A 56,581-nucleotide genomic window follows, 5' to 3' on the forward strand; every position below is an offset into this window, starting at 1 on the left:
GGTATGAAATATGTAGCTATAAATGCTATTTGTATAAGGGCTGGAGGCGGATTTTCTTGTAAACAAGGGTTAGCTGCGCAGCAGCCGTTTATCCGTCTCCAGCGGCTCTGGCGGGCCGATGGTGATGTGCTGGAAATCCGGATGCAGCGGGTTGATCAAAAAATTGCTCTCGGCAGGTACCACTGCACTGGGCACCACCAGCACCGCGCTGCGCAGTTCACGCAGCCACTGCGCACCAATGGACTGTAAGGCCACGCGGGCGTTGGGTGTGCGCCAGTCAGGCGGCAGGTCGGCGGGCAACAGGGTGTGGATAGATACATGGGGCGGCAGGTGCGCCGGAATCAGCACATAGTGGGCGCGTAACGGGTCGTCTTGCACCAACATCTCCAGCAGTGCCAGCGAGCGGCTCTGGGCGGTGTAGACAACAGACTGCCCGAGCCGGTTCCAGCGCCCGCCAAACAGGCGTGCACCTTCCCCCGAAAACGCACCGTCGACAAATCGCCGTGTGGTGATGCGCCAGACCGTCTGCCCGGTTTCCAGCATCAGGCAAACACACCGTGTTCAATGCGGCCCAGCGCGCTCAGCACGGCGGCCGAGCCTGGCTCTGTATCCAGCAGTGCCAGCGGGGTGCTGCCAGACAACGAGGCATTCGGGCTTTTTAACCAGTCCAGCGCGGCGCGTTGGTCCTCAAACACCTCCACCGAACGCTGTACCACCTGGGCCAGGCGCACCAGCTTGCCTGACTCGTCCCGGCTCAGCACACCTTCCTTCTTGCGCCGTGCCAGCGTGCGCTCCGGAATGTCCAGCGCACGCGCCAGCTCGGCCTGGCCAATACCGACCACACGCAGCGCAGCGTCCACCGCGCTGGCCGGGATGCCCTGGCGTACCAGGCCCACCCACTCCAGCACCGACTGCGGCAGCCCGCGCAGCACCGGCTCACCGCCCAGCACCGTGGCGGCAGACAGGTTAGTCAAGCTTGCAACCCCCATGACATCTCTCCAAAAATTGCCAGATGGCATTGATTGTATGCAAATATGGCGGATTCGACAGGGTCATCAGAACACACCGCTGCGCAGCGCCTGCAGGTTCACCACCCGCAGGCCGCCGTATTCAACGGCAATGGCGCCCTCGGCGGCCAGGGTGGTCAGGGCCTGGTTGACACGCTGGCGCGACAGGCCGACCAGGTAGGCCAGCTCTTGCTGGGTGATGCGCAGCACCGTGCCCAGGCCCGGGTAGAGCACCGGGTTGAACAGCGCGGCCAGGCTGCGCGCCACGCGGATGTTGGGGTTGCTCATGCGGTCGATCTCGCGCGCGGCAATGAACTGGCCCAGACGTTCGTTGAGCTGTTTCATGACAAAGCGGTTGAAGCCGAGCGAGTGGTCCAGCAGCCAGTGGAAGGTATCCACATGCAAGCCGGCCACCAGGCTTTTGCGCAGCGCCTGGATGTTGTAGCGGTAGGCCTCGCGCTTGAGGGCGGTGCCCTCACCAAACCAGCCGCCGGGTGGCACACCGGTGAAGGTCATGGTCTGGCCGTCGATGTTGTCGGCGCTCATTTTTAAGAGGCCGTCGACCAGACCAAACCAATAGGTCACCGGGCGCCCGGTGCGGCAGATGAGTTCACCGGCCAGGGTCTCGGCGATCTTGAGGTCCTGCACCGCACGTTCACGCTCCTCGGGCAGCAACAGCTTGAGCCAGGGGATCACCTCCAGCTCGGCGGGGCTCAGGGGGCGGCGGCGTTGCAGCAGGGGGGCGTCAGAGGTCATAAACGGTCTGTGTGTGGGTGATACGGCGGTGTCCTCGGGGGCCGGTTGAACAGGGAAAACACCTATCGGTAAAACGCTGAATTGTCGTCCAAACGACAAACAAGCGTCAAAGTGAGTCCTATCATTACAGCCAATGCAGCCTGCCCTCGGCGCTCACGGGCAGAGCCAAAAAAGGCCATAGAGACAAGGTACCGAGATGCAAACGACGTTCCCTCAACTGTTGCTCAAACACGCCAGCCTGCGGCCCTCTGATACCGCCATGCGCGAGAAGGAGTACGGCATCTGGCAGGCCACCAGCTGGGCCGACATGGCGCAACTGGTCGAACACCTGGCCTGTGGCTTGCACCAAGCGGGCTTGCGCCAGCACCAGCACATGATCGTGATCGGCGCCAACCGCCCGCGCCTGTACGCCACCATGCTGGCGGTGCAGGCCTTGGGTGCGGTGCCGATTGCGCTGTACCAGGATGCGGCTGCGATGGAGTGTGTGTTCCCGATCAACAACGCCGAGGTGAGTTTTGCTTTTGCCGAGGACCAGGAGCAGGTCGACAAACTGCTGGAGATCCGTGAGCACTGCCCGCAGCTCCAACACCTCTGGTATGACGACCCGCGCGGTCTGCGCAATTACGACGAACCGGGCCTGGCCGCGCTCGACGAGCTGATTGCGGCTGGCAAAGCCTTTGCGGCCATGCACACCGATTTTTTCAAGAGTGAGGTGGCCAAGGTGTTGCCCAACGATGTGGCGGCGATGTTTTTCACCAGCGGCACCACCGGCAACCCCAAGGGTGTGGTGCATACCCACGACACGCTGCTGAACCGGGCACGCGCCGGTGCCGACTTTGACAAACTCACCCACCAGGAAGACGTGTTGGCCTACCTGCCACCGGCCTGGATTGGGCAAAACATCTTCAGCTACGCCCAATGGCTCAGTTGTGGTTATGTGGTGAACTGCCCCGAGTCGGCTGCCACGGTGACGATTGACCTCAAAGAAATTGGTCCGACCTATTACTTTGCGCCGCCTCGCGTGTTTGAGGGCCTGCTCACCAGCGTGATGATTCGCATGGAAGACGCTGGGGTACTCAAACGCAAGCTGTTCCAGTTCTTCATGGACCTGGCCAAACGGGTTGGCCCGACACTGATGGATGGCAAATCGGTGGGTGTGGGTGACCGGCTGCTCTACGCGCTGGGTGATGTGCTTGTGTATGGCCCCTTGCGCAACAACCTGGGTTTCAGCCGGGTGCGCGTGGCCTACACCGCAGGTGAGGCGATCGGGCCGGATCTGTTCAGCTTTTACCGCTCGATTGGCATCAACCTCAAGCAGCTCTACGGCTCGACTGAGACCGCCGTGTTTGTCTGCCTGCAGCCCGACCACGAGGCGCGCGCCGACACCGTGGGTGTGCCGTGTGCCGGGGTCGAGATCAAGGTGGCGGACAACGGCGAGATTCTGGTCAAGTCGCCGGGCTTGCTCAAAGGCTACTTCAAAAACCCCGAAGCCACGGCCGAGGTGTTGACGCCCGACGGCTGGTACCACACCAGCGACGCCGGGTTTCTGGATGCTCACGGCCACCTCAAGATCATCGACCGGGTCAAGGACGTGGGCCGCATCCAGGGTGGGGCCAACGACGGTGCCATGTTTGCGCCCAAGTATGTGGAGAACAAGCTCAAGTTCTTCCAGCACATCAAGGAAGTCGTTGCCTACGGGGATGGGCGCGACAAGGTCTGCGTGATGATCAACATCGACTTTGACGCGGTCGGCAACTGGGCCGAACGGCGTAACCTGCCCTACGCCGGTTACACCGACTTGGCGCAAAAGCCCGAGGTCTACCAGCTGGTCAAGGACTGTGTGGAAAAGGTCAACGCCGATTTGAGTGTGGACGCCCTGCTGGCGGGCTCGCAAGTCAGCCGTTTCCTGGTCTTGCACAAGGAGCTCGACGCCGACGACGGTGAGTTAACGCGTACCAACAAGGTCCGCCGGGGCTTCATCGCCGAAAAATACGACGTGTTGATCGACGCGCTGTACGGCGGCAAAACCAGCCAGTTCATTGAAACCCAGGTCAAGTTTGAAGACGGCCGCACCGGCAAGGTCAGCGCCACGTTACGCATTGACGACGCCAAGACCTTTGCCCCCGTCAAGGCTGCGGCCTGAGCCGCTGGCCACACCCGACATAAAGCAAACCTATGGCAAGCAAACACATCGGCGACGTCATTCTGGACGTTAAGAACATCTCTCTGAGTTTTGGCGGTGTCAAGGCGCTGACCGACATCAGCTTCAACGTGCGCGAGCATGAGGTGCGCGCCATCATCGGCCCCAATGGCGCGGGCAAAAGTTCGATGCTCAACTGCGTCAATGGCGTTTATCGGCCTCAGCAGGGCGCTATCACTTTCCGAGGGCAGACCTTCAGCCACATGGACAGCTACCAAGTGGCGAGCATGGGCATCGGGCGCACTTTCCAGAACCTGGCGCTGTTCAAGGGCATGAGTGTGATCGACAACATCATGACCGGGCGCAACCTCAAGATCAAAAGCAATTTGTTCCTGCAGGCGTTGCGCATTGGCCCGGCCCAGCGCGAAGAGGAAAAGCACCGCGAGTTTGTGGAACACATCATCGACTTCCTCGAAATCCAGGCGTTCCGCAAAACCCCGGTAGGCCAGTTGCCCTACGGCCTGCAAAAACGCGTCGATCTGGGCCGCGCGCTGGCGATGGAGCCGCAACTGCTGCTGCTGGACGAACCGATGGCGGGCATGAACGTCGAGGAAAAGCAGGACATGAGCCGCTTTGTGCTCGACGTGAACGAGGAGTTCGGCACCACCATTGTGCTGATCGAACACGACATGGGTGTGGTGATGGACATCAGCGATCGGGTGGTGGTGCTCGACTACGGCAAGAAGATCGGTGACGGCACGCCGGACGAAGTGCGCAGCAATGAAGAAGTCATCAGCGCCTACCTTGGAACAGGACACTGACCATGGCATTTTTCCTTGAAACTTTGTTAGGTGGCCTGATGGCCGGCATGTTGTATTCACTGGTGGCGCTGGGTTTTGTGCTGATCTACAAGGCCTCGGGCGTCTTCAACTTTGCCCAGGGCGCGATGGTGCTGTTTGCTGCACTCGCCATGGCGCGTTTTTCCGAATGGATTGGCCCCTTGCTCGGGGGTGACCAGCTGCTGCTGGCCAACCTGCTGGCCTTTGTGATGGCGGGCGGCGTGATGTTCATCGTGGCCTGGCTGATCGAGCGCCTGGCGCTGCGCCATCTGGTGAACCAGGAAGGCACCACGCTGCTGATGGCCACGCTGGGCATTGCCTATTTTCTCGAAGGCCTGGGCCAGACCCTGTTTGGCGGCAGCATCTACAAGATCGACATCGGCATGCCCAAAGACCCGGTGTTCTGGCTCGAGTCGGTGTTTCAGGGTGGCATCCTGATCAACAAGGAAGACCTCTACGCCGCGCTGATTGCTGCGGTGCTGGTGGCTGGCCTGAGCCTGTTTTTCCAGAAAACCGTCACCGGCCGTGCCCTGCGCGCAGTGGCCGATGACCACCAGGCGGCGCAGAGCATCGGCATCCCGCTCAACCACATCTGGGTCATTGTCTGGTGTGTGGCCGGGGTGGTGGCGCTGGTGGCCGGGATGATCTGGGGCAGCAAGCTGGGCGTGCAGTTTTCACTGGCCACGGTCGCGTTGCGCGCCTTGCCGGTGGTGATTCTGGGCGGATTGACCTCGGTGCCGGGCGCCATCATCGGCGGCTTGATCATTGGTGTGGGCGAGAAGTTGTCCGAGGTGTATCTCGGCCCGTATGTGGGCGGCGGCATCGAGATCTGGTTTGCCTATGTGCTGGCGCTGGGCTTCCTGCTGATCCGCCCGCAAGGTTTGTTTGGGGAGAAGATCATTGACCGCGTCTGATTTTCTATAGCAACCTACCCTTTATATATAAGGGCTAGAAGCCATTTCTGTATAAAACATTCAAGACTGAGACAACGATGTTCTACCGCGAAAACGGCCAATTCAAAACCAGCTACCGCGCTGACCAGCAGATCCTGCCGATCTCGCAGGACCGCCTTGCCATGGGCCTCATTCTGGTGATCGCTTTTGCCGTGGTGCCGATGCTGGCCAGCGACTATTTTTTCCGCGCCATCCTGATCCCGTTTGTGATCATGGCGCTGGCGGCGCTTGGCGTGAACATCCTGGTCGGTTACTGCGGCCAGATATCACTCGGCTCGGGCGCTTTCATGGCGGTGGGCGCTTATGGTGCGTACAACTTCTTTGTGCGTATTCCGGGCCTGCCGCTGATTCCCGCGCTGATTCTGGGTGGGCTGTGTGCCACGGTGTTTGGCATCCTGTTTGGCCTGCCCAGCCTGCGGGTCAAGGGGCTGTACCTGGCGGTGGCCACGCTGGCCGCGCAGTTTTTTGCCGACTGGATGTTTCTGCGCATCAAGTGGTTCACGCTGGATGCGCCGTCGGGCTCGGTCTCGGTGGCTAGCCTGCAAGTGTTTGGCTTGCCGATTGACAGCGCGGTCAGCAAATACCTGTTTTGCCTGAGTGTGCTGGCGGTGCTGGCGCTGCTGGCGAAGAACTTGGTGCGTTCAGCGATTGGCCGCGAGTGGATGGCGATCCGTGACATGGACGTGGCCGCCGCAGTGATCGGCATCCGCCCGATGTACGCCAAGCTCACCGCGTTTGCGGTCAGCTCTTTCATCGTCGGTGTGGCCGGGGCTTTGTGGGCGTTTATCTACCTGAGCTCGTGGGAGCCCGCCGCGTTCTCGGTCGAGGTGTCGTTCCGCTTGTTGTTCATGGTGATCATTGGTGGCTTGGGCTCGATCCTGGGCGCTTTTTTTGGCGCGGCCTTTATCGTGGTGCTGCCGATTTTTCTGAACCAGTTTTTGCCGCTGGTGCTCGGGCTGGTGGGCATCGAGATCTCGACGGCGGGCATCGCCCATGCTGAGTTGATGATTTTTGGCGCGTTGATCGTCTGGTTTTTGATTGTGGAGCCGCATGGGCTGGCCAAGTTGTGGGCCACAGGCAAACAAAAGCTGCGGCTGTGGCCGTTTCCGCATTAAGTGTGATCGGTGTGTTGGGGTGGGGTTCTTGAGGTGCTGGGTCTATCAAATTATTCAGGAGACAACAATGAAAGTTCGCAATGTGATGTTGGCCGCGGCTGCGCTGGCGGCGGGTCTGTCCGGGTTTTCAAGCAGTGCTTTTGCGCAGGCCAAGGAGCAGTTTTTTCCGCTGCTGGCCTACCGCACCGGGCCCTACGCGCCCAACGGCACGCCCTGGGCCAATGGCAAACAAGATTATTTGAAGATGATCAACGCGCGTGATGGCGGCATCAACGGGGTGAAGATCACGTTTGAGGAATGCGAAACCGGCTACGCCACCGACCGGGGTGTGGAGTGTTACGAGCGCCTGAAAACCCGCCCGGGCGTGGCCATTTTTGACCCGCAGGCCACCGGCATCACCTTTGCGCTGACCGAAAAAGTGCCGACCGACAAGATCCCGCTGATCACCCTGGGCTACGGCTTATCGGTGGCCCAGGACGGCATGGCCTTCAAGTGGAATTTCCCCCTGATGGGCAGTTACTGGACCGGTGCCGACATCCTGATCCAGCACCTGGGCAAAAAAGAAGGTGGGCTCGACAAGCTCAAGGGCAAGAAGATCACGCTGGTTTACCACGACTCGCCGTTTGGCAAAGAGCCGATTCCAGTCTTGCAGGAACGCGCCCGCATGCATGGTTTCGATTTACAACTGCTGCCGGTAACGGCACCGGGTGTCGACCAGAAAGCCACCTGGCTGCAGGTGCGCCAGTCCCGTCCCGACTATGTGCTGCTGTGGGGTTGGGGTGTGATGAACTCGACCGCGCTCAAGGAAGCGCAGGCCACCGGTTACCCGCGTGACAAGATGTACGGCGTTTGGTGGGCCGGTGCCGAACCCGATGTCAAGGACGTGGGCGAAGGTGCCAAGGGCTACAACGCGTTGGCACTCAACACCTCGGGCCAAGAACCCAAGGTCATGCAGGACATCCTGAAATTTGTGCACGCCAAAGGTCAGGGCAGTGGTCCGAAAGACGAGGTGGGCCAGGTGCTCTACACCCGTGGTGCCATCATTTCGATGCTCAGTGTGGAAGCCGTGCGCCGGGCCCAGGAGCGTTTTGGCAAAGGCAAGGTCATGACCGGTGAACAGGTGCGCTGGGGTATGGAAAACCTGGTGCTCGACCAGAAACGGCTTGATGCGCTGGGCTTCACTGGCGTGATGCAGCCCTTGTCCACCTCGTGTGCTGACCACATGGGCTCCACCTCGGCGCGCGTCCAGACCTGGAATGGCAGCAAGTGGAGCTTCAGTTCTGACTTCATCCAGGCCGACGAGCAGATCCTCAAACCCATGATCAAAGCCGGTGCTGACAAGTACCTGGCCGACAAGAAGATGACGCGGCGCACTGGCACCGATTGTCAGTCTTAGGCACACCCCCAGGCTGCGCGCACTTCGTGTCGCTCCGCCACCCCCCTTGCAGGGGGCAACACCTGCAGCCCGGCGAAGCCGGTTCTGCGGTGTTTCTGGCTACGGCGGGTTGTTGCGTTTGAGGTGGGGCTGGCGGCTCTTGTGAGCCGCCAGATGAGAAGGTCACTCGCTGATCTTTTCATCTGGTCAACAAGGCGGATTTATGGAACCCACAAACATTGTTCTCAACGTCAATGGCATCGAGGTCATTTACAACCATGTCATCCTGGTGCTCAAGGGGGTGTCGTTGAATGTGCCTGAGGGCAAGATCGTGGCGATTCTGGGGGGCAACGGGGCGGGCAAAACCACCACGCTGCGTGCCATCTCGAACTTGCTGCGCGGGGAGCGGGGTGAAGTCACCAAGGGGTCGATCGAGTTGCGGGGGGAGCGCATCGACAACCTCTCTCCGGCTGACCTGGTGCAGCGCGGTGTGGTGCAGGTGATGGAAGGTCGCCACTGTTTTGCCCACCTGAGCATTGAGGAGAACCTGCTCACCGGCAGCTACACCCGCCACGACAAAGGTGAGATTGCCGCCAATCTGGACAAGGTCTACACCTACTTCCCGCGCCTCAAAACCCGGCGCACCAGCCAGGCCGCCTACACCTCGGGTGGTGAGCAGCAGATGTGCGCCATTGGCCGCGCACTCATGACCAACCCCAGCATGGTGCTGCTCGACGAGCCCTCGATGGGCCTGGCGCCGCAGATTGTGGAAGAGGTGTTCAACATCGTCAAAGACCTCAACACCCGCGAAAAAGTCACCTTCCTTTTGGCCGAGCAAAACACCAACATGGCGCTGCGTTACGCCGACTACGGCTACATCATGGAAAGCGGCCGGGTGGTGATGGACGGCGCCGCCAGTGAGCTGGCCAACAACGAGGATGTGAAAGAGTTTTACCTGGGCATGGGCGGCGGCGAGCGCAAGAGTTTCAAGGATGTCAAAAGTTACAAGCGGCGCAAACGCTGGTTGGCTTAGAACACCCCCCGGCTTGCCCACTGTGTGTGGCCGCTTTCCCCCTTGCAGGGGGCAACACCAGCGGCCCGGCAAAGCCGGTTCCGCGGTATTTCTGGCTTGGCAATACCTCTAGAGCGTTGATTGACATTTGGAGAAATGGACTATGACCGATTTTTTTGACGCACTGGAAACCCGCGATCCGGCTGACCGCGAAGCGGATCTGCTCCAGATGCTGCCGCTCCAAGTGGCACATGCCAAACTGGCGTCACCCGCCTTGGCCGAGATCCTCCAGGATGTGGACCCGGCGCAGGTCAACAGCCGTGCCGCGCTGGCCAGGCTGCCGGTCACACGCAAACACGAGTTGCTGGAGAAACAGCTTAAAAGTCGTAGCGCCCAAGGCAATGTTTTCGGGGGCTTCAGTGTTGAAGGCTTTGGCATCCGGATGCCGCGCGTGTTTGCCAGCCCTGGGCCGATTTACGAGCCAGAAGGCACGGCACGTGACTATTGGCGCATGGCGCGTGCCATATTTGCGGCGGGGTTTCGCCCTGGCGAGCTGATCCACAACAGCTTCAGTTACCACTTTGTGCCTGCGGGCTCAATGATGGAAACCGGCGCCCATGCGCTGGGCTGCACCGTGTTTCCGGGCGGCACCGGCCAGACCGAGCAGCAGGTGTTGGCCATGGCCGATTTGCAACCGGCGGGCTACATCGGCACACCCAGTTTTCTGAAAATCATCCTGGAGAAAGCGCAGGAGATGGGGGTGGCCCTGCCAAGTGTCACCAAGGCGATGTTTGGTGGCGAGGCCTACCCGCCGTCCCTGCGTGACTGGTTCAGCGCCCATGGCGTGGCGGGGTACCAGTGTTATGCCACGGCCGATGTTGGCTCTATCGCGTATGAAACGGCCGCGCGCGAGGGGCTGGTGCTCGACGAAGGTGTGTTGCTGGAAATTGTCCGCCCCGGCACCGGCGACCCGGTGACAGACGGAGAAGTTGGTGAAGTGGTGGTGACCACGCTCAACCCGACCTACCCGCTGATCCGCTTTGGCACCGGTGATTTGTCGGCCGTGTTGCCGGGCAGCTGCCCGACAGGGCGTACCAACACCCGCATCAAAGGCTGGATGGGCCGTGCCGACCAGACCACCAAAATCCGCGGCATGTTTGTCCACCCCGGTCAGGTGGATCAAATCGCCAAACGCTTCCCCGAGGTGACACGTGCACGACTGGTGGTCACCGGCGAGATGGCCAACGACATCATGACCCTGAAGGTCGAGACGGCTTGCAGCGGCCCCGACAACCTGTCGAATAAGCTGCTTGATGCCATGCGTGATGTGACCAAACTGCGCGGCCAGGTCGAGCTGTTGCCGCCCGGCAGTTTGCCCAACGATGGCAAGGTGATTGAAGACGCGCGCAGCTACAAGTGAGCCTCAGCGCCGAAGCTCACACGCCCCAGGTGATGACCTCGTTGGCCTTGTGGCACTCGCGGATCATCTCCATCAGCGGTAACGCGCGTTGGCGCAGGCCCACGGTGTTGGTTTCTGCCACCGGGACGTGGTCCACCTTGGCCTGAGCCAGTGCCTCGGCGCGGGCGGCGTTCTCTCGGGCAATGGCTGCCTCCAGATCGGCCAGTGCCTGTGGCATCTGCTCGGGTAGCAGGATGCCCTTGGTGCTGGGATCTGCGGCGCTGTGTTTGCCAATGATCTGCAGCACCTGTTCCCCATTGGGCTGCAACATAATGACATTCCCGGTGACTTTGGATTTGAATTGGTAGAGCATGTGGTCTCCTTGTGTGTCAATGGATCTGACTAACAGCCATGGTAGTCCTTTGCGGTGCGGGGGCGCAAGACATTGGCCGTGGCTTGGGGGTGTCATGAAACGGCCCTGGCGGGTTGTGTGTGCTGTGTTGTTGTGCCTGTGGCTCAGCGGCTGTGCCGACACACGTTATTACGCGCAGTCGGTGGGTGGGCACCTCAAGTTGATGGCCGCAGCCCGGCCGCTGGACGACTGGCTGCTGGACACCCAAACCCCTGACGTTTTGCGCCAACGTCTGCGTCTGGCGCAGTCATTGCGTGATTTCTCGGTGCGTGAGTTACACCTTCCCGACAACGCCAGCTACCGGCGTTTTGCCGATCTGCAGCGCCCTTATGTGGTGTGGAATGTGGTGGCGGCACCAGTGCTGTCTTTGGAGCTCAGAACCTGGTGTGTGCCGGTGGCGGGCTGTGTCGGTTACCGGGGGTATTTTGAGGAGGGTGATGCCCAGGCGCTGGCGTCCGAGCTACGCGCCCAGGGGCTGGAGACCCAGGTCTACGGTGTGCCTGCGTATTCGACCCTGGGCTGGATGAACTGGTTGGGTGGCGACCCGCTGCTCAACACCTTCCTGACCCTGCCCGACGGTGAACTGGCGCGCCTGATGTTCCACGAGTTGGCGCATCAGGTGTTGTATGTACCGGGTGATACCCCTTTTAACGAATCCTTCGCCACCGCCGTGGAGCGGCTGGGGGGTGAGGCCTGGTTGGCCAGCCAGGCCAGCCCGCAGGCTCGGCAGGCGTTTGCCGTATACGACCAACGCCGCCAGGGGTTCCGCGCGTTGACCCGTCACACGCGCGAGCGCCTTGCCCAGATTTACAAGAAAAATGATGCTCTGGCCCTTGATGCAAAAGGGCTGATAGCTATGAAAAATGAAGTTTTTGAGGACTTCAGGGCCCGCTACGCCATCCTCAAACAGAGCTGGGGTGGTTACGCTGGTTATGACAGCTGGGTGGCCCAGGCCAACAACGCCAGCTTTGGCGCACAAGCCGCTTATGATGAGCTGGTGCCTGCGTTTGAGGCCCTGTTTGCCCGCGAAGCGCGCAGCTGGCCCCGGTTTTTTGCAGCGGTCCAGGCGCTGGCTGAATTGCCAGCCGAGCAACGCCGGGCGCAGCTGCAGGCGCTGGAGACCGCCACCCGCCAAGCCCAAGCCTTTCCCGATTGAACCCACTTTGAGACACCATGGCTGATCTACACATCGTTCGCGAACACACCCTGGGCTTGACCAAAGCCCGCAAAATTGCCTTCCAATGGGCCGAGCAGGCCGAGACCGAATTTGGCATGGCCTGTGCCTACAGCGAGGGCGACACGGCCGATGAGGTGAGCTTCTCGCGCTCAGGCGTCAAAGGCACGCTGGAGGTGGACGCCAGCCGTTTTGAGTTACGTGCCCAGCTGGGGTTTCTGGTGGGCGCGTTCAAACACCGGATTGAAGCCGAGATTGTGAAAAACCTCGACAGCCTGCTGGCCGCGCCGGTCAAAAAACGAAGCAGCAAAAAGGCGGTCTGAACCCGCCAGCCGCGTCCCGCAGTCATGCGGGGCACGGTGCTGTTTGATGTCTGGCAGCTGGGTCAGCTCAGCGACTCGATCAGGTCCACATACTGCTGCATGGCCTGCGCGCTATCGGTGCCTTTGAGCTGGTTCCAGGCATCCCATTTGGCGCGACCCACCATGTCGGTAAAACCAGGCCGTTTTTCGGCGTTGTCGCCCGTGCTAGCCTGCTTGTACAAGGCGTAGAGCTTGAGCAGGGTCATGTTGTCGGGGCGTTCGCTCAAGTTTTTGGAGTTGGCAACGGCGGCTTCAAATTTCTTTTGCAGATCAGACATGGCGTGGGTCTCTGGGAGGCGGTTGTAAGGGCTTGAGCAGGGGGAAACCAGACTATCTTACGGGGCGTTTTGCTACCAGAATAGAGACAGCCCCCCAAACCCCTTTGCCACCGTGACCATTCACTCCATTCCCTACCGCGTTGAGCGCATGAGCAAGGTCGACACCGCCTGGCTGCGCATGGACAGCCCTTGCAACCTGATGATGATCATGGGGGTCTGGATCCTCAAACCTGGCTTGCAGTACCCGCAGGTGTGTGAGCGCCTGGCCGACCGGCTGCTGAAGTACCCGCGCTTTTCACAACGGGTGCAACTGGACGCCACCGGTGCCAACTGGGTCACCGACACCCGCTTTGACATCCACCGCCATGTGCGCCTGGAGAGGCTGCCGGCCTCGGCCAGAAAACACCCGCAGCAGGCCTTGCAGGCACGCCTGGCTGAGCTGGCGATGCAGCCGCTGGACATGCGTTACCCGCTGTGGGAGTACCGGCTGATCGAGCATTTTGACGGTGGCTCGGCGCTGATTGTGCGTATCCACCATTGCATTGCCGATGGTCTGGCGCTGATCTCGGTGATCCAGTCGATGGTGGACGGTGGCCTGGAGCCACCCACTCGTTCGTCCAAACCGGCGCCTCTCTCGGGTCTGGATGCGGCCGAGGAATGGATGAGCCATGCCCTGATCGAGCCACTGACGGTGGCAGCCGTGAAGGCGCTGGAGGTGGCGGGTGAGAGTGCGGTACAGGCGTTTGAGGCTGTGGGTGACCCACGCCATGTGCTGGAAAAGTGGCTGGCTCTGGGGCTGCACAAAAGCCGAGAAGGCTCGTCCGAGGCCGCACGTCTGGCCTACCAGGTGCTGCGAGATGGTGCCGCGCTGGCCCTGATGGCCGACGATTCCCCGACCCGCCTCAAAGGCATGCCCGGCCAGTCCAAACGGGTGGCTTGGTGCCAGCCGATCCCGCTTGATGAGGTGCGTGCGGTGGGCAAGGCGCTGCACTGTTCGATCAACGATGTGCTGCTGTCCTGCGTGGCGGGTGCCATCGGCCAGTACCTCAAGGGTCACGGCGACGCGGTAGATGGCCAGGAAATCCGCGCCATGGTGCCGGTCAACCTGCGCCCGATGACCCAGGCCTACAAGCTGGGCAACAAGTTTGGCCTGGCGCCGGTGGTGTTGCCGATTGGTATGGACAACCCCATTGAGCGGGTGTTTGAGGTGCGCCGTCGTATGGGTGAACTCAAGGGCAGTTTGCAGCCGTTGCTGGCGTTTGCGCTGCTGGCGGTGGCGGGTATTCTGGTGAAACCGGTGCAGGACGCGATGCTGAGCCTGTTTTCCAGAAAAACCACCGCGGTCATGACCAATGTGCCAGGGCCGCGCGAGAAACTGAGCTTTTGCGGTGCCACGCTGGAGCAGGCGCTGTTCTGGGTGCCGCAGTCGGGCACGGTGGGGCTGGGTGTGTCGATCCTGAGTTATGGCGGGGGTGTGCAGTTTGGTGTGATAACTGACAGCAGCTTGTGCCCCGATCCGCAGGCCATCATCGACCAGTTTGCGCCGGAGTTTGACAAGCTCAAATGGCTCACATTGATGCTGCCCTGGGGTGAGGAATAGCTATCTAATCACTAGCTATCAGCCCTTGTTGAATAAGGGCTAGAGGCATAAAACACCCTAAACTTCTGGGCGCGATCAGTCCGCCAGCTGTGAGCGGGCCATTTCCACATCCAGCCGTTCGGTCGCGTCCAGGGGCTGCAGCTGGGCGGCTTGCTGGTACAGGCGGTTGGCCTCGTCCATCTTGTCCTCTCCTTCGAGCATCAGCAAGGCGTGGGCGTATTCGAGCAGGCCGTAGGCCGACTCGGCATGGAGCTTGATGGCCTGGTCAAACAGGTGCAGGCCGATGTCCTTGTTGGCGCCGTAGGCCATGGCACCAATCAGCGAGCCGACCTTGTCGATCACCTCGGCGTGAAAACTGCCCAGCGCCACATGGGCATCGGCGTGGTGTGGTGCATGGCGGATCACGTATTCCAGATCGGTCTTGACCTTGGTGCCCAGCCCCTGGGCCAGGGCTTTGGCCACGCTGATGCCCTGGCTGTAGCGGCTCAGGGCGTAGGCGCGCCAGTAGCGGGCGTTGAGTGTGTCCGGGTGGTCCTCGGCCAATTCACCGGCTTGGCCAGCCACCTCCAGGAACAGGTCCAGACGGCGCACCTCGTGTTTTTCAAGGTAGCTGGCATAGACGCAGGTGGCTTTGCTGGCCACGCTCAGGCCCGGCGCGCCCAAGCCCACCCCCATGATGGCGGCCTGTTGAAAGTCACCGTTGTGAAAATGGGCCCAGGCTTGCAACACCGAGGGGTCTTGCGGCATGGGTTCCAGGTCACCGGCGTGTAATCTGGCCCATTTCTCTTTGACGCTGGCGGCGTCAAAGTGGTAGTCGCCAGCGTAAGGGAAAGCGGTCCATTTGGCCATGTCTGTCTCCTCTAACCTGTTTTTTTGTTTCTATTCCTTATTGTAGGCATCCGACAATTTCAGCAGATGTGCTCTTTGGCCAGTCTCCAGGTAAGGAATCATCAGGTTCAACACATGCTGGGCACCCCGCAACAAGGCCGTTTGGGCATTGCTGGGCTCCAGCGCATGGCGCGGGTCGCGCACATACTCAAAACTCAGCCAGTAGGTCAGCATCACCACCATGCTGGTAGCGGTGACCTCCATCTCGCGAGAGTCAATCTGCAAGGCACCGTTGCGGCGCATGCCGTCGAGCAAGGCCTTGAGTGCTCGTGTCTTGTTTTTCAGGATGGCCTGAAAATGGGTCTCCAGGCGGCGGTTTTTGCTGAGCAGGTCGTTGAGGTCGCGGTATAAAAACCGGTACTGCCAGATCAGTTCAAACAGGGTGTGCAAAAAAAACCAGGCGTCCTCGATGTTGCGCACCTCGTCACCGGCGCCCAGCAGCTCGTTGAGGCTGTGCTCAAAACGGTCAAACAGCGCGTTGATGAGTTCGTCTTTGGCCGGGTAGTGGTAGTACAGGTTGCCGGGGCTGATGTTGAGCTCGTTGGAGATCAGCGTGGTCGATACATTGGGCTCACCAAAGCGGTTGAACAGTGCGAGCGTGACCTCCAGGATGCGCTCTGCGGTGCGCCGGGGTGCCTTTTTCAGCATGTGGTTTTGGCCTGCAATTCGGCGCTCTGTACCACCTGGCTCAGGTTGTCCATCAGGTAGTGCAGCTTGGTCAGCGCCTGGCCCACGCGAGCAGCGGGGCGCGCCGGGTAGGCCAGGTGGCGGTGTTCGTCATCCAGCGCGGCGTGGTTCAGGCTGATGCCGTGGTAGGCCAGCTTGGTCGCCAGTTTGGTCTGGCGCGACCGCAGCAACTGCCGCGTTTGCTGGTAGGCGTGTTCGGCCAGATGGCGGCGCTGGCTGTAGCTGAAGGTGTTGGCCAGGTACAGCTCGGGGTCGCGGTGGTTGGGCTCGATCAGCACGATGTCGGTGTTGGGGTAAGCCTGCTCATAACTCTTCAAACCCAGCAGCAGGCGCGAGTGGATGAGTGAGCGAAAGGTCTGGCTCAACACCGCAGGCAGGCCCCCATCGGCAATGTGGGGAATCGGCTCAGGGGCCGCCCAGGGGGTGGCTGACTCGTTGCTGCGCAAGGGGTCTGAGGCATCAAACGGCACCAGCGGGTTCAGGCACAACATCAGGTCCACACCTTCGTCCAGCGCGATGGAGGCGTGCATGGTCTTGGTCAGTGCACCATCGACAAAATGCTGGCCCTCAATCTCCACCGGCGGAAACAGCCCAGGCAGGGCCGCGCTGGCCTGCACTGCCTTGGAGATCGGGATGTGGTCCCAGCCCGTGCGGCCAAACGCGATGGCGCTGGTGCTGTCGAGGTGGGTGGCCACCAGCGTCAGGCGGTTTCTGAGCTGGCGAAAGTCGTTGCTGCGCCCGGGGCGCGAGAACAACTTGGTCAGCTCCACATCGATCTGCGCGTTGGAGAAGATACCGGTGGGCAGGCCCGGACTCAAGCGCTCCAGCGCACGCATGAGGGACTTGCGCCCCAGCGTGCCGTGCCAAATACCTTGGAGCATCAGCTCCGGCAACAACAGCGAGCGCGAGAAAAATTCGGAGAAAGCGGGTTTGAGCAGCCAAGCCGGATCGAACGCCTCAGTCTGGTGTTTTCGGTCTTCGATGAAGAGGCCAAACAATTGCAGCGGCGTTATGCCATTGGCCAACCCGGCAGCAATGAAGCCACCGGCCGACACCCCCACATAGTGCTGCAAGCGGTTGAAGTGTATGCCTCTGAGCGAGTCCTGCAAGGCGCACAGGGCACCAATTTCATAAATTGCCCCCAATGGCCCGCCACCCGCCAACGCCAAAGCTATCCTGGGCGATGGCGGAGTGGGCTTCTTCATGGGTCGTCAGTTTACGACCGGTCGTGCTATTTTGAGTCAGGGTTTACCTGAGCAGCGGCGGCCTCTTTGGCCACAGGGGCGGTCGCTTTGCGTGGTGCGGCTTTTTTGGCAGCTGGTTTTGCCACCACTTTGACGGCCGGTGCGGCGGGTGCTTTGGCGGCTGGTTTGGCCGCAGCTTTGGCGGGGGCCTTGGGCGTGAGTTTTTGCACGCTGGCGTTGAGTGCGTCGATGCGGGCAATCAGCGCATTGATGTCTTTGGCGGAAGGCACACCCATCTTGTTGAGCACCTTGGCCACGCGGTCTTCAAAAATGCTTTCCAGCTTGTCCCACTGGCCTGAAGCTTTGCTCGAGATGTCGGTGGCCATGCTGGTCATCTTCTGGGTGGCTTCGTTGATCTTGTCCTCGGCAGCGGACTGGGTCTTGCGTTGGAAGTTCACGCCTTCTTTCACCAGGGCTTCAAACGCCTTGGTGCCTTCGGTCTGGGCTTTGGTGAACGCGCCCAGGCCGGCTTGCCAGATTTGTTGTGCCGAGTCCTTGACCGAGTTGCTCAACAGCTTGCCGGATTTTTTGGCTGTGGCCTTCTTGCCCGGAGCAGATTTTTTGGGCACGGCGGTTTTTTTGACGGGGGTGGTTTTGCTGAGTTTGGTGACCATATGGTTCTCCAGTTAAAACAAAGAAAAAAGTGAAGAGGGTGCTTGGCTGTGTCCAGCTTGCATGGGCGCCACTGTAGGCCGCTATGACGCTAAGGTGTAGGTGACACTTCCTAATTTGAGCCACCCAAACCACCGGGGCTCGGGTTTACGTGGAAGCTAGACGGCGCGATTTCAGACCAGAATGACAAGCTAATTTTGGAGATGTGTATGCGGTATTTTGTGACCGGGGCAACGGGGCTGATTGGCAAGCGGCTGGTGAAAAAACTGCTGCAGCGCAAGGGCTCGGTGGTGTACTTTTTGATCCGCCAGGCCAGTGCAGACAAGGTGGCTGGCTTGCGTGAATTTTGTGGTGTCAGCGCGGCGCGGTTGGTGCCGATGTGGGGCGACCTGACCGCCAAAAAACTGGGGCTGTCTGGTGCAGACATCCTGCAACTCAAAGGTCAGGTCAACCATGTGTTTCACCTGGCCGCTGTGTATGACCTGGGGGCCGATGCCGACAGCCAGGTTGCAGTGAACATTGACGGCACACGCAACGTGGTGGCGCTGGCCAAAGCCATCGACGCCAGGCACTTCCACCATGTGTCGTCGATTGCCGCGGCCGGGCTCTATGAGGGCATGTTCCGCGAAGACATGTTTGCCGAGGCCGAGAACTACGAGCACCCGTATTTCATGAGCAAACACGAGAGTGAAAAGATCGTGCGCCAGGAATGCAAAGTGCCTTGGTCGGTGTATCGCCCCGCGATGGTGGTGGGCGACAGCACCACCGGCGAGATGGACAAAATTGACGGGCCGTACTACTTCTTCAAACTGATCCAGCGCATGCGCCAGTTGTTGCCACCCTGGATGCCAACCATTGGCCTGGAGGGTGGGCGCATCAACATCGTGCCGGTGGATTTTGTGGTGGACGCACTGGCCACCATCAGCCACCAGAAAGAGATCACCCACAAGTGTTACCACCTGGTCGACCCGGTGGGGTACCGCGTGGGGGATGTGCTGGACATCTTCAGCAAAGCAGCACACGCGCCCAAGATGAGCCTGTTTGTCAACGCCGCGCTGCTGGGGTTCATTCCCCGCAGCGTGACCAAAGGCCTGATGGCGCTGGCCCCGGTGCGCCGCGTGCGCAACGCCATCATGAGCGACCTGGGCCTGCCCGAGGACATGCTGAGCTTTGTCAACTACCCCACGCGTTTTGACTGCCGCGAAACACTGGCCGCGCTCAAAGGCACCGGGGTGGTGTGCCCCAACCTCAAAGACTACGCCTGGCGTCTGTGGGACTACTGGGAACGGCATCTGGACCCGGAGCTGCACATGGACCACAGCCTGCGCGGCACCGTGGCCGGCAAGGTGGTGCTGGTGACCGGCGGCTCTTCAGGCATTGGATTGGCTGCAGCCCACAAATTTTCTGAAGCTGGCGCTATCACTTTGATATGTGGGCGTGATCAGGACAAGCTGGATGCTGCGTGTGCCGAGGCCCGTGGCAGGGGTTACACCTTTGTTGCCTACGCGGTGGACATTGCTGACCAGATGGCCTGCGAGGCCTTTGTCCAGCAGGTGACCCATGACCACGGCGGTGTCGATTTCCTGATCAACAACGCCGGGCGCTCCATCCGCCGAGCCATCGAGTCCAGTTACGACCGCTTTCACGACTACGAGCGCACCATGCAGCTCAACTACTTCGGCAGCTTGCGCGTCACCACCGGGTTTTTGCCTGGCATGGTGGCCAAGCACAAGGGCCATGTGGTCAACATCAGCAGCATCGGTGTGTTGACCAATGCCCCGCGTTTTTCTGCCTATGTGGCCAGCAAGGCCGCCCTAGACGCATGGACACGCTGTGCCAGCAGCGAGTTTGCCGACCAGGGGGTGACCTTCACCACCATCAACATGCCACTGGTGCGCACACCGATGATTGCCCCTACCGGCATCTACAACAATGTGCCGACGCTGGCCCCCGAAGAGGCCGCCGACATGATCGCCCAGGCCTGCATCTTCAAACCAGTGCGTGTGGCGACCCGGATGGGCATCTTTGGCCAGGTGTTGCACGCGCTGGTGCCGCGTGTGGCGCAGATTGTGATGAACACCACGTTCCGGATGTTTCCGGACTCCAGCGCCGCCAAAGGGGCCAAGCCGGGTGACAAGCTCCCCAAGCCAAAATTGTCTGCTGAGGCGGTGGCGCTGCAACAGATGATGCAGGGCATCCATTTTTGAGTGTGGTTGGGTAGCGTCTTTTATACTCCTGCCCCTAAGTGGAGGAAAAAGATGAATGTTGAACCGGAAGAGTCCGAGGTCAGCTTGCTGGACTTGTTGCTTGTTGTTGCGCAAAACATCAAGCTGTTGGTTCTCGGGCCGATTGTGGTTGGTTTGCTGGCACTGGGGGTTTCCTATGCCTTGCCTCAGAGCTTTGTAAGTCAGGCCATCTTGGCTCTGCCAATTCCACTCCAAACCCAAACCCAAACAGCAACGCAGGCTGCGGCCATGATGGTGTCTCCTCTGGTGCTTGACCCCATCATCGCAACTTACAAAATTGGTGAAGGTAAACCTATTCAGGTTGCGCGGGATGCGCTTGCCAAGCAGATCAAGGCGGTCGTTGGCAAAGATGGGTTGTTGCGGTTGGATGTGACTGATACCTCTGCAACACAGGCGCAAGCGTTGGCCAATGCTGTCATCGACGGTTGGCTCAGCAGCACAGTACCAGGCAAGCAAGAGCGTGAAGACCTTGAGACGCGTTTAGAGTTTGCCCAAAACGGCCTGAAATCGGTCACCGCACTGTTAGACCGTCTGGCTGTTGACGGTGCTGTCAGCTTGGGTAAGCCGCTCACACGCGGCGAAGCAGGCACAGGTCTGGTGGCGGTGGGTGAGTTGCAGTCCCACTATTTGGCCGATGTGCTTGCCATCCCGCGTACCTTGCAAGGGCTGTCGCGCGATGTGGTCAAGCAACCGCCGACGTTGCCCACGGAGCCTGTCTCCAACAAAAAGAGCCTGATTGCCGTGCTGGCGGCGTTGGGTTCAGGCTTTGTTTTGCTGCTTTTTGTCTTTATGCGGCAAGCCTGGGTAAATGCTGCGGCAGACCCTGAGGCGGCCTTGAAGCAAAGCCAGCTTAGACGGGCTTTGGGTTTTAAAAGTAAGTAATTCAATATGCGCGATACCGCAACCAGAATTTATGTAGCAGGCCACCGCGGCATGGTGGGTTCTGCCATCGTGCGCCGATTGTTGGCAGGTGGCTGTGCGCCCGAAGACATCGTCACCCGCACCCACGCCGAGCTGGATTTGACCCATCAGGCCGCCGTTCAAGCCTTCTTTGCATCAGAGCAACCCACCCAGGTCTATCTGGCGGCGGCCAAAGTCGGCGGCATCCATGCCAACAACACTTATCCGGCCGATTTCATCTACCAGAACCTGATGGTGCAGGCCAACGTGATCGATGCCGCATTCAAGAACGGCGTCAAGCAACTGCTGTTTTTGGGCAGCAGCTGCATTTACCCACGCAAGGCCCCCCAGCCCATGCGTGAAGACGCGTTGCTCACTGGCCAGCTGGAGCCCACCAACGAGCCCTACGCCATCGCCAAGATTGCTGGCATCAAACTCTGCGAAAGTTACAACCGTCAGTATGGTGCCAGCCATGGCGTCGACTACCGAAGTGTCATGCCAACCAATCTGTATGGCCCAGGCGACAACTACCACCCCACCAACAGCCACGTCATTCCGGCGCTGATTCGCCGTTTTCATGAGGCCAAGGTGTCTGGTGCACCCTCCGTTGCTATCTGGGGCAGCGGCACCCCCAAACGCGAATTTCTGTATGTGGACGATATGGCTGCAGCCAGTGTGTTTGTCATGAACCTGCCTAAAGACGTGTATGAGCAGCACACCAGCCCCATGCAAAGTCACATCAACGTGGGTTATGGCAGCGACATCACCATCGCAGCGGTGGCGCAGACGATCGCTCAAGTCGTGGGTTACGTCGGAAATATCACCTATGACCCCAACCAACCTGACGGCGCACCGCGCAAATGGATGGACAGCAGTCGCCTCAACGCGCTGGGTTGGCAAGCCAAGATGGACCTGGAACAGGGCCTGACATCTGCCTATCAGGACTTCAAGCATCAAATTGGTCTCTAGCCCTTGTTTGTCGAGTGCAGTGAGATATACATTTAATAGCATTTACACCCATGACACATCAAAAAACCGCACTCATTACCGGCATCACTGGTCAAGATGGCAGCTACCTAGCTGAATTTCTGCTTGAAAAAGGCTACATCGTGCACGGTATCAAACGCCGGGCCAGTTCCTTTAACACCCAGCGGGTTGACCGCATCTACCAAGACCCGCACATCGACAACGCCAACTTCAAATTACATTACGGTGACCTGACCGACACCAGCAACTTGGTGCGCATCGTGCAGGAAACCCAGCCCGATGAGATCTACAACCTGGGCGCCCAAAGCCATGTAGCGGTCAGTTTCGAGAGCCCCGAATACACCGCCGACGTTGATGGCATGGGCACCCTGCGTATCCTCGAGGCCATCCGTATCCTGGGCCTAGAGAAGAAAACCCGTTTCTACCAGGCCAGTACCAGCGAACTTTATGGCCTGGTGCAGGAAACCCCGCAAAAGGAAACCACCCCGTTCTACCCGCGCAGCCCCTATGCGGTGGCCAAGCTCTATGCCTATTGGATCACGGTGAACTACCGCGAGGCCTATGGCATGTATGCCTGCAACGGCATCTTGTTCAACCATGAGAGCCCACGGCGTGGCGAAACCTTTGTCACCCGCAAGATCACCCGTGGCCTGGCCAACATCAGCCAGGGGCTGGAAGACTGTATGTACATGGGCAACATCGACGCCCTGCGCGACTGGGGACACGCCAAAGACTACGTGCGCATGCAGTGGCTGATGTTGCAGCAGGATCAGCCTGAGGACTTTGTCATTGCCACCGGGGTGCAGTTCAGTGTGCGGCAGTTCATTGAGTGGACAGCCTCTGAGCTAGGCATGCCGATCCGTTGGGAAGGTGCCGGTGTAGGTGAAGTGGGGTATGCGCGCCTGCCTGGTGCGACCCAAGACGCCGCTATTGTTCGCATTGACCCGCGTTATTTTCGTCCGACTGAAGTGGAAACCTTGTTGGGGGATCCAACCAAGGCGAAACTCAAACTGGGATGGGTGCCAGAAATCAACGTCCAAGATATGTGCCGGGAAATGGTTGCCAACGACTTAGCAAATGCTAAGCAGCATGCTCTACTCAAGCAACATGGGTACAACGTCAACGTTAGTGCAGAACACTTGAATTGAACCACTATTCATTTGTGGTTCTCGATGCCCTCTACATCTTCAATAAGTGTTGATTCCCCAAAGAAAGAGATTTTTATGCGCGTACTCAATTTTGCCTTGGTTGGTTGTGGCCGAATCGCCAAGCGACACTCCGAACTTCTGGGGCTCAGTCAGATAGGCCGTGCCAAGCTGGTGGCCGTGTGCGACTTAGTGCCCGAAAAGGCTCAAAAGATTGCTGATGAGTTCTCTGTCCCTCAGTTCGCAGATATGCACGAGATGATGCGATCCGTGAACATTGACGTGGTTGTTGTCTTGACTGAAAGTGGTAAGCACGCAGAACATGTGGTTGCGCTAGCCCCCTACGGTAAGCATATCGTTGTTGAAAAGCCCATGGCGCTCACACTTGATGATGCTGATGCCATGATTCGCGCGTGCGACAGATTCGGAGCAAAGTTGTTTGTTGTTAAGCAGAATCGTTTTAATGTTCCTGTGCTCAAGTTGCGCCAGGCACTAGAGGACGGGCGCTTTGGCAAGCTGGTGCTTGGCACGGTTCGTGTTCGCTGGTGTCGCAAGCAAGCCTACTATGATCAAGATACATGGCGTGGAACCTGGGCGCTTGATGGCGGCGTGCTGGCAAACCAAGCCAGCCATCATGTCGACTTGCTTGAGTGGATGATGGGTGAGGTTGAGAGTGTGTTTGCGATGAGCACAACTGCACTTGCTAACATTGAAGCCGAAGACACCGCTGTTGTAACGCTTCGCTTTAGGAATGGGGCACTTGGGGTTATCGAGGCAACGACCGCTACGAGACCGACTGATCTGGAAGGTTCACTTTCCATCTTGGGTGAGGGCGGCACTGTTGAAGTAGGCGGATTCGCGGTCAATAAAATGAAGGTCTGGAACTTCGCCGAGCCGAACAGTGATGATGACAAAGTCATGGTGAACTATTCCGTCAACCCGCCAAATGTCTATGGCTTTGGTCACCAAGCTTATTACGAACACGTGGTGGATTGCATTCTGAATGACTCCCCGCAACTCGTTGACGGTCTCGTAGGCCGCAAGAGTCTTGAGTTGATCAGCGCGATCTACGAATCTGTGGAGACCGGCCGCGAGGTTCCATTGCGTTTCCGGGCGAAAAATTGTCGCCTCGGAGAAAAACTGTGACTGAGCCACGGTTGAAAGAGGTCGCCGTCGTCGATGTCACCTTTGGAAACAATGTAACCGTCGTGCAGCCAGCTAACCTTTACGGTTGTGCCATCGGGGATGACGTATTCGTGGGTCCTTTCACCGAGATCCAGAAGGGCGTGGAGATAGGCGCACGCACCAAGATTCAATCGCACTCGTTCATCTGTGAGCTCGTGGAAATCGGCGAAGACTGTTTCATCGGCCATGGTGTCATGTTTACAAACGATACTTTTTCCATTGGCGGGCCAGCTAGGGGCAACAAAAGCCTCTGGCGTGCGACGCGTATTGGCAATCGAGTCTCTATCGGGTCCAACGTAACATTGTTGCCAGTGCAGATTTGTGACGATGTGGTTATCGGAGCCGGTGCGGTCGTCACACGTGACATTCTTATTTCTGGAACCTATGTGGGCAATCCCGCACGTCTTTTGAGATCGAACGGTTCTATGGCAACTGAGTTGGATCAGCGTGGCTGACATGGAGTCTCAATTTGCACTTGTAAATCGAGATGCGGAGTTGGATGGGCTTAGGGGTCTTGCTGTAGGAATGGTGTTGGCGTGGCATTTCATCGGCATCCCCGCTTGGTCGACCGACGGTTGGTTAGCTCACGCCATTTTTCGGGTGTTTCTAATAGGTGGAGCAGGTGTTGATCTGTTTTTCGTGTTGTCAGGCTTTCTCATCACACGCATCATTATTTCCAGAACGAAATCTGGTTCCAGTTTTCTTATTGCTTTCTACGCGCGACGGGCTTTACGAATTCTGCCGCCATATCTTTTGCTGGTTTGTGCTTTCTGGGTAGTCGTATGGTGCGGTGTGCGCAACAACGTTGTTAATGACCAGGTTCCCTTGTGGAGATTTCTGACTTTCACACAGAATTTTTGGATGGCTGAGCACGCATCCTATGGGCCGGACGGAATTTCGGTGACATGGTCTGTCGCAATTGAAGAGCAGTATTATCTTTTTTTCCCGTTATTTGCAATTCTGTTGCCAAGAAAACGATTGCCTGCATTTCTGATTTGCATGGCTTTTGCCTCTGTTGTTTGGCGCGCACATGTTTTTGTGCTTGATCCATCTAATGATTTTCCCCCAAACGTGGCAACACCAGCGAGACTTGACGGACTGGCTATGGGGGGGCTTATAGCTTGTGCTTTTCAAAACTCGAACTTAACAAAGTGGCTTCACGTCCATAAAGCTGGTTTGCAATTTGCCATGTTTGTGAGTCTTGCTGCATTGTTTTTTGTGCATCGCGATTCAGGTGTTCAGATGGCATTTTTTGGGCACACACTCCTGTCAATATGTTTTGCACTTGTTGTTACCAATATTTTGCTTAATCTTGGGTCTAAGTCACTTTTTATGTGTTGGATGCGCTCTGCTCAACTGCGATATTTGGGGCGAATATCGTACTCCCTCTATCTTTTTCACCCTTTTGTTTTGGCAACCACCTTTCGCTTGACGGGGTTGTCTAAAACATTATCCGATTGGCCTCAAGTTGTTGTCTTAGCCACCTGTCTTGTATTTTCTATTTTTCTTTGTGATCTGCTATTTAGGTGGTTAGAGAGTCGGATGATCGCCTGTGGTAGAAAAATTTCTTACTAAATGCACCATGAATGTCCCTTTCGCTGACCTCCACGCACAGTACCTCACGATTAAGCACAGTGTTGACGCTGCAATTGCAGATGTCATCCGCACATCTGCATTTATCCGCGGGCCGTATGTCCAGAAATTCGAGGAGGAGTTCGCCGTAGCAATGCAACTCAAGCATTGCGTTTCGTGTGCCAATGGCACCGATTCGCTTTTTATCGCCATGCATGGACTGGGCGTCAAACCCGGCGACGAGGTGATTGCTCCCGCACATTCTTGGATTTCAACTTCAGAAACCATCACCCAGGCAGGTGGCACTGTGGTATTCAGTGACACTGATGAAAGCACTTACACCATTGATCCCGTTGATATCGAGGCGAAGATAACGTCCCGCACAGTTGGCATTATTCCTGTTCATCTGTATGGGCAACCTGCCAACATGGGTGCAATCATGGCGATAGCTCGCAAGCACAAGTTGTGGGTCATTGAAGACTGTGCGCAAGCGCATATGGCAAAGTGGGAAGGTCAGCAGGTTGGTACTTTCGGGGATGCCGCGTCTTTTTCGTTCTACCCAGGTAAAAACCTGGGTGCTATGGGCGATGCTGGCGCTGTTTGTACCAACAATACTTCGTTAGCCGAACGCATGGCCATGTTTGCCCGTCACGGTGGATTGAGAAAGGGAGACCACCAGATTGAAGGGATAAACAGTCGACTTGACGGTCTTCAGGCCGCAGTTCTGTCAGTTAAATTACCTCATCTTCCTGAGTGGACAAGACTACGCCAAGCTCGTGCTCAACGTTACAGTGAAGAGCTATCTTCTATTGGAGGTGTGACGATTCCTCATGTCGCTAATGGACGGGATCATGTTTGGCATCTGTATGTGATTCAGCATGAAAAACGCGACGACCTAGCACGTCACCTTCTGCACAATGGCATTCAGACAGCAATTAATTACCCTGTCGCGCTTCCGTTTTTACCTGCCTATAGCCGATTCAATCATAAGAATACCGATTTCAAAAATGCTTTTCATACGCAACGTACCTGCTTGTCTTTGCCAATCTATCCTGAGATGAGCAATGAGCAGCAAGACCATGTCATAAATTGCGTTGCAGCGTTCTGTCGTGAAGTCTAATCACAAAGTAGACCATGAATCTACCCTTGCAAGAAATTGCTTCGGTTTGCCCGTGGTCGGGCGCTACGGTTTAGCTCACAGTTTGCTTTCATGGGCTCGCTGCGAAGTTTGGTGCCGTGACAATGGTGTGCCTATGCTCGCACCAGACTGGAATCACCTCCGTATCGGTCCATATTTGCGTCGCGAGCGAGACAAGCGTGAATACCATCGACTGTTTCAATTTCCGCACTATGTGCATGGATTCAGGCGCTTATGGCTTTTGGTCCGTTTGCCCAAACGTTTAGCACCACGAATAGAAGATGCCCCCATTGACCTGAACCAGAGACAACTGGTGGTGTTTGAGAATCGGGTTTCGGAGAACTTTGAGCATCATTTTCACGAGGTGGCGGGCCGAGCGCCTGAACTGCTTGACGCATTGCGTCGAATGACTCGACCGCGCTATCTACCACGAGGTGAGGCACGTGGTCACGTGGCTATCCATGTCCGCTTGGGTGACTTCAGCGTCCCGCAGGCTGAGATAGTGTTACGCGAAGGGTTGCGCAACGTACGTTTGCCAATTCAGTGGTATGTCGAAACCCTAGCTGCGTTGCGTAAGTCACTTGGTATTGAGATACCAGCATTGGTTTATTCCGACGGAGAAGATACGGCGCTAGCGGCGCTATTGACCCAGCCCGGGGTGCGTCGAGCGGCTCGGGGGACCGCGGTGACCGATCTACTCGAGATGGTTGAAGCCACAGCCATGATTTCTTCAGGCTCGGGGTTCAGTATTTGGGCCTGCTTCCTTGGCCGCGTGCCGAGGCTCTGCTTCCCGTCACAGCGTCAGTTGCGCGTACTAGGCGAACCTAGCGATGTTGACCTGGAGCCTGAGCTCGATTTCGGAGCAAGCGTGTCCGAGGGATTTGCTGCAGCGATAACCAGACGTTTGCTATGAGTCCGGCGCTGTTACCTTTTCTAAAGAATATGCTTATAGTGCTGCGGGGGGCAGTATTGGGGCAGGGTATTGTTTTTCTAGCTTTGCCTTGGTTATCACGACTCTATGACCCGCAAGATTTTGGAGTGATGCAGTCGTTCCAGTCATTACTTTCGTTGTTGCTTATCCTCTGCTCATTGCGGTTAGAAGTTGCCATACTAAGGGCTAGCGAATCTGAGTTGCGCCATGTTGTGGCAATATGTGTTTTTTTGTGTCTTATCAGTAGTGTAGTTACATTATTTGTGATAGTACTACTTAAGTGGCTAACCCCCACTTGGTTTTTTGGATTGAGTTCAGTTATCTGGCTGTTGCCAGCAAGTCTACTGCTGGCTGGGATAAGTCAAGTATGTAACTATATCTGCCTGCGTCGACAGGCCTTAGGCATCAATGCGGACGGCAAGATTGCGCAATCGCTTACTTATGTTGCCGTTGCCGGGGGGGTTGGCCTAGCGTCTCCAAGTGCGCTGGCCCTGAATTTGGCAGATCTCTTAGGGCGGCTTGCATTGGTCCTTGCCTCTTGGCGTGGTGCTTTGAGGCAGACACTACTTGACCGCGCTACCTTGAGCCGCGAGAGCCTAACTGTACTATCGCGTTTCCGTAGTCTCCCTCTGTTTTCAATGCCGAGTGCGGCAGTTAACACATTGGGCTCGTCGTTTACGCCATTAATGATGTTGGCACTGTTTGGTGCCAATGAAGCAGGAAACTTTGCCATGATTGAGCGTTTGCTGGGAACACCTATCGCCGTTATTGCAGGCGCTGCATCTCAGGCGTTCATGGCTGCTTTTTCTGGGCAGTCCCTTGTTGCTAATGAAAAACGTGTGCTGTTTTTGCGAATTTTGCGTACTAGTGCACTGCTAGGTTTCGCTCCAACCATCGTATTGATGGCTGTTGGCCAGGATCTATTACCTCTGCTGCTTGGAGATGATTGGCAGCTTGCTGGTCGCTATGTCGGTATCCTTGCGCCCATGCTTTACATCTCGCTGCTTGCGACGCCGGTAAACATGACTTTGGTAATTGGTGGTCACTATGGCTTGCAGTTTCTGTGGGATAGTGGACGGTTGGTAAGCCTCGCGCTTATGTGGTGGGCAATCAGCGCCGGTCAATACGACTCGATTACAGCAGTTAGCATTTACAGTGCGATTGTCTCTATTTTTTACATTCTCCATATTGTTCTTTCATATTGTTGTGTCAACAATGGGCTTGGCAGTAACTTTTTTGAGAGAAATTAATGAGTTTTTTTATAAGCAGAGGTCTGAAACGGTTTTTTGCTTGGGATGCTTGGCTGGCCTGCTTTTTTGTTTTAATTTATTTGACTCTTCTTTATTATATTTATATCGAAAAACTCCGTCGTTGGGATTATCTCGGGTTTCCGCTTGGTCCAAGTCCCGTCTTTGCATTATTGTTCAGTGTTGTGCTGATTCTGATTCCACTTTTCTTATTGCGACGGCGGATTCAGCAAGCTTCATCCTATTTTGCATGGTGTATTTATTTCTTTGTTTACATTCCTGGGGTATTGTTTCCAGTATTGCAGTGGCTAAGTGACGATGTTTTTTTATTGATTAGTCTGCTTTGTTGTAGTTTTTTATTAATCTTGGGATTTATTCGTTCGTCGTCAATAGCAATCAAAATACGTGTTCCGGTGCATGTATTTTGGCTGGGGTTTTGGGTCATCTACCTGCTATTGAATGGTTATTCTTTGGCGATTTTTGGAGGTTCGATTTCTTTTGCCGATATTGTGAATGTTTACGACCAGCGAACCCTCGCAGGAGATCTCGCCGATGGAACCTTGGTTGGCTATGCAACGGGAATTCTCTCAGGTTGTTTTAATCCATTTCTAATGAGTGTAGGTCTATTGCACCGAAGACCTGTATACTTCACGATGGGTGCAATAGGTCAGATATTTGTCTATACTACCTTTGCAATGAAGTCTACGTTGTTATCAATAGTAATCATATTGGTACTTTACTTATTGTGCATACGCGGCGGGCGGGTCCGATGGCGAGGGGTGGCAATCTTCAGTGTTGCTTCTGTTTTGATTCCTCTGGTTGTTGGTTTGTTCATTGATGAGGACGCATCGGTGCTCTACGAAAATATAGCGGCTATTGTTTACATGCGAACTTATGGCATGGTAGGCGCTCTAATCGGCATTTACTACGATTTCTTCTCTCTCAACCCCCAGACTTATTACTCTCATATCAATCTGGTTGGAATGTTTGTTACTTATCCGTATCAGGCGTCAATCGGCGAGGTAATTGGTGCCAGCATGGGCTTGGAGATGAATGCTAACGCTAACTTCTTTGCTACCGATGGAATTGCTGCCGCAGGTCTTTTTGGGCTACTGCTAATTGGTGCGGTGGTCGGTCTCACACTGCGTTTTATGGACTCGTTGGTACCTCGCGAGAACGTGCCACTGTTGTGTGGTGCAGCCGCACCCATCTTGATGAGTCTTGCTAATTCATCTTTTTTTACCACGCTCTTAACAAGCGGTTTGATGCTGTTGATATTGCTTTGTGCGCTGTGGCGGCCAGAAATGGCATACGGCCTGTCATTGGCACGTCGACCAGCGCACTTCATGTCTACGGCGCACATTAGATGAGAATTCTGCAAAACGTCGGTCTATATCCGAGCTACCTTAACCGTCTCGAGACGTTGATTGACGGTGCCGTTGGACATCAGAATGCTCTCGAGGTGTTTCTCGCGGATGGCTTCGAGTCAACACACCTGCTGCAGGGGGTGATCGACGGCGACCCTGACTTTGCCCTTGCTCTTGGAAATAGTGAGCTCGTGCAACGACGGTGGGCGACTGAGAATGGCTTGCCGCGAAGGACAGCTTTAGAAGATATCCTGCTTGCGCAGATTGAACATCACCGAACAGAGGTCTTCTACAACCTCGATCCGGTACGCTTTGACGATCGCATTCTTGGCCGTCTCCCTGGTTGTGTTCGGCGCACGATCGCATGGAGCGCAGCGCCAAGCCCACACACACGATTTCAAGGCTATGACCTGGTCGTAAATAACTTTCCCGGCATCCTTGCGCGGTACGCCAAGCTTGGTTGTCGGACAGCTTATTTTTTCCCTGCCCTAGCGCCGAAGATGTGCGAAGTTGCGTGTCGCACTGAGCGGCCGATCGACATAATTTTTGTCGGAGGTTACAGTCGACATCACCTGCGTCGCTCCAATGTTCTCGACGCTGTATCAGCGATGTCCCCCGCAAAGCGAGTGTGTTATTACCTTGATCTCGGAAGACTCAACCGACTTTCAGAGTTGCCACTATTGGGCCGGTTGAAGTTGCTGTCACCGCACCGCCGAACACCATCTATCCGATCCATCTCTGCGCCTGCGTTGTTTGGGACTGAACTTATCGAAGCTTTTGGGCGAAGCAAGATAGTTCTCAATGCTGCGGTAGATATGGCGGGTGACGAGCGTGGCAACATTCGCTGTTTCGAGGCTATGGGGTGTGGTGCACTACTGCTTTCGGACGCAGGCAGTTATCCCACTGGCATGGAGTCGGGCCGTACGTTGGTGACCTATAACGATCCAACAGATGTAGTTAAACAGGCGACGCGTATGCTAGATGATGACAGTCTTCGCACTCACATCGCTGCAGCGGGCCACATGATGTTGGCCGACCGCTATTCAAAAAGTCGCCAGATGGATGCCTTTCGAGCGCTAGTTGACTAAAACTGTCAGTTGCACCGCCTTAAACCTGATTCAATGGAGACTACACATGCTAGAGAGCATTAATGCTAACAACAAGCAACTGGCACTTATCCTGCGCCATAGCTACACGACAGAAGACATCAAGTTTTTTACGCCGGATTCATATTCGCAGCAACTTGGCTACATGAAGCGGTCGGCTGGCTACGTGATTCAGCCGCACGTACACAACCCAGTGCGCCGCGAGGTTGAATACACAAAGGAAGTACTGATCATCAAGCGTGGTGTGGTTCGCGTCGATTTTTATTCAGAGGACCAGACCTACTTAGAAAGCACTCTTTTGCGAGCTGGCGACATTATTCTTCTTGCTTTCGGTGGGCACGGCTTCGAAATTTTAGAGGAGGCCGAAATTGTGGAGGTCAAGCAAGGTCCGTACTGTGGAGAGCAGGACAAGACGCGATTCCTACCAGTCTCCCCCGATCAGCTGATCATGAAGGATGCCAAATGATTCAAGTAAATGAACCTTTGCTCGATGGGAATGAGAGAAAGTACCTCAATGAATGTATAGACACCGGGTGGATTTCATCGGAAGGTCCGTTTGTCCAGCGTTTTGAAGAACAGTTCGCGGCGTCTGTTGGACGACGTCATGCGATCGCAGTAGCCAACGGATCGTTAGCGTTGGATGCAGCCCTCGTCGCTCTTGACCTGAGTCCAGGCGACGAAGTGTTGATGCCCTCTTTTACGATCATCTCCTGCGCGGCTGCGATCGTGCGCGTTGGCGCTGTACCTGTGGTTATTGATGCTGACCCTATCACGTGGAATATGGATGTCACCAAAATCGAGGCACACATCACTCCGCGTTCAAAGGCAATGATGGTCGTTCATATTTATGGCCTACCTTGCGACATGGATCCAATCCTTGCACTTGCAAACAAGTACGGCTTGAAGTTGGTTGAGGATGCTGCCGAGATGCATGGTCAGACCTACCGTGGCCGGCCGTGCGGGAGTTTTGGCGACCTTAGTATCTTCAGCTTTTACCCGAACAAGCACATCACAACTGGCGAAGGTGGCATGATTGTCACCGACTCCGATGTGCTGGCGGAGAAATGTCGCGGTTTGCGTAACCTGTGTTTCATACCTGAGCGTCGCTTCGTGCACGAGCAGCTCGGCTGGAACATGCGGATGACCAATCTGCAGGCAGCTCTGGGTGTTGCTCAACTTGAGCGTTTATCCGTTTTTGTCGAACGCAAGCGTGCAATGGGAGCACTCTATACAAAATTGCTGCAAGGTATGCCTGGCTTGCAATTGCCGCAGGAGGCGACTGAGTACGCAAACAATATATATTGGGTTTATGGCATCGTGCTGGAGCACGATATCGGATTTGACGCCAGAGAGGCAATGCGTCGGCTAGGTGCGGCTGGCGTAGGCACTCGACCCTTCTTCTGGCCGATGCACGAGCAGCCTGTTTTTCATCGCATGGGTCTTTTCGCTGATACCTGTTGCCCGGTGGCAGAAAACATCGCGCGCCGCGGCTTCTATATTCCGAGCGGGTTAGCCCTGAGCGAGGACCAGATTAATACCGTAGCTCAAACAGTTCGCGAGGTACTGAAATGAGCAACAACTTTAGTCATTACTCACTCTACTATGACCTACTCTATGCGGACAAAGACTACGCGTCCGAAGTGAACTATGTGCGCACCCTGATCGATGAACATGCAGCGCTACCGGTTAGCTCACTACTCGAATTGGGGTGCGGAACAGGAATTCATGCATCCAAACTAGCTGGGCAGGGCCTGAACGTTTTGGGTGTTGACCTCAGTGCCGAGATGCTGGCAGGCGCGCGCGCGCGCGCTGTCGCGCAAGGCTTTGATGCTGGGCGGCTAATGTTCGATCAGGGTGACGCGCGCAGCTTCCGTGGCCCCCGGAAGTTTGACGTCGTCACATCGTTGTTTCACGTGCTGAGTTACCAGACGAAGGAGGCTGACCTCCAAGCCATGATGCAGACGTCAGCATGTCACCTTGATGCGGGTGGGCTGTTTATATTCGACTTCTGGTACGGTCCAGCCGTGCTGTGGCAGCGGCCTGCGGTACGAGCCAAACGTCTTTCCAATAGTGAAGTTGAGGTGACTCGCCTTGCTGAACCTGTCATTCACGAGCAAATCAATGTGGTTGATGTGAACTACTCCGTCTTCGTTAAAGAACTGGCCAGCAACCAGACGCACGAGATCAAGGAAACGCATCGGATGCGCTATTTGTTTTTGCCTGAAATTGATTTGTTGCTCGATGCAAACGGCTTCGACCGCATCCAGACAGAAGAATGGCTCACACGCAAAGCGCCGTCGCTAGATTCTTGGGGGGTGTGCGTGGTAGCTCGCAAACGATGATGGTCGCCAGTTGAGCATGACGGGGCTCAATGAAAATTCGCCGCGAAGAGTCGGCCTGTTTCTGGGTGTTGGGCCGAGAGCAGGCGGCATGTTTCAGTACGCCCAATCGGTGTTGGAGGCGCTGTCCCAGCTTGACAGTCATTACGAAGTGACCATCGCTTACAGCGACACCGACTGGTCAGCCATCCTGGCGCGCTTTGGCTTGACCGGAGTGGCGCTTAAGCATGCCAGAGTCGGTCAACGTCTAGCTGATATGGTGATGGTCTTGCGCCTGTCAGGGGCGCTGACCCGAGCCCTTGGTCAGATGTTTAACCCACTAGTTCGCGAGTTACTCGCGTTGCGTTGTGATGTCTGGATCTTTCCTGCACAGGAGTCCCTAAGCTATCAAATGCCGATCCGTGCAATCGGGACCACACACGACCTGATGCATCGCTATGAGGCGATTTTTCCGGAGGTGAGCTCCAAGGGCCGCTACGGAATCCGCGAACATCGTTTTCGAAATATAGCCAATTGGTGCGCCGGCGTCATGGTTGATTCGGAGGTTGGTCGCCAGCATGTCGTCGAGAGTTACGGCGTGTCAGAAGCCAAGGTCTATCCTCTGCCATATGTAGCACCGAGCTACCTCCATGACAAGCGCGAGCGGGCGGATTTCGATGCGCACTACCATCTGCCTGTCAAGTTTCTGTTTTACCCTGCACAGTTCTGGCCGCATAAGAACCATCTGAGGTTGGTAGACGCTGTGCATCGCGTCGCCGAGCGCTACCCAGATATTGCACTTGTGTTGAGCGGCGGCAAGCATCATCAATTCGATGAGATTCAACGGCGCGTCGAAGATCTTGGTATGCAAGAGTGCATCCGGTTCGTCGGCTATGTGCCTGACGCTGATCTGAGCGGCTTGTACAGGCGAGCCCGTGCGCTGGTGATGCCGACATTCTTTGGGCCCACAAACATTCCACCGTTAGAGGCTATGACCATTGGTTGTCCGGTACTGGTTTCCGGTATTTATGGAATGCCCGAGCAATGTGGGGACGCAGCTTTATATTTTGATCCGAACTCTGTAACCGAAATGGTAGAACGCATTCAACAGGTGTGGAGCGATGATGCGCTGGCGGCTGAAATGGTGCGAAAGGGCTTGGAACTGAGTCTTCACAACGGCCAGCCGCAATTTAACCGAAAGCTGGCGAAAATTGTTGATGCCATATTCGAATTGCCGGAGCCCATATCAAAACCATAAAAATCCAGTAATCAAATAATAATCAACATGAAAATTAGCGTTATCACTGTTTGTTACAACTCCGATGAAACGATTGGCCACACGCTGCGTTCGGTGCGTGAACAAACGTATGGCAATATCGAACACATCATTGTTGATGGTGGGTCAAAAGATACTACTTTGGCAGTTGTGGCAACTGAAGGCCAACATGTGGCCAAAATCGTATCTGAAAGAGACGAGGGCATATACGATGCCATGAATAAAGGCATCACTTTGGCCACAGGCGAAATTGTTGGCTTTATCAACGCAGATGACTTTTATGCGTCTACTAGCGTTTTGGCGGATGTTGCCGCCGCCTTTTCTAAAAGTGGGGCTGACAGCTGCTATGGTGACCTTTGCTACGTTAGTCAGACAGACTCGACACGTGTTGTTCGATATTGGCGTTCTAAAGATTTTGTACCGGGGGCGTTTGATGAGGGTTGGTGCCCGCCGCATCCGACATTTTTTGTTCGGCAATCAGTTTATAAGCGTTTAGGCGGGTTCGATCTAAGTTTCAAGATAGCTGCAGATTTTGAATTGATGGCTCGCTATTTAGAGGCTGCTCGCATCACCAGCTATTACATTCCTGAAGTTCTAGTGAAAATGCGTTTGGGAGGGACTACCAACCGCAGTCTGAGCAACATTTTTAAACAAAATGCTGAGATACGTCGGGCGCTATCAAAAATCGGGCGACGCTCTTCGATGGTCAGTTTTGTTCTGAACAAATTGGTCAGTCGCGCCATTCAATTTGTCAGAAGGCCGGTCTAATGCGGTTTTTGGTTACTGGTGCCAGTGGCTTCATTGGGCGCGAACTTTGTCGGCACCTGCTTCAATTGCAACACCATGTGCGAGCAGTCACTTCATCAACGGTAGCTGAGTTGCGGTTATTTGCTTCTGTGCCCATGGCGGATCGACTTGATGTGGTCCGAGTTGGCCATGAAGCGATTTCTCCGTTAGATTGGGCATGCGCCTGCGATGGCGTTGATGCAGTCATTCATCTTGGGGCTAGAGCGCATGTACTCAAGGAGACCGTGGACGGTGTTTGCTCCATCTACCGAAGAGCCAATAGTGAGGTGACTTTGGCGCTTGCACTTGCGGCGCTAGAGAGCGGTGTACAACGTTTTATTTTCATCAGTTCTATTGGTGTAAACGGTGCTGAAACTTCTGAGATGCCTTTCACGCCAGCTGATGCTGCGGCACCGCATTCACCCTATGCACTTTCAAAGTACGAGGCGGAAACAGGTTTAAGGAAGCTTGCTGAACAGAGGGGCTTAGATTTCGTGATCATTCGCCCACCTATGGTCTATGGTCCGGAAGCACCTGGCAACTTCGGCTCTCTCATGCGTGCCGTTCAAAAGGGCTGGCCGTTGCCGCTAGGCGCCATCCATAACCAGCGCAGCCTGGTGGCTCTGGACAACTTGGTTGACTTCATCATCACCTGCATCACCCATCCCAAGGCAGCCAACCAAACTTTTCTGATCAGTGACTGCCAAGACTTGTCCACCACCGAGTTGGTGCGAGGTATGGCCAAGGCTGCGGGTGTACCCGCACGTTTGCTGCCGGTGCCTGTTTGGGCCTTGGAATGGGTCGGGCGATTGGTTGGCAAGGGGGATGCTATTCAGCGTTTGTGTGGTAACTTGCAAATTGATAGCAATAAAGCTAGAAATCTATTGGGCTGGACGCCAAAAATCTCTGTGCAAGAGGGTTTGCGGCGGGCGATGAATGGCAATGTCAAAAAATGAAAAGAATATTTGATTTGGTTTTTGCAGTTGCTATTGCCACCGTATTGTTGATTCCTATCTTGCTCGTTGCTCTTTCAGTGAGATTCACCTCCAAAGGTCCCATTCTGTATTGGTCTGATCGTGTGGGCGCCAATAACAAGATATTCAAAATGCCCAAATTCCGCAGTATGCGTGTGGGTACACCGGCAGTGGCGACCCATTTGCTCAGCAACCCAGATGTGTATTTGACGTCGGTCGGCAGTTTTCTACGCAAATCCAGCCTAGATGAATTGCCCCAGTTGTGGAGCATCTTCAAGGGTGATATGAGTTTTGTGGGACCTCGCCCGGCGCTGTTTAATCAACACGATTTGATCGACTTGCGCACCCAGTCAGGTGTGCATCACCTCACGCCAGGTCTGACGGGCTGGGCGCAGATCAATGGCCGTGATGAGTTGCCTATTCCTCAAAAAGTGGCGCTGGATATTGAATATATGCAAAAAAAATCACTTTTTTTTGATATTCGAATCATTTTCCTGACGGCGTTGAAGGTTCTGGCAAGGGATAATGTCAGCCATTAAGAACACGGTCAACGTGTCGCCAGGGTAGCACCATCATTTTTAAAAGGTAATCAACATGTCATCTCTCATCGAAATCCAGAACCAGATTGCCCTGCTGCAAAAACAGGCCGAAGAAATCAAATCTGCCGAATTGGCTGCGACCATTGCCGATATTCTGGCCAAGATGGAAGCTTTTGGTATCACGGTGGACGATCTGGATCGTGCCAAGGGCCGTTCTCGCAAACCAGCTGCCGCTGCCAAATCTGGTAACCCTGCCCCCATCAAATACCGTGGTCCCAATGGTGAAACCTGGACCGGCCGTGGCCTGATGCCACGGTGGTTGGCCGCCAAAGTGGCAGAGGGGCAGACCAAAGAAACGTTTGCGGTTTAAGGCTGATCACAATGCGCCAACATAGGCGCAAGGTTTTTTCAACGGGAGTGGTGATGCAGAGCAGGGTGTTGGGCTGGCCGCTGGCCGTTAAACGGCTGGTGGTTTTGGCGTTGGACGTGGCGTTGGCGCTGTTTGCCACCTGGGCTGCATTTGCGTTGAGGCTGGATGGGTTTTTCTGGCCAGTTGGGGCGCAGTGGGCCGTTTTTGCGGTGGCTCCGGTGTTGTTTGTCCCCATCTTCATCAAGCTGGGCTTGTATCGGGCCGTTTTTAGGTACTCCGGCCAAGCGGCCTTGCATGCCACAGGCATGGCAGTGCTGATTTATGCTTGTCTCCTGTCATTGGTGTTGTTGTGGATGCGCTGGCCCGGCGTGCCACGCAGCCTGGGTATCTTGCAGCCTTTGGTGTTTTTGTTCTTGGTGGGGGCAAGTCGTGCTGTGGCGCGCTTCTGGTTGGCTGACTTGTCTCGTGCGCAATCTCGCAGAGAAGGCACGCTACTCATTTATGGTGCGGGGACCTCGGGTGTACAAACCGCCGAGGCCTTGCGCCTGTCGCAGCAATACAGCTTGCTTGGCTTTGTGGACGACGATGACGACAAGGTGGGCCGCCACATCAATGGGCTGCGTGTGTATGCCTCCCCTGAGGTCTCAGAACTCATTGCTAGCCAAGGCGTCACCGATATCCTGCTGGCCATGCCCAGTGCCTCCCGAGAACGGCGCAACGCCATTCTGGGGAGTCTGCGTGATTTGCCGGTTCACGTCCGCACTTTGCCAGGTCTGTCTGACCTGGCAAGCGGTCGGGTAACGGTGCAGGATTTTCATGAACTGGAGATTGAGGATTTACTGGGCCGCGAACCGGTTGTGCCGCGTGCAGAGTTGTTGGCGCAGGACCTGACAGGCCAGGTGGTGCTGGTCACCGGAGCAGGGGGCAGCATTGGCAGCGAGCTCACGCGCCAGATTCTGCAGCAGCGGCCGCGCCAATTGCTGCTGTTCGAGCACAACGAGTTTGGGCTGTATGCCATTCATCAGGAATTGCAAGCGATCTGTTTGGCTGCCGGGCTGTCGGTGGAGCTGGTGCCCCTGCTCGGTAGCATCGCCAACCCGCATCGCCTGAAAGCTGTTTTCAGCACCTATCAACCCGCAACGGTCTACCACGCGGCGGCATATAAACATGTGCCGATGGTCGAAGACAACCCCGGCGAAGGTGTGCGCAACAACGTGTTTGGCACCCTGAACCTGGCGCAGGCGGCGGCCACGCATGGCGCACGGCGTTTTGTGTTGATCAGTACCGACAAGGCGGTGCGTCCCACCAATGTCATGGGTGCCACCAAACGCATGGCTGAGCTGGTGCTGCAGGCGCTGGCGGCCCAGTCCCACGGCACCACCTTTTGTATGGTGCGCTTTGGCAATGTGTTGGGCTCCAGCGGCAGTGTGGTGCCACTGTTTCGCAAACAGTTGGCCGCCGGTGGGCCGCTCACGGTGACCCATGCCGAGGTCACCCGTTATTTCATGACCATCCCCGAGGCCGCGCAGCTGGTGTTGCAGGCCGGTGCCATGGGGCAGGGGGGCGACGTGTTTTTGCTCGATATGGGCCAGCCGGTCAAGATTGTTGACCTGGCACGGCGCATGATCGAGCTCTCGGGTCTGCGGGTGCGTGATGCCGCCCATCCCGGAGGCGACATCGAGATCGCCATCACCGGCCTGCGCCCCGGCGAAAAACTCTATGAAGAGTTGCTGATTGGTGACAACCCCGAGCCCACCAGCCACCCGCGCATCATGAAAGCGCATGAAGACTACCTGGACTGGCCACGTCTTGAACCCCATTTGCAGACCTTGCAGCAAGCCGGGCTTGAGGGGGATGTGGCAACCATCAAGGCCGTGTTGCAGACCTGTGTGCAAGGTTATCAGGCGCAGCCAGCGGTTCTGGACTGAGTCGGGTCGACTTGCTGCACAATTTGCAGCTTGTTTTGTCCCTTTCTTCAGTGAACCACGAACCCACCATGACCGACGTCACCCACATCCAGCCACGCGACAAAGCAGAAATCCTGGCACAGGCCCTGCCCTACATCCGTAAGTACCATGGCAAAACCATGGTCATCAAATACGGCGGCAACGCCATGACCGACCCGGCCCTGCAGCAGGACTTTGCCGAAGACGTGGTGCTCCTGAAGCTGGTGGGCATCAACCCGGTGGTGGTGCATGGCGGTGGCCCGCAGATCGAGACGGCCCTGAAGCGCCTGGGCAAAAAAGGTGAATTCATCCAGGGTATGCGCGTCACCGATGCCGAGACCATGGAAGTGGTTGAATGGGTGCTGGGTGGTGAGGTGCAGCAAGACATCGTTGGCCTGATCAACCAGGCTGGCGGCAAAGCCGTGGGCCTGACCGGGCGCGACGGCGGCATGATCCGCGCACAAAAGCTCAAGATGCTCGACAACGCCGATCCCACCAAGGAACACGACGTTGGCCAGGTGGGTGACATCGTCAGCATCGACCCGAGCGTGGTCAAGGCGTTGCAGGACGACGCGTTCATCCCGGTCATCAGCCCGATTGGTTTTGGGGAAGCCAACGAGAGTTACAACATCAACGCTGATGTGGTGGCCGCCAAACTCGCCACGGTGCTCAAGGCCGAGAAGCTGCTGATGCTCACCAACATCAGCGGGGTGCTCAACAAGGCCGGTGAGTTGCTCACCGACCTGACCGCGCGGCGCATTGACGAGTTGTTTGCCGATGGCACCATCAGTGGTGGCATGTTGCCCAAAATTGCTGGTGCGCTGGACGCAGCCAAGAGTGGTGTGCACGCAGTCCACATCGTCGATGGCCGCGTGCCGCATGTGCTGTTGCTTGAAATCCTCACGGACCAGGCTTTTGGCACCATGATCCGCTCGCATTGATTTGCTAACAAAATAGTAGCTATTCGCCCTTGTAGATAAAGGGCTTGAGCCACTTTTGATGTAGATCAGTTGAAGTTGAGCAAAACTAGGGGTTTTCCCTAGAAACGACCCTAAACCCGCTTTTGTCACGGGTTCACGCTGTCTGCGGTTCGGGAAATGCTGCAAAATAGAACGATCGTTCTTTTATGCGCCATGACCCGTTCCACCTCACTTTTATCGCCTGACAGCGGCCCGTCTGTCAGCAAATCACGCCATGACCGGGCCTTGCAAAAAGGCCAGCACACCAAGCAGCTCATCGTCGAAGCGGCTTTGCGCTTGGCCGGCCAGATTGGTCTGGAGGGCCTGAGCATCGGTGTGTTGGCCGAGGTCACCCACATGAGCAAGTCGGGCGTGTTTGCCCACTTCGGCTCGCGTGAGGAGTTACAACTCTCGGTAGTGCGTGAGTATTACCAGCGTTTTTCCGACGAGGTTTTTTTCCCGGCCATGCAAGAGCCGCGCGGCCTGCCACGCATGCGGGCGCTGTTTGCCAACTGGATGAGCCGTGTTGCGGTGGAGCTGCAGTCCGGTTGTATCTTCATCAGTGGTGCGGTGGCTTTTGATGACCGGCCCGGCCCGGTGCGCGACGCACTGGCCAGCGCGGTGCAGACCTGGCTCCATGCCCTGACCCGCGCCATTGAGCAGGCACGTGAAGAGGGCCACCTGGTGCCCGACGCCGACGCCGAGCAGATGGCCTTTGAGATCCACGGCCTGATCCTGTCCCTGCATTACGAAGAACGCTTTCTGAAGAATCCCGGCGCCCTGGAGCGGGCCCACATCGGCTTCGAAAACATCCTGCTGCGTTACGGCAAGCGCACCAGCCCCAACCCTCAGATTTAACAGGAGACCACCATGACCATCTACAACCCGCCCCTGCGTGACATGCAGTTTGTCATGCACGAAGTGCTCAACGTCACCCGCGATCTGGCGGCGATTCCGATGCATGCCGACATGGACGCCGACACCATCAACGCGGTGCTCGAAGAAGGTGGCAAGTTCGCCGCCGAGGTGCTGCTGCCGATCAACCGCAGCGGGGATGAAGAGCACTGTGTGCTGGACACGACCAGTCACGAGGTCACCACCCCCACCGGTTTCAAGGCGGCTTACAAACAGTACATCGACAGCGGCTGGGCCGCGCTGGCGTGTGACCCGGCCTACGGCGGCCAGGGCCTGCCGCTGGTGGTGAACCAGTGTTTCTACGAGATGATGAACTCGGCCAACCAAGCCTGGGCGATGTACCCAGGCCTGACCCACGGTGCGTATGCTGCGCTTTACACCAACGGCACGCCGGAGCAAAAAGAAACCTACCTGCACAAGATGACCAGCGGTGAGTGGACCGGCACCATGTGCCTGACCGAACCCCATTGCGGCACCGACCTGGGCCTGATGCGAAGCAAGGCCGAGCCGCAGGGTGACGGCACCTACAAGATCACCGGCACCAAGATTTTCATCAGCGCCGGTGAACACGACCTGAGCGACAACATCATCCACCTGGTGCTGGCCCGCCTGCCCGATGCACCGCCCGGCATCAAAGGTGTCAGCCTGTTCATCGTGCCCAAATACCTGGTCAACGCCGACGGCACACGTGGTGCGCGCAACAGTGTTTTTGCCTCGCGCCTGGAGCACAAGATGGGCATCAAGGCCAGCGCCACCGCCCAGATCGAGCTCGAAGGTGCCATTGGCACCCTGGTGGGTGAACCCAACAAGGGCATGCACGGCATGTTTGTGATGATGAACGCCGCGCGCCTGGGGGTCGGCAACCAGTCGCTGGGCCTGACCGAAGTGGCCTTCCAGAACGCCCTGGCCTACGCCAAGGAGCGCATCCAGATGCGCAGCCTCTCTGGCCCCAAGTCCAAGGGACAGCCTGCCGACCCGATCATCGTGCACCCCGATGTGCGCAAGATGCTGCTCACCGCCAAAGCCTATGCAGAAGGCGGCCGGGCCTTGTTGTGCTTCAGTGCCATGATGCTGGAAAAAGAGCATAACCACCCCGACGAGAAAACCCGCAAAGATGCTGGCGAGATGCTGGCGCTGCTGACCCCGATCGTCAAAGCCTTCATCACCGACAACGGTCACATCGCCACCAACGCCTGTATGCAGGTGTTTGGCGGCCACGGCTACATCCGCGACAACGGCATGGAGCAGTTTGTGCGCGATAACCGCATCAACATGATCTACGAGGGCACCAACACCATCCAGAGCCTGGACCTGCTGGGCCGCAAGGTGCTGGGCAACCAGGGCGCGACCCTCAAGAAGTTTGGCAAACTCATTGCCGCCCTGGTGGCCGAGGAAGGTGTCAACGAGAAGATGGCCGAGTTCATCAACCCTATTGCGATGCTGGGGGATCAGATGACCAAGTTCACCACCGAAATCGGCTTCAAGGGTTTCCAGAACCCCGACGAGGTGGGCGCCGCTGCGGTGGACTACCTACGTGTAGCTGGCCACATGGTGTTTGGTTACTTCTGGGCGCGTATGGCACAGGTGGCTTTGCAGCAGATCGCTGCGGGCAGCACCGACCCGTTTTACACCGCCAAGTTGCAGACCGCACGCTTCTACTTTGCCAAGCTGTTCCCCGAGACCTCGACCCTGATGCGCACCGCACGCACCGGTGTCAAAGTCTTGATGGACACTGACGCGGCCCTGGCCTGAAACCCGGCCAAGCCGCCAGCGCTTTTTTAACACGCACCGGAGACTATCTATGAAAAATCGCCCTCTAGCCCTTATATACAAAGGGCTGATAGCTATTGTTACCGTAGCTGCCTGCGGCCTGGCCACTGCCCAGATGACACCCGTGGGCAGCTGGTACAGCATCGACGACAAAACCGGTGAGATCAAAAGCCTGGTGGTGATCACTGAAAAAGACGGTGTGTTGACCGGGCGCATCGACAAGCTGCTGCGCAAAAACGCCGACCAGAACGCGGTCTGCAAAGAGTGCACCGATGACCGCAAAGACCAGCGCACGCTGGGCATGGAGATCATCCGCGGCGCCAAGAAGGCCGAGGGCAAGGACGTGTGGGAAGATGGCAAGATCCTGGACCCCGAAAACGGCAAAAGCTACACCCTGCGCCTGACACCGATTGAAGACGGCAAAAAGCTCGAAGTGCGGGGTTCGGTGTTGTTCATCAGCCGCACACAAACCTGGCTACGTGTTCAGTAATTACGGGGAAACCAACATGTCTCGATTCAATGTGAAAAAAGTCGCCGTACTCGGCGCTGGGGTCATGGGTGCGCAAATCGCCGCGCATCTGGTCAATGTCAAGGTGCCAGTCATCCTGTTTGATCTGCCCGACAGCAAGTCCGGTAACAAAAACGGCATCGTCAGCCGTGCGGTCGATGGCCTGAAAAAGCTCAAGCCCGCACCGCTGGGTGTGCCCGAAGATGCCACGCTGATTGGCCAGGCCAATTACGAAGAGCACTTGGAGCAACTGCGTGACTGCGACCTGATCATCGAAGCCATCGCCGAGCGCATGGACTGGAAGCTCGATCTGTACAAAAAGATCGCGCCATTCATTGCGCCACATGCCATCGTCGCCTCCAACACCTCGGGCCTGTCGATCACCAAACTCAGCGAAGTGTTGCCAGAAGAGATCAAGCCTCGCTTCTGCGGCATCCACTTCTTTAACCCGCCGCGTTACATGCTGCTGGTGGAGTTGATTACCACCCCAACCACCCAGCCGCAGATCCTCGACGACCTGGAGGCCTTTGTCACCAGCAGCCTGGGCAAAGGTGTGGTGCGTGCCAAAGACACGCCCAACTTCATCGCCAACCGCGTGGGTGTGGCCGGCATGCTGGCCACCATGAAAGAGGTGGAGAACTTTGGCCTCTCTTACGACGTGGTGGACGACCTGACCGGTAAGAAGCTCGGTCGCGCCAGCTCCGGCACCTTCCGCACCGCCGACGTGGTGGGCCTGGACACCATGACGCACGTCATCAAGACCTTGCAAGACACGCTGAGCGGCGACGCAGCCGCAGGGCCTGGCAAGTTTGATCCGTTCTACGCCAGCTTTGCCACGCCCGAGGTCTTGAAGACCCTGCTCGAGATGGGCAACCTGGGCCAGAAAACCAAGGCTGGTTTTTTCAAGAAGGTCGGGCGCGACATCCTGCGCTTTGATCTGGAGAGCAAATCCTATGTGCCCGCTGGTGAGAAGGCTGACGAGGTCTACGCCCGCATGCTCAAGAAACCCGCCGCCGAGCGCCTGCAGCTGCTGCGCAACAGCGAAGGGGCGCAAGGTCAGTTCCTGTGGGCGATTCTGCGCAACGCCTTCCATTACGCTGCCGTGCATCTGGCCGAGGTGGCCGACAACGCGCGTGATGTGGACTTTTGTATGCGTTGGGGCTTTGGCATGAAGCAGGGCCCGTTCGAGCTCTGGCAAGAGGCCGGTTGGCTCACTGTGGCCAACATGGTCAAGGAAGACATCGACGCCGGCAAAGCCCTGTGCAACGCACCGTTGCCTGACTGGGTGTTCACCGGCCCCGTCGCCGAGGCCGGTGGTGTGCACACCACCCAAGGCTCCTGGAACCCGACCACGCGCAAGTTTGTGCCGGTGCGCTCGCTGCCGGTCTATGCGCGCCAACACTTCCCCGAGAGTGTGCTGGGTGCTCAGGCACCGTCGGCCGCCACCGCTGGCAAGACGCTGTTCGAAGACGACGCGATCCGCCTGTGGACCCTGGACCATGAGATTGTGATTGCCAGCATCAAGACCAAGATGCACGCCATCAGCCCCGACGTGGTCGAGGGCCTGGTGCAGGCGGTGGACCTGGCCGAAGCCAGCTACAAGGGCTTGGTGATCTGGTCCAACGACGAGATGTTCTCCGCTGGCGCCGACCTGCAAGCCATGTTGCCTGCCTTCATGATGGGCGGCGCCCAGGCCATCGACGGTGCTGAGGCCGAGATGCAGCGCGCCATGCTCAAGATCCGTTACGCCAGCGTGCCGGTGGTGTCCGCCGTGCGCGGTCTGGCGCTCGGAGGGGGGTGTGAACTGGCCATCTACAGTGCCAAGCGCGTTGCCGCGATGGAGAGTTACATTGGCCTGGTGGAAGTGGGTGTCGGACTGGTCCCTGGGGCTGGGGGCCTGACCTACATTGCCCGACGCGCTGCAGAAAACGCAGCAACGTCTACCGGCAAGGATTTGCTGCCGTTCCTGACCGAAGGCTTCACCGCCGCCGCCATGGCCAAGGTCGGTACCAGCGCCATCGAGTCGCGCAAGCTCGGCTATTTGCTGGATGGCGACGTGATCGTGCCGCACAAGGACGAACTGCTGTATGTCGCCTTGAGCGAGGCCAAGGCCATGGCCAATGCCGGTTATCGCCCGCCCCACAAGCGCACGTTTGCGGTGCTGGGCCGCAGTGGTGTCGCCACCATCAAGGGCTCGCTGGTCAACATGCGCGACGGTGGTTTCATCAGCGCGCACGACTTCCACATTGCCAGTCTGATCGCCAACGTGGTCTGCGGCGGGGACGTGGATGCGGGCAGCTTGGTGACCGAAGAGTATTTGATGACGCTGGAGCGGCAAGCGTTTTGCTCCTTGCTCAACCACCCGAAAACGCAAGAGCGGGTCATGGGGATGATGTCGACAGGTAAACCTGTCCGTAATTAACAGCGAAGCGAGAGACAAGCATGAAACAAGTTCAAGACGCCTACATCGTTGCCGCCACGCGCTCGCCCATTGGCAAATCGCATCGCGGGTTTTTCCGCAATACCCGCCCGGATGATCTGCTGGTCAAGGTGCTGCAGTCGGCCCTGGCACAGGTGCCCGGTCTCGACCCCAATGCCATTGAGGATGTGGTCTGCGGTTGCGCCATCCCCGAAGGTCAGCAAGGCCTGAACATCGCCCGCATCGGCGCGGTGCTGGCCGGGCTGCCAGTCAGTGTGGGGGGCATCACCGTCAACCGCTTTTGCGCCTCGGGCCTGAGTGCGATCCAGATGGCGGCCGACCGCATCCGTGTGGGTGAGGCCGATGTGATGATCGCCGCCGGTGTCGAGAGCATGAGTATGGTGCCGATGATGGGTAACGCGCCGTCTATGTCGCCGGCCATGTTTGGCAACGACGAAAACATTGGCATTGCCTACGGCATGGGCCTGACTGCCGAGAAGGTGGCGAACCAGTGGAAGGTCAGCCGCGAGGCGCAGGACGCCTTTGCGGTGGAGTCGCACCGCCGCGCCCTGGCCGCACAAGCCGCTGGTGAGTTTGCGGCCGAGATCACGCCGATCGAGGTGATTGACCGTGCGCCCAATCTGGACACCGGCGAGGTCATCGAGAAAAAACGTGTGGTCAGCCTGGACGAAGGTGCGCGTGCCGACACCTCGCTCGAAGGCCTGGCCAAGCTCAAAACGGTGTTTGCTGCGCGCGGCTCGGTCACGGCAGGTAACAGCTCCCAAACCTCGGACGGTGCAGGTGCGTTGATCCTGGTCAGCGAAAAGGCGCTCAAACAGTACGGCCTGACGCCGCTGGCGCGGTTTGTGAGTTTTGCCGCCAAGGGTGTGCCGCCGCAGTTCATGGGCATTGGCCCGATTGAGGCGATTCCGGTGGCGTTGCGCAACGCCGGTCTGAACCTGTCTGACATCGACTGGATTGAGTTGAACGAGGCTTTTGCCGCGCAGTCGCTGGCGGTGGTCAACACCCTCGGGTTGGACCCGGCCAAGGTGAACCCGATGGGTGGCGCCATCGCCCTGGGCCACCCGCTGGGCGCCACCGGTGCGATCCGTGCCGCCACCGTGATCCACGCGCTGCAACGCAAACAGCTCAAGTACGGCATGGTCAGCATGTGCATCGGTATGGGGCAGGGCGCGGCGGGGATTTTTGAGCGGGTTTGAAGTTTGCTGGGTGGCTTCCCGCTGCAAGGATGTGCAGGGGCACATGATCGGCGTGGCTCCATTGGCACGTCGCTGCGCGGTAGCCGGTTGGGGCGTCCCCCTCATACTGGGGTACCAGAAATCGGGGGCCACCCCAACCGGCTACCGCGCTGATCACGTGGACGCTGATGCTGGGTTTGAAGACCTGGGCCGACCGTCTTGCTTGCCGCCGTCGTCTTGTCTTCTTGGTCACCATCGCCAGCCAGACAGGCCCTTGGGGCGGCTGACGATTTCTGGTACCCCAGTATGAGGAAGTCGCCCCAAGGGCCTGTCTTGCGGGTCACAGCCAAAACGTTCGCATAAGAATGGCCAGTCCCAAAAACCTAGCAGCGCTGACAAAGGCACGTGTGCCAGAATTCCAAGCTCTTTAACCAGGACCGCCCATGACCGACCTTCTGATCGACACCACCGACCGGGTGATGACCATCACCTTCAACCGCGTGGACAAAAAAAACTCGTTCACCGCCGCCATGTACGCTGCCATGGCCGACGCCTTGACCAGCGCGCAGGCTGATGACGCCGTGCGCGTTGTGGTGTTCCAGGGCCATGAGACGGTGTTCAGCGCGGGCAACGACATTGCCGACTTTTTGCAGGCCCCCCCGGTCTCGCCCGACGTGCCGGTGTTCCGTTTCTTGCGCGCCATCAGCAGCTTTACCAAACCAGTGGTGGCCGCCGTGTGTGGCCCGGCGGTGGGCATTGGCACCACGCTGCTGTTCCACTGTGACCTGGTGTATGCCGGTGACAACGCCGCGTTTTCCATGCCTTTTGTGAACCTGGGCCTGTGCCCCGAGGCTGCGTCGAGCCTGCTGGCGCCACAGCGTATGGGCTACGGCCGCGCGGCCGAGGCGCTGCTGCTGGGTGATCCGTTTTTGGCCGAGGCCGCGCTCGAGATGGGCTTGGTCAGTCGCATCGTGCCGCCTGCCGAAGCCAGTGCGTTGGCGCAGCGCCAGGCGCAGCGGCTGGCCGCCAAACCCAGCAGCTCGGTGCTGGAAACCAAACGCCTGATGAAGCTCAGCCAGTCCAGCGCGGTAGAGCAGCGTATCGCCGAAGAAGCCGTCATTTTTGGCCGCATGCTCGGTGAGCCTGCTGCCAAAGAGGCCTTTGGCGCCTTTATGGCCAAGCGCCAGCCTGATTTTTCAAGCCTGTAAGACAAATTGGCCGATAGCCCTCGCATTTATTGGTTAAGTAGCTGCAATTTGTATAGTGTTTGAGGTCTGAACATGATGTGTCGCGCGCGGCTGATGCGGGTGTTGCTGGCCTGTGTGCTGGGGTGGTGCTTGGCTTGTGGCGCCAGTGCTGCCACGCCAGGTGAGGTGCCAGTCGGCAGTGTGTTGCGTGAGGCAAGCCTGCGCGGGCTTAACGGCCCCAACCGCCAGCTTTCGGCGTTTCGTGGCAGGCCGCTCATCATCAACGTCTGGGCCAGCTGGTGCCCGCCTTGTATTGCCGAAATGGACTCGCTGGAACGCCTGGCCTGGTCGGACACCGGGCAGCAGTTTCTGGTGATTGGTATCTCCACCGACGACTACCCCCAGGCAGCCAAAGGCTTCTTGCGCAAAAGCCAAGCCACGCTGAACCACTTCATTGACGAACGGCTGATTCTGGAAAACATGCTGGGTGCCAACCGCCTGCCACTCACTGTGCTGGTGGACGCCAAGGGGCGGGTGTTGCACAAAGTGGTGGGTGCGCGTGACTGGAACAGCCCCGAATCTGTCAAACTGATCACCCAAACATTCCGGCTCAAGCCAATCAGCCCGTTGCCGCTGAAGCGGTAACGACCGCCACCCTACAAGCCACCCGCCATGCCCCACGCCACGCCACCCGCAGCCGACATTCAGTTTGAGCCCGAGTTCATCACCGGGGTGAAGAAGGTGTTTGAAGAGATGATTGTCTTCAACCAGCTGCTGGGCCTGAAGATCACCTCGGTGCTGCCCACCCAGGTCAAGGCGCGCATCGAGATGCGCAACGAGCTGGTGGGTCACTACGCCTACAACCGCATCCACGGCGGTGTCATCAGCGCCGGGCTGGACGCCATGGGCGGGCTGGCCGTGATGGTGGCGATTGGTGCACGCCACATGGACGAATCGGTGCAGCAGCGCCTGCAGCGTTTTGCCAAGCTCGGCACCATCGACCTGCGTGTGGACTACCTCCGCCCGGGCATTGGTGAGTGGTTTGAGTTGCGTGCTGAAGTGATGCGCCTGGGCTCACGCGTGGCCTCGACCCGCATGGAGTTTCTGGGCGCCGACGGCAAGCTGCTGTCCACCGCAGCGGCGGCGTATATCGTGTCCTGATGGCCCGGCGCCCGGCGGATAATTCGTCAAATATGTCTGCCATTTGTCATAACTGTGACACGCTCTGCGGTGCATAGTGGCGCTTTGTCGCCGATTCATCGCTTTTTTGTTCTGGAGTTGTTGCATGTCCACCCCTTTTTCCTCCCGCCGCCGCCTCCTGGGTCTGGCGCCTGCTGCCGGTCTGGCGGCCTTGTTGCCACATGGCCTGCTGCACGCCCAGGCGGCCGTGTCGGGCAATTTATCGCTCTACACCTCACAACCTGAGCGTGACGCACGCGGCACCATCGAAGCCTTTAATGCGCTGTACCCCAATGTCAAGGTCAATGTGTTTCGCTCCGGCACCACCGAAGTGCTCAACCGCCTGCGCACCGAGATAGCCGCAGGCAGCCCACGCGCTGATGTGCTGCTGATTGCCGATGCGATTTCGATGGAGGCGCTCAAGGCCGACGGTCGCCTGCTGCGCATGACGCACCTCAACACCCAGCAGATCCCGGCGCGTTATTTCGACAACGAGCGCACCTACATTGGCACCAAGCTGATCAGCACCGGCATCGTGGTCAACGCCAAGGCGCCGTTTAAGCCGAAGTCCTGGAAAGACCTGCTCAACCCGGCGCTCAAGGGCCAAATCATCATGCCAAGCCCGCTGTACTCAGGTGCGGCCGCCATCACCGTGGGTGCCTGGAGCCGCACGCCTGATCTGGGCTGGCCGTTCATTGAGGGCCTGAAAACCAACAAGGCGATTGCCGTCAAAGGCAACGGCGCGGTGCTGCAACAGGTGGCCACTGGCGAGAAAATGGTCGGCGTGCTGGTGGACTTCATGGCCTTCAACGCTACGGCCAAGGGTTCGCCGGTCGAGTTCATCACGCCCAAAGAAGGCTTGACTTACGTGACCGAGCCCGCAGCCATCCTCAACACTGCCAGCAACCTGCCCGCAGCACAGGCGTTTGTGAGTTTTCTGGTGTCACCGCAGGGGCAGAAGTTCTCCACCACGCTGGGGTATTTCCCGCTACAGGGCAATATCACGCCGCCTGCGGGTTATCCGAAGGTCGAGAGCCTGCGCTTTTTGCCGATGGATGCCGATGCCTTGCTGAAGGGGGCCGAGGCTGATCGCAAACGTTTCTCGGACATTTTTGGCGGTTGATGGTTTGACGCCGCTGGTAAGTCGCAAGTCTGGTTGGTTGGGCGCAGGGGCACCGGCGCAAGAGCGTTGGCTGCTCTGGCTCGCGCTTGCCTTTGTGGCGGTGTTCAGCCTGTTGCCAGCCGTCTATCTGGCGCTGCAGATGGGGCTGGCGCTGCTGGGCCCCACGCGAGCTGCGGTGCTGGCCACCCTGGCCTCAAACGACGCCTGGCACGCCAGCCAGCACACGCTGGAGGTGGGCGTGGGCGGCGCTGCTCTTGCATTGATCTATGGCCTGGTGTTTGCGCTGTTTGTGTCGCTAACACCGGCGCGGCCACGCCAGTGGCTGGTGTTTGCATTTGTGGTGCAGGCGCTGCTGCCGCCGCAGGTGGTGGCGCTGGCCTGGACACAACTCTGGCTGCCGCTCAAAAACACGCTGATTGCCCAGGGCTGGGACAGCTGGCAGGCCATCAGCAACCCGCTGCAGTCGCGCGAAGGCATCATCTTGCTGCTGGGCATCCACTACGCGCCGCTGGTGTTTTTGACGGTGCGTGCCGGTTTGCTGAACCTGTCGCCCGAGGTGATCGAGGCTGCCCGGGTTTGTGGCGCTTCACCACGCAGCATCCTGCGGCGGGTGATTTTGCCGCTGGTGCTGCCCGCGCTGGTGGCGGGTGGTGCGCTGGCTTTTGTGTCCTGTATCGGCAACTTCGGCATCCCGGCGTTTTTGGGCATTCCGGGTGAATATCTGGTGCTGCCCACGCTGATTTACCGTGAGTTGTCGGGCTTTGGCCCGGCGGCCATTCCGAGTGCACTGGTGTTGTCTGCGCTGGTGGCGCTTCTGGCGGCGCTGGGCATGGGGGTGCAGCGCGTAATTCTGAGATGTGGCAGCAGCGAGGTGATTGCCACACGCTTGAAAGTGCCACCGTTTCATCTGGGCCGCTGGCAAACACCGGTGGCGATCGGCTTGACGCTGTGGGTTAGCTTGCTGTTGCTGGCGCCACTGCTGGCTTTGTTGGCCAAGTCGGTGTCACCAGGTCTGGGCATTGCATTGACCTGGCAAAACCTCTCGCTGGAGCATTACAGCTATGTGCTGTTGCACAACGACGCCACGCTGCGTGCCTTTGTCAACAGTGTGAGTCTGTCAGTCGGCAGCGCGGTGGTGCTGGCGACGGTGTCGCTGTTTCTGGCCTACCAGATGGCATACCGCCGCAACGTGCTGCTGCGCCGTTTGATGCCGTGGATTGAGGTGCCGTATGTGATTCCGGGCGTGGTGTTGTCCATTGCCATGATCCTGCTTTACATCAAACCCCTGCCGCTGTTGGGCTGGTCGTTTTACAACACGCTGTGGATCATCTTTTTTGCCTATTTGGCGCGGTTTCTGACGATCCAGCTGCGTCCGGTGCTCAGTGGTTTCATGCAGATGCCGCGTGAGATGCTGGAGGCTGCCCAGGTGTTTGGCGGCTCGTTTGTAAGCCGCATGTGGCACATCGTGCTGCCGCTGATTCTGCCCTCGGTCACCGCTGGGGCGCTGCTGGTGATGTTGCTGTCGCTCAACGAACTCACCGTGTCGGCCCTGTTGTGGGCCACCGGCACCGAGACGCTGGGTGTGCTGGTGTTCGGGCTGGAGCAGGGCGGCGAGTCGGCTGCGGCCTCGGCCGTGGGCATCATTTCCATTGTGATCACGCTGCTGTGTATGTTGCTGGCATCGCGGCTGGGTCGCCGTTTACCTGAAGGTGTGTTGCCGTGGCGCGCATAAAACTAGACAACATCCACAAACATTATGGCCATGGCGCCAGCGCCTTCCACGCGCTGCGCGGTGTCTCGCTGGAGATGCACAGCGGCGAATTTGTCGCCCTGCTGGGGCCCTCGGGCTCGGGCAAAACCACGCTGTTGCGTGCCGTGGCCGGGCTGGAGAGCATCAACAGCGGCAGCATCCGCATTGGGGACGACATGGTGGCCGCCCCTGGGCGGCATGTGCTACCCGAGCGGCGCAACGTCGGCGTGGTGTTCCAGAGCCACGCCTTGTGGCCGCACATGACGGTGTATGACAACGTGCTGTTCCCGCTGCGCGAGTCCGGCTTGTCCGCAGCGCAAGCCGAACCCCGGGTGATGGAGGCGCTGGCCCAGGTGGACTTGCAGACCTTGGCGCGGCGCACCCCCGGTGAACTCTCGGGCGGGCAGAAGCAGCGGGTGGCGCTGGCACGTGCCATGGTGGCGCGCCCGCGTGTGATCCTGTTTGACGAACCCCTGGCCAGCCTGGACGTGGAATTACGCCGCGACATGATGCGTCACATCGATCAGATGCGCAGCGCCAACAGCAGCATGGTCTATGTCACCCACAACCAAGAGGAAGCGCTGGCGCTGGCCGACCGCGTGGTGGTGCTGAGTGAAGGCCGCATCGAGCAGGTCGACACCCCCATCTGTCTGTGCCGCGAGCCCCAGACCGAAATGGTGGCCCGCTTTGTCGGTGCGGGCAACCTGCTGCCGGCCCGGCGCATCAGCGCGGCACAGGCTGGCATGGCCGAGGTGGCGCTCGGTGACTACAACTTTGCCGCACGTGACACCAGCGCAGGCAGCACCCAGACCGAGCTGCGCCTGTGCCTGGCACCCACTGCCTTTGTGGTGGCTGCACCTAACGCCCCTGGCCTGTCAGTGTTGGTTGAGCATGTGTTTTTTCAGGGCAGCTCGTACGCGGTAGATGCGGTGCTGCAGGGCGCACTCGCTGTGCCGCTGAGCCTGGTGCTGCCGTTTGAGGCCCAGCCCCGGCGTGGGGATGTGTTGCGGCTGCAGGTGCGTGACGCCTGGGTCATGCCTGAGGCGCGTGGTACAAGCCAGCTTGTATAAGAAATCAGCCTGTAGCCCTCGTTTATAAAGGGCAAGTAGCTACTGTATTGGTAGTATCAAATGCCTGCAGGCTTGGGCACTTCACGCGGTTTGCCGTTCTCGTCGAGCGCCACATAGGTCAGCAGCGCCTCGGTCACTTTGGTGTAGCTGCCCTGGGCGTTGAAGTGTTCGGCATAGACCTCGATCTTGACGGTGATCGAGGTGCGGCCAATACGCACCAGCTTGCCGTAAAAGCTCAAAATGTCACCCACGCGCACCGGTTGTTTGAAGATGAACTCATTGACCGCCACCGTGGCCATGCGGCCAGCGGTGTAGGTGGCCGCAATCACCGCACCGGCCATATCTACCTGGGCCATCACCCAGCCGCCAAAAATATCGCCATTGGCGTTCACATCCCGCGGCATCGGGATCACCTTGAGCACCAGCTTCTCGTCGGTGGGCAGTTGCGCCGGGTTAGCGGCGGGGCGAGGGCTTTCAGACATGGGCACAATCCAGGGTGATAAAAACAAGGAATTGTCACCCATGCGCCGCTCTGGCGAACCTACCCCACCTCCCGTCCTGCTGCCCAATGGCCAAGTCGCACCGCGTTCCGACTGGGCCACGCTGCAGCGGCTTTTCCCCTACCTCTGGCAATACAAGTGGCGCGTGATGCTGGCGCTGGCCTTCATGGTGGGCGCCAAGCTCGCCAATGTGGGGGTGCCACTGCTTCTCAAGCAGCTGGTTGACACCATGAACCCCAAGGCCGGTGTTGGCATACCCGCGCTGTTGGTGGTGCCGCTGGGCCTGCTGCTGGCTTATGGCCTGCTGCGCCTGTCGACCACCTTGTTTGCCGAGCTGCGCGAGCTGATTTTTGCCAAGGCCACCGAGGGCGCCTCACGCGCCATCAGCCTGCAGGTGTTTCGTCACTTGCACGCCCTGAGCCTGCGCTTCCACCTGGAGCGCCAGACCGGCGGCATGACCCGTGACATCGAGCGCGGCACCCGTGCGGTGCATTCGCTCATCAGCTACTCGCTCTACAGCATCTTCCCGACGCTGATTGAGGTGGCGCTGGTGCTGAGCATTTTGGCGGTCAAGTTCGACATGTGGTTTGCCTGGATCACCATCATTGCGCTGGTGCTCTACATCACGTTCACCATTGTGGTCACCGAGTGGCGCACCCAGTTCAGAAAGCAGATGAACGAGTTGGACAGCACCGCCCACAGCCGCGCCATCGACTCGCTGCTGAACTACGAAACCGTCAAATACTTCAACAACGAAGACTTTGAGGCCAAACGGTACGACGACAACTTGGAGCGTTACCGCAAGGCCGCCCTCAAAAGCCAGAGCACCTTGAGCATGCTCAACACCGGCCAACAACTGATCATTGCCGCCGGGCTGGTCGCCATGTTGTGGCGCGCCACGCAAGGGGTGGTTGATGGCCGCATGACGCTGGGCGACCTGGTGATGGTCAACGCCTTCATGATCCAGCTCTACATCCCGCTGGGGTTCCTGGGGGTCTTGTACCGCGAGATCAAACAGGGCCTGACCGACTTGGAAAAGATGTTCACCCTGATGGAGCGCGAGCGCGAAATTGCCGATGTGCCCGGTGCGCTGCCACTGGCGCTGGTGGACGCAAACGCCAACACCCTCACTGCCAACGCGGGCAACGCCAGCGTCAGCTTCCAACACGTGCACTTTGCCTACGACCCGGCGCGCCCAATCCTGCATGACATCAGCTTCGACATCCCGGCGGGCAAAACCGTGGCCGTGGTTGGCCCGTCCGGCTCCGGCAAGTCCACGCTGGCGCGCTTGTTGTTTCGGTTCTACGACGTGCAACAGGGTCAGATTCAAATTGCCGGGCAAGACATCAAACAGGTCACCCAGGCCAGCGTGCGCGCGGTGATTGGCATCGTGCCGCAAGACACGGTGTTGTTCAACGACACCGTGGAGTACAACATCGCCTACGGTCGCCCCGGCGCCAGCCGCGCTGAGGTGGAAGCTGCCGCCAAGGCCGCCCACATCCACAACTTCATCAGCGCCACCCCCAAGGGTTACGACACCATGGTCGGTGAGCGCGGGCTCAAACTCTCGGGCGGTGAAAAACAGCGTGTGGCGATTGCCCGCACCCTGCTCAAAAACCCGCCGATCCTGATCTTTGACGAGGCCACCAGCGCGCTCGATTCCGCCAACGAGCGCGCCATCCAGGCCGAGTTGCAAAGTGTGGCGCAGAACAAAACCACCCTGGTCATCGCCCACCGCCTGTCCACCGTGGTCGATGCGCACGAGATCCTGGTGATGGAAGCCGGCACCATCCTCGAGCGCGGCACCCACGCCGCCCTGCTGGCCGCCAACGGACGTTATGCGCAGATGTGGGCGTTGCAGCAGAGTGTGGAGTAGTTGTTGGTATTTTTGGGTGCTAGCCCTTTTGGAATAAGGGCTGATCACTATCTAAAGTGTAGTGATGGGGTGTGAAGAGTGTTGCTTTGCGTAAGTCGGGTCTGCAGCGGGAGCGGTCCCTTAATTCCTTCGCTGATATGCTTCAAGACGTGTCCATCTTTAAAGGGAAACAACGTGCGACTGTCTTTGCTGAGGGATTCAGTTTGTGCTGCTGATGACTACGCCGATGATCTTGAAATT

At 57.8% G+C, this 56,581-nt stretch carries 55 protein-coding genes (1 of these 55 cut by a window edge); 45 read left to right on the forward strand and 10 right to left on the reverse strand.

Annotated elements, in window-relative coordinates:
• Positions 1-69: 69 nt before the first annotated feature.
• The 3 genes from KKO72_RS16110 to KKO72_RS16120 all read right to left on the reverse strand — a co-directional run bounded on the left by KKO72_RS16110 (position 70) and on the right by KKO72_RS16120 (position 1,763).
• Entirely contained in the window at positions 70-543 is a 474-nt protein-coding gene (locus KKO72_RS16110; protein ID WP_214941076.1) for an RES family NAD+ phosphorylase, read from the reverse strand.
• Positions 543-989, reverse strand: coding sequence for an antitoxin Xre-like helix-turn-helix domain-containing protein (locus KKO72_RS16115; RefSeq protein ID WP_180128861.1), 447 nt, complete (start codon positions 987-989; stop codon positions 543-545). The genes KKO72_RS16110 and KKO72_RS16115 overlap by 1 nt, the downstream gene beginning before the upstream one ends.
• 66 nt (positions 990-1,055) lie before the next feature.
• Positions 1,056-1,763: a Crp/Fnr family transcriptional regulator gene (locus KKO72_RS16120; protein WP_214941079.1), complete on the reverse strand. Its 708-nt coding sequence runs from the start codon at positions 1,761-1,763 to the stop codon at positions 1,056-1,058.
• A 196-nt stretch (positions 1,764-1,959) separates the two neighbouring features.
• Between KKO72_RS16120 and KKO72_RS16125 the strand changes: the two genes are divergently transcribed.
• The 7 genes from KKO72_RS16125 (at position 1,960) to KKO72_RS16155 (ending at position 10,617) form a co-directional block, all read left to right on the forward strand.
• Positions 1,960-3,906, forward strand: a complete 1,947-nt coding sequence (locus KKO72_RS16125; RefSeq protein WP_214941082.1) for a long-chain fatty acid--CoA ligase — start codon at positions 1,960-1,962, stop codon at positions 3,904-3,906.
• 32 nt (positions 3,907-3,938) lie between these two features.
• Entirely contained in the window at positions 3,939-4,724 is a 786-nt protein-coding gene (locus KKO72_RS16130) for an ABC transporter ATP-binding protein (RefSeq protein ID WP_180128872.1), read from the forward strand.
• 2 nt (positions 4,725-4,726) lie between these two features.
• Positions 4,727-5,656 (forward strand): branched-chain amino acid ABC transporter permease, encoded by a 930-nt coding sequence (locus tag KKO72_RS16135; RefSeq protein ID WP_214941085.1) that lies wholly within the window; start codon positions 4,727-4,729, stop codon positions 5,654-5,656.
• Positions 5,657-5,733: 77 nt separating this feature from the next.
• Complete coding sequence (locus tag KKO72_RS16140) at positions 5,734-6,810, forward strand: branched-chain amino acid ABC transporter permease (RefSeq protein WP_214941088.1); 1,077 nt, start codon at positions 5,734-5,736, stop codon at positions 6,808-6,810.
• A 67-nt stretch (positions 6,811-6,877) separates the two neighbouring features.
• Positions 6,878-8,206 (forward strand): ABC transporter substrate-binding protein, encoded by a 1,329-nt coding sequence (locus tag KKO72_RS16145; RefSeq protein ID WP_214941093.1) that lies wholly within the window; start codon positions 6,878-6,880, stop codon positions 8,204-8,206.
• A gap of 202 nt (positions 8,207-8,408) precedes the next feature.
• Positions 8,409-9,218 carry an ABC transporter ATP-binding protein gene (locus KKO72_RS16150; RefSeq protein ID WP_214941096.1) on the forward strand — a complete coding sequence of 270 codons (810 nt, stop codon included), beginning with the start codon at positions 8,409-8,411 and terminating at the stop codon, positions 9,216-9,218.
• Positions 9,219-9,360: 142 nt separating this feature from the next.
• Positions 9,361-10,617 carry a phenylacetate--CoA ligase family protein gene (locus KKO72_RS16155; RefSeq protein ID WP_214941099.1) on the forward strand — a complete coding sequence of 419 codons (1,257 nt, stop codon included), beginning with the start codon at positions 9,361-9,363 and terminating at the stop codon, positions 10,615-10,617.
• 16 nt (positions 10,618-10,633) lie between these two features.
• On the opposite strand, the gene KKO72_RS16160 is transcribed toward KKO72_RS16155, so the two are convergent.
• Positions 10,634-10,969, reverse strand: coding sequence for a DUF1840 domain-containing protein (locus tag KKO72_RS16160; protein WP_214941102.1), 336 nt, complete (start codon positions 10,967-10,969; stop codon positions 10,634-10,636).
• 94 nt (positions 10,970-11,063) lie between these two features.
• Here KKO72_RS16160 and KKO72_RS16165 point away from each other — a divergent pair, with 94 nt between their 5' ends.
• Positions 11,064-12,164 (forward strand): aminopeptidase, encoded by a 1,101-nt coding sequence (locus KKO72_RS16165; RefSeq protein WP_214941105.1) that lies wholly within the window; start codon positions 11,064-11,066, stop codon positions 12,162-12,164.
• 17 nt (positions 12,165-12,181) lie between these two features.
• Positions 12,182-12,505, forward strand: a complete 324-nt coding sequence (locus KKO72_RS16170; protein WP_214941108.1) for a polyhydroxyalkanoic acid system family protein — start codon at positions 12,182-12,184, stop codon at positions 12,503-12,505.
• A gap of 62 nt (positions 12,506-12,567) precedes the next feature.
• On the opposite strand, the gene KKO72_RS16175 is transcribed toward KKO72_RS16170, so the two are convergent.
• On the reverse strand, positions 12,568-12,822 hold the full coding sequence (locus KKO72_RS16175) for an acyl-CoA-binding protein (protein WP_078364467.1): 255 nt from the start codon (positions 12,820-12,822) through the stop codon (positions 12,568-12,570).
• Positions 12,823-12,970: 148 nt separating this feature from the next.
• Between KKO72_RS16175 and KKO72_RS16180 the strand changes: the two genes are divergently transcribed.
• Positions 12,971-14,422, forward strand: a complete 1,452-nt coding sequence (locus tag KKO72_RS16180) for a wax ester/triacylglycerol synthase family O-acyltransferase (protein WP_214941250.1) — start codon at positions 12,971-12,973, stop codon at positions 14,420-14,422.
• A 75-nt stretch (positions 14,423-14,497) separates the two neighbouring features.
• Here KKO72_RS16180 and KKO72_RS16185 read toward each other — a convergent pair whose 3' ends face one another.
• Genes KKO72_RS16185 through KKO72_RS16200 form a run of 4 tightly spaced genes read right to left on the reverse strand, consistent with a single transcriptional unit; the run spans position 14,498 to position 17,855 of the window.
• Complete coding sequence (locus KKO72_RS16185; RefSeq protein WP_214941111.1) at positions 14,498-15,271, reverse strand: hypothetical protein; 774 nt, start codon at positions 15,269-15,271, stop codon at positions 14,498-14,500.
• A 30-nt stretch (positions 15,272-15,301) separates the two neighbouring features.
• Complete coding sequence (locus tag KKO72_RS16190) at positions 15,302-15,958, reverse strand: TetR/AcrR family transcriptional regulator (protein ID WP_214941114.1); 657 nt, start codon at positions 15,956-15,958, stop codon at positions 15,302-15,304.
• Positions 15,952-17,202, reverse strand: a complete 1,251-nt coding sequence (locus tag KKO72_RS16195) for a patatin-like phospholipase family protein (protein ID WP_214941117.1) — start codon at positions 17,200-17,202, stop codon at positions 15,952-15,954. Before KKO72_RS16195 ends, KKO72_RS16190 begins: the two co-directional genes overlap by 7 nt.
• 26 nt (positions 17,203-17,228) lie before the next feature.
• Positions 17,229-17,855, reverse strand: a complete 627-nt coding sequence (locus KKO72_RS16200; protein ID WP_214941120.1) for a phasin family protein — start codon at positions 17,853-17,855, stop codon at positions 17,229-17,231.
• Between the two features lie 207 nt (positions 17,856-18,062).
• On the opposite strand from KKO72_RS16200, the gene KKO72_RS16205 reads away from it, so the two are divergent.
• The 33 genes from KKO72_RS16205 (at position 18,063) to KKO72_RS16365 (ending at position 53,965) form a co-directional block, all read left to right on the forward strand.
• Positions 18,063-20,060 carry an SDR family oxidoreductase gene (locus tag KKO72_RS16205; RefSeq protein WP_214941122.1) on the forward strand — a complete coding sequence of 666 codons (1,998 nt, stop codon included), beginning with the start codon at positions 18,063-18,065 and terminating at the stop codon, positions 20,058-20,060.
• A 51-nt stretch (positions 20,061-20,111) separates the two neighbouring features.
• A complete protein-coding gene (locus KKO72_RS16210; protein WP_214941125.1) occupies positions 20,112-20,981 on the forward strand; it encodes a hypothetical protein in 870 nt (289 codons plus the stop codon).
• Positions 20,982-20,987: 6 nt separating this feature from the next.
• Positions 20,988-21,968 carry a GDP-L-fucose synthase gene (locus KKO72_RS16215; RefSeq protein WP_214941128.1) on the forward strand — a complete coding sequence of 327 codons (981 nt, stop codon included), beginning with the start codon at positions 20,988-20,990 and terminating at the stop codon, positions 21,966-21,968.
• Between the two features lie 50 nt (positions 21,969-22,018).
• A complete protein-coding gene (gene gmd / locus KKO72_RS16220; protein WP_214941131.1) occupies positions 22,019-23,134 on the forward strand; it encodes a GDP-mannose 4,6-dehydratase in 1,116 nt (371 codons plus the stop codon).
• A 75-nt stretch (positions 23,135-23,209) separates the two neighbouring features.
• Entirely contained in the window at positions 23,210-24,277 is a 1,068-nt protein-coding gene (locus tag KKO72_RS16225; protein ID WP_214941134.1) for a Gfo/Idh/MocA family protein, read from the forward strand.
• Positions 24,274-24,771, forward strand: coding sequence for an acyltransferase (locus KKO72_RS16230; RefSeq protein ID WP_214941137.1), 498 nt, complete (start codon positions 24,274-24,276; stop codon positions 24,769-24,771). Before KKO72_RS16225 ends, KKO72_RS16230 begins: the two co-directional genes overlap by 4 nt.
• A 1-nt stretch (position 24,772) precedes the next feature.
• Positions 24,773-25,891 (forward strand): acyltransferase, encoded by a 1,119-nt coding sequence (locus KKO72_RS16235; protein WP_251140716.1) that lies wholly within the window; start codon positions 24,773-24,775, stop codon positions 25,889-25,891.
• 7 nt (positions 25,892-25,898) lie between these two features.
• Positions 25,899-27,008, forward strand: a complete 1,110-nt coding sequence (locus KKO72_RS16240) for a DegT/DnrJ/EryC1/StrS aminotransferase family protein (protein ID WP_214941153.1) — start codon at positions 25,899-25,901, stop codon at positions 27,006-27,008.
• Positions 27,009-27,141: 133 nt separating this feature from the next.
• On the forward strand, positions 27,142-27,939 hold the full coding sequence (locus tag KKO72_RS16245; protein WP_214941157.1) for a hypothetical protein: 798 nt from the start codon (positions 27,142-27,144) through the stop codon (positions 27,937-27,939).
• Entirely contained in the window at positions 27,936-29,207 is a 1,272-nt protein-coding gene (locus KKO72_RS16250; RefSeq protein WP_214941159.1) for a lipopolysaccharide biosynthesis protein, read from the forward strand. The genes KKO72_RS16245 and KKO72_RS16250 overlap by 4 nt, the downstream gene beginning before the upstream one ends.
• Positions 29,207-30,574: a hypothetical protein gene (locus KKO72_RS16255; protein ID WP_214941164.1), complete on the forward strand. Its 1,368-nt coding sequence runs from the start codon at positions 29,207-29,209 to the stop codon at positions 30,572-30,574. The genes KKO72_RS16250 and KKO72_RS16255 overlap by 1 nt, the downstream gene beginning before the upstream one ends.
• Positions 30,571-31,659, forward strand: a complete 1,089-nt coding sequence (locus KKO72_RS16260) for a glycosyltransferase (RefSeq protein WP_214941167.1) — start codon at positions 30,571-30,573, stop codon at positions 31,657-31,659. The genes KKO72_RS16255 and KKO72_RS16260 overlap by 4 nt, the downstream gene beginning before the upstream one ends.
• Before the next feature lie 46 nt (positions 31,660-31,705).
• Positions 31,706-32,143, forward strand: a complete 438-nt coding sequence (locus tag KKO72_RS21085; protein ID WP_251140713.1) for a hypothetical protein — start codon at positions 31,706-31,708, stop codon at positions 32,141-32,143.
• Positions 32,140-33,249 (forward strand): DegT/DnrJ/EryC1/StrS aminotransferase family protein, encoded by a 1,110-nt coding sequence (locus KKO72_RS16270; protein ID WP_214941170.1) that lies wholly within the window; start codon positions 32,140-32,142, stop codon positions 33,247-33,249. The genes KKO72_RS21085 and KKO72_RS16270 overlap by 4 nt, the downstream gene beginning before the upstream one ends.
• Positions 33,246-34,019, forward strand: coding sequence for a class I SAM-dependent methyltransferase (locus KKO72_RS16275; RefSeq protein ID WP_214941173.1), 774 nt, complete (start codon positions 33,246-33,248; stop codon positions 34,017-34,019). The genes KKO72_RS16270 and KKO72_RS16275 overlap by 4 nt, the downstream gene beginning before the upstream one ends.
• An 88-nt stretch (positions 34,020-34,107) precedes the next feature.
• Positions 34,108-35,253, forward strand: coding sequence for a glycosyltransferase family 1 protein (locus tag KKO72_RS16280; protein ID WP_214941177.1), 1,146 nt, complete (start codon positions 34,108-34,110; stop codon positions 35,251-35,253).
• Positions 35,254-35,280: 27 nt separating this feature from the next.
• Positions 35,281-36,039: a glycosyltransferase family 2 protein gene (locus tag KKO72_RS16285; protein WP_214941180.1), complete on the forward strand. Its 759-nt coding sequence runs from the start codon at positions 35,281-35,283 to the stop codon at positions 36,037-36,039.
• Positions 36,039-37,013 carry an NAD-dependent epimerase/dehydratase family protein gene (locus KKO72_RS16290; RefSeq protein WP_214941183.1) on the forward strand — a complete coding sequence of 325 codons (975 nt, stop codon included), beginning with the start codon at positions 36,039-36,041 and terminating at the stop codon, positions 37,011-37,013. The genes KKO72_RS16285 and KKO72_RS16290 overlap by 1 nt, the downstream gene beginning before the upstream one ends.
• The gene (locus KKO72_RS16295; RefSeq protein WP_214941186.1) at positions 37,010-37,570 is read left to right on the forward strand and encodes a sugar transferase; all 561 of its coding nucleotides are present in this window, start codon (positions 37,010-37,012) and stop codon (positions 37,568-37,570) included. The genes KKO72_RS16290 and KKO72_RS16295 overlap by 4 nt, the downstream gene beginning before the upstream one ends.
• 55 nt (positions 37,571-37,625) lie before the next feature.
• The gene (locus KKO72_RS16300) at positions 37,626-37,940 is read left to right on the forward strand and encodes an H-NS family nucleoid-associated regulatory protein (RefSeq protein WP_214941189.1); all 315 of its coding nucleotides are present in this window, start codon (positions 37,626-37,628) and stop codon (positions 37,938-37,940) included.
• A gap of 53 nt (positions 37,941-37,993) precedes the next feature.
• Entirely contained in the window at positions 37,994-39,868 is a 1,875-nt protein-coding gene (locus KKO72_RS16305) for a nucleoside-diphosphate sugar epimerase/dehydratase (RefSeq protein WP_214941192.1), read from the forward strand.
• A 68-nt stretch (positions 39,869-39,936) separates the two neighbouring features.
• Complete coding sequence (gene argB / locus KKO72_RS16310; protein WP_078366833.1) at positions 39,937-40,827, forward strand: acetylglutamate kinase; 891 nt, start codon at positions 39,937-39,939, stop codon at positions 40,825-40,827.
• A 192-nt stretch (positions 40,828-41,019) separates the two neighbouring features.
• Entirely contained in the window at positions 41,020-41,703 is a 684-nt protein-coding gene (locus KKO72_RS16315; protein WP_214941196.1) for a TetR/AcrR family transcriptional regulator, read from the forward strand.
• A 12-nt stretch (positions 41,704-41,715) separates the two neighbouring features.
• Positions 41,716-43,512 (forward strand): acyl-CoA dehydrogenase C-terminal domain-containing protein, encoded by a 1,797-nt coding sequence (locus KKO72_RS16320; RefSeq protein WP_214941200.1) that lies wholly within the window; start codon positions 41,716-41,718, stop codon positions 43,510-43,512.
• A 49-nt stretch (positions 43,513-43,561) separates the two neighbouring features.
• A complete protein-coding gene (locus KKO72_RS16325; protein ID WP_214941203.1) occupies positions 43,562-44,020 on the forward strand; it encodes a DUF2147 domain-containing protein in 459 nt (152 codons plus the stop codon).
• A 16-nt stretch (positions 44,021-44,036) separates the two neighbouring features.
• The gene (locus KKO72_RS16330) at positions 44,037-46,460 is read left to right on the forward strand and encodes a 3-hydroxyacyl-CoA dehydrogenase/enoyl-CoA hydratase family protein (RefSeq protein ID WP_214941206.1); all 2,424 of its coding nucleotides are present in this window, start codon (positions 44,037-44,039) and stop codon (positions 46,458-46,460) included.
• 20 nt (positions 46,461-46,480) lie between these two features.
• Entirely contained in the window at positions 46,481-47,677 is a 1,197-nt protein-coding gene (locus KKO72_RS16335; RefSeq protein WP_214941209.1) for an acetyl-CoA C-acyltransferase, read from the forward strand.
• Between the two features lie 422 nt (positions 47,678-48,099).
• Positions 48,100-48,864, forward strand: a complete 765-nt coding sequence (locus KKO72_RS16340) for an enoyl-CoA hydratase (RefSeq protein WP_214941211.1) — start codon at positions 48,100-48,102, stop codon at positions 48,862-48,864.
• A gap of 72 nt (positions 48,865-48,936) precedes the next feature.
• Complete coding sequence (locus tag KKO72_RS16345) at positions 48,937-49,488, forward strand: TlpA disulfide reductase family protein (RefSeq protein ID WP_251140714.1); 552 nt, start codon at positions 48,937-48,939, stop codon at positions 49,486-49,488.
• 27 nt (positions 49,489-49,515) lie between these two features.
• A complete protein-coding gene (locus KKO72_RS16350) occupies positions 49,516-50,004 on the forward strand; it encodes a thioesterase family protein (RefSeq protein ID WP_214941214.1) in 489 nt (162 codons plus the stop codon).
• A 124-nt stretch (positions 50,005-50,128) separates the two neighbouring features.
• A complete protein-coding gene (locus tag KKO72_RS16355; protein ID WP_214941217.1) occupies positions 50,129-51,145 on the forward strand; it encodes an ABC transporter substrate-binding protein in 1,017 nt (338 codons plus the stop codon).
• Entirely contained in the window at positions 51,135-52,877 is a 1,743-nt protein-coding gene (locus KKO72_RS16360; RefSeq protein WP_214941220.1) for an iron ABC transporter permease, read from the forward strand. Before KKO72_RS16355 ends, KKO72_RS16360 begins: the two co-directional genes overlap by 11 nt.
• A complete protein-coding gene (locus KKO72_RS16365; RefSeq protein ID WP_214941224.1) occupies positions 52,865-53,965 on the forward strand; it encodes an ABC transporter ATP-binding protein in 1,101 nt (366 codons plus the stop codon). The genes KKO72_RS16360 and KKO72_RS16365 overlap by 13 nt, the downstream gene beginning before the upstream one ends.
• 56 nt (positions 53,966-54,021) lie before the next feature.
• Here KKO72_RS16365 and KKO72_RS16370 read toward each other — a convergent pair whose 3' ends face one another.
• Positions 54,022-54,447 carry an acyl-CoA thioesterase gene (locus KKO72_RS16370; RefSeq protein WP_214941227.1) on the reverse strand — a complete coding sequence of 142 codons (426 nt, stop codon included), beginning with the start codon at positions 54,445-54,447 and terminating at the stop codon, positions 54,022-54,024.
• A 40-nt stretch (positions 54,448-54,487) separates the two neighbouring features.
• On the opposite strand from KKO72_RS16370, the gene KKO72_RS16375 reads away from it, so the two are divergent.
• Positions 54,488-56,341, forward strand: coding sequence for an ABC transporter ATP-binding protein/permease (locus KKO72_RS16375; protein WP_214941229.1), 1,854 nt, complete (start codon positions 54,488-54,490; stop codon positions 56,339-56,341).
• Positions 56,342-56,515: 174 nt separating this feature from the next.
• On the forward strand, positions 56,516-56,581 hold the 5' portion of the coding sequence (locus tag KKO72_RS16380; protein WP_214941232.1) for a hypothetical protein. 282 nt of this gene lie beyond the right edge of the window; the window shows 66 of its 348 coding nt (coding positions 1-66); it begins with the start codon at positions 56,516-56,518; its stop codon lies off the right edge, out of view.

The sequence above is a fragment of the Rhodoferax sp. U11-2br genome (genome assembly GCF_018619435.1).
Classification (GTDB): Bacteria; Pseudomonadota; Gammaproteobacteria; order Burkholderiales; family Burkholderiaceae_C; genus Rhodoferax.

Excerpts from the sequence above, each read along its gene's own strand:
- KKO72_RS16110 (WP_214941076.1), bottom strand. The coding sequence starts at position 543 with ATGCTGGAAACCGGGCAGACGGTCTGGCGCATCACCACACGGCGATTT.
- KKO72_RS16115 (WP_180128861.1), bottom strand. The coding sequence starts at position 989 with ATGGGGGTTGCAAGCTTGACTAACCTGTCTGCCGCCACGGTGCTGGGC.
- KKO72_RS16120 (WP_214941079.1), bottom strand. The coding sequence starts at position 1,763 with ATGACCTCTGACGCCCCCCTGCTGCAACGCCGCCGCCCCCTGAGCCCC.
- KKO72_RS16125 (WP_214941082.1), top strand. The coding sequence starts at position 1,960 with ATGCAAACGACGTTCCCTCAACTGTTGCTCAAACACGCCAGCCTGCGG.
- KKO72_RS16130 (WP_180128872.1), top strand. The coding sequence starts at position 3,939 with ATGGCAAGCAAACACATCGGCGACGTCATTCTGGACGTTAAGAACATC.
- KKO72_RS16135 (WP_214941085.1), top strand. The coding sequence starts at position 4,727 with ATGGCATTTTTCCTTGAAACTTTGTTAGGTGGCCTGATGGCCGGCATG.
- KKO72_RS16140 (WP_214941088.1), top strand. The coding sequence starts at position 5,734 with ATGTTCTACCGCGAAAACGGCCAATTCAAAACCAGCTACCGCGCTGAC.
- KKO72_RS16145 (WP_214941093.1), top strand. The coding sequence starts at position 6,878 with ATGAAAGTTCGCAATGTGATGTTGGCCGCGGCTGCGCTGGCGGCGGGT.
- KKO72_RS16150 (WP_214941096.1), top strand. The coding sequence starts at position 8,409 with ATGGAACCCACAAACATTGTTCTCAACGTCAATGGCATCGAGGTCATT.
- KKO72_RS16155 (WP_214941099.1), top strand. The coding sequence starts at position 9,361 with ATGACCGATTTTTTTGACGCACTGGAAACCCGCGATCCGGCTGACCGC.
- KKO72_RS16160 (WP_214941102.1), bottom strand. The coding sequence starts at position 10,969 with ATGCTCTACCAATTCAAATCCAAAGTCACCGGGAATGTCATTATGTTG.
- KKO72_RS16165 (WP_214941105.1), top strand. The coding sequence starts at position 11,064 with ATGAAACGGCCCTGGCGGGTTGTGTGTGCTGTGTTGTTGTGCCTGTGG.
- KKO72_RS16170 (WP_214941108.1), top strand. The coding sequence starts at position 12,182 with ATGGCTGATCTACACATCGTTCGCGAACACACCCTGGGCTTGACCAAA.
- KKO72_RS16175 (WP_078364467.1), bottom strand. The coding sequence starts at position 12,822 with ATGTCTGATCTGCAAAAGAAATTTGAAGCCGCCGTTGCCAACTCCAAA.
- KKO72_RS16180 (WP_214941250.1), top strand. The coding sequence starts at position 12,971 with ATGAGCAAGGTCGACACCGCCTGGCTGCGCATGGACAGCCCTTGCAAC.
- KKO72_RS16185 (WP_214941111.1), bottom strand. The coding sequence starts at position 15,271 with ATGGCCAAATGGACCGCTTTCCCTTACGCTGGCGACTACCACTTTGAC.
- KKO72_RS16190 (WP_214941114.1), bottom strand. The coding sequence starts at position 15,958 with ATGCTGAAAAAGGCACCCCGGCGCACCGCAGAGCGCATCCTGGAGGTC.
- KKO72_RS16195 (WP_214941117.1), bottom strand. The coding sequence starts at position 17,202 with ATGAAGAAGCCCACTCCGCCATCGCCCAGGATAGCTTTGGCGTTGGCG.
- KKO72_RS16200 (WP_214941120.1), bottom strand. The coding sequence starts at position 17,855 with ATGGTCACCAAACTCAGCAAAACCACCCCCGTCAAAAAAACCGCCGTG.
- KKO72_RS16205 (WP_214941122.1), top strand. The coding sequence starts at position 18,063 with ATGCGGTATTTTGTGACCGGGGCAACGGGGCTGATTGGCAAGCGGCTG.
- KKO72_RS16210 (WP_214941125.1), top strand. The coding sequence starts at position 20,112 with ATGAATGTTGAACCGGAAGAGTCCGAGGTCAGCTTGCTGGACTTGTTG.
- KKO72_RS16215 (WP_214941128.1), top strand. The coding sequence starts at position 20,988 with ATGCGCGATACCGCAACCAGAATTTATGTAGCAGGCCACCGCGGCATG.
- gmd (WP_214941131.1), top strand. The coding sequence starts at position 22,019 with ATGACACATCAAAAAACCGCACTCATTACCGGCATCACTGGTCAAGAT.
- KKO72_RS16225 (WP_214941134.1), top strand. The coding sequence starts at position 23,210 with ATGCGCGTACTCAATTTTGCCTTGGTTGGTTGTGGCCGAATCGCCAAG.
- KKO72_RS16235 (WP_251140716.1), top strand. The coding sequence starts at position 24,773 with ATGGAGTCTCAATTTGCACTTGTAAATCGAGATGCGGAGTTGGATGGG.
- KKO72_RS16240 (WP_214941153.1), top strand. The coding sequence starts at position 25,899 with ATGAATGTCCCTTTCGCTGACCTCCACGCACAGTACCTCACGATTAAG.
- KKO72_RS16245 (WP_214941157.1), top strand. The coding sequence starts at position 27,142 with ATGCTCGCACCAGACTGGAATCACCTCCGTATCGGTCCATATTTGCGT.
- KKO72_RS16250 (WP_214941159.1), top strand. The coding sequence starts at position 27,936 with ATGAGTCCGGCGCTGTTACCTTTTCTAAAGAATATGCTTATAGTGCTG.
- KKO72_RS16255 (WP_214941164.1), top strand. The coding sequence starts at position 29,207 with ATGAGTTTTTTTATAAGCAGAGGTCTGAAACGGTTTTTTGCTTGGGAT.
- KKO72_RS16260 (WP_214941167.1), top strand. The coding sequence starts at position 30,571 with ATGAGAATTCTGCAAAACGTCGGTCTATATCCGAGCTACCTTAACCGT.
- KKO72_RS21085 (WP_251140713.1), top strand. The coding sequence starts at position 31,706 with ATGCTAGAGAGCATTAATGCTAACAACAAGCAACTGGCACTTATCCTG.
- KKO72_RS16270 (WP_214941170.1), top strand. The coding sequence starts at position 32,140 with ATGATTCAAGTAAATGAACCTTTGCTCGATGGGAATGAGAGAAAGTAC.
- KKO72_RS16275 (WP_214941173.1), top strand. The coding sequence starts at position 33,246 with ATGAGCAACAACTTTAGTCATTACTCACTCTACTATGACCTACTCTAT.
- KKO72_RS16280 (WP_214941177.1), top strand. The coding sequence starts at position 34,108 with ATGTTTCAGTACGCCCAATCGGTGTTGGAGGCGCTGTCCCAGCTTGAC.
- KKO72_RS16285 (WP_214941180.1), top strand. The coding sequence starts at position 35,281 with ATGAAAATTAGCGTTATCACTGTTTGTTACAACTCCGATGAAACGATT.
- KKO72_RS16290 (WP_214941183.1), top strand. The coding sequence starts at position 36,039 with ATGCGGTTTTTGGTTACTGGTGCCAGTGGCTTCATTGGGCGCGAACTT.
- KKO72_RS16295 (WP_214941186.1), top strand. The coding sequence starts at position 37,010 with ATGAAAAGAATATTTGATTTGGTTTTTGCAGTTGCTATTGCCACCGTA.
- KKO72_RS16300 (WP_214941189.1), top strand. The coding sequence starts at position 37,626 with ATGTCATCTCTCATCGAAATCCAGAACCAGATTGCCCTGCTGCAAAAA.
- KKO72_RS16305 (WP_214941192.1), top strand. The coding sequence starts at position 37,994 with ATGCAGAGCAGGGTGTTGGGCTGGCCGCTGGCCGTTAAACGGCTGGTG.
- argB (WP_078366833.1), top strand. The coding sequence starts at position 39,937 with ATGACCGACGTCACCCACATCCAGCCACGCGACAAAGCAGAAATCCTG.
- KKO72_RS16315 (WP_214941196.1), top strand. The coding sequence starts at position 41,020 with ATGACCCGTTCCACCTCACTTTTATCGCCTGACAGCGGCCCGTCTGTC.
- KKO72_RS16320 (WP_214941200.1), top strand. The coding sequence starts at position 41,716 with ATGACCATCTACAACCCGCCCCTGCGTGACATGCAGTTTGTCATGCAC.
- KKO72_RS16325 (WP_214941203.1), top strand. The coding sequence starts at position 43,562 with ATGAAAAATCGCCCTCTAGCCCTTATATACAAAGGGCTGATAGCTATT.
- KKO72_RS16330 (WP_214941206.1), top strand. The coding sequence starts at position 44,037 with ATGTCTCGATTCAATGTGAAAAAAGTCGCCGTACTCGGCGCTGGGGTC.
- KKO72_RS16335 (WP_214941209.1), top strand. The coding sequence starts at position 46,481 with ATGAAACAAGTTCAAGACGCCTACATCGTTGCCGCCACGCGCTCGCCC.
- KKO72_RS16340 (WP_214941211.1), top strand. The coding sequence starts at position 48,100 with ATGACCGACCTTCTGATCGACACCACCGACCGGGTGATGACCATCACC.
- KKO72_RS16345 (WP_251140714.1), top strand. The coding sequence starts at position 48,937 with ATGATGTGTCGCGCGCGGCTGATGCGGGTGTTGCTGGCCTGTGTGCTG.
- KKO72_RS16350 (WP_214941214.1), top strand. The coding sequence starts at position 49,516 with ATGCCCCACGCCACGCCACCCGCAGCCGACATTCAGTTTGAGCCCGAG.
- KKO72_RS16355 (WP_214941217.1), top strand. The coding sequence starts at position 50,129 with ATGTCCACCCCTTTTTCCTCCCGCCGCCGCCTCCTGGGTCTGGCGCCT.
- KKO72_RS16370 (WP_214941227.1), bottom strand. The coding sequence starts at position 54,447 with ATGTCTGAAAGCCCTCGCCCCGCCGCTAACCCGGCGCAACTGCCCACC.
- KKO72_RS16375 (WP_214941229.1), top strand. The coding sequence starts at position 54,488 with ATGCGCCGCTCTGGCGAACCTACCCCACCTCCCGTCCTGCTGCCCAAT.